The organism is Ruegeria sp. CF5, assembly GCF_056537325.1.
In genome coordinates this window covers 282,259-338,612 of the sequence record NZ_JBQFRI010000005.1, presented here as the reverse complement: position 1 = coordinate 338,612, position 56,354 = coordinate 282,259, and the positions used below count along the sequence as shown (strand labels likewise).

At 58.0% G+C, this 56,354-nt stretch carries 57 protein-coding genes (2 of these 57 only partly in view); 32 read left to right on the top strand and 25 right to left on the bottom strand.

Annotation, left to right across the window (positions count from 1 at the left end; translation table 11 throughout):
• The 13 genes from ACR0NW_RS14630 to hpaR all read right to left on the bottom strand — a co-directional run.
• Positions 1-126, bottom strand: partial view of a helix-turn-helix transcriptional regulator gene (locus ACR0NW_RS14630; RefSeq protein WP_480450972.1) — the beginning only. Its footprint begins 792 nt before the window's first position; 126 of the gene's 918 nt are visible here — the first part of the coding sequence; the start codon lies at positions 124-126; its stop codon lies beyond the left edge, outside the window.
• Positions 127-213: 87 nt separating this feature from the next.
• Positions 214-1,395: a benzoyl-CoA 2,3-epoxidase subunit BoxA gene (gene boxA / locus ACR0NW_RS14625; RefSeq protein ID WP_480450971.1), complete on the bottom strand. Its 1,182-nt coding sequence runs from the start codon at positions 1,393-1,395 to the stop codon at positions 214-216.
• On the bottom strand, positions 1,392-1,568 hold the full coding sequence (locus ACR0NW_RS14620; protein ID WP_170653431.1) for a hypothetical protein: 177 nt from the start codon (positions 1,566-1,568) through the stop codon (positions 1,392-1,394). The genes boxA and ACR0NW_RS14620 overlap by 4 nt, the downstream gene beginning before the upstream one ends.
• A 117-nt stretch (positions 1,569-1,685) precedes the next feature.
• Complete coding sequence (gene boxB / locus ACR0NW_RS14615; protein ID WP_480450969.1) at positions 1,686-3,137, bottom strand: benzoyl-CoA 2,3-epoxidase subunit BoxB; 1,452 nt, start codon at positions 3,135-3,137, stop codon at positions 1,686-1,688.
• A gap of 18 nt (positions 3,138-3,155) precedes the next feature.
• On the bottom strand, positions 3,156-4,817 hold the full coding sequence (gene boxC / locus ACR0NW_RS14610) for a 2,3-epoxybenzoyl-CoA dihydrolase (RefSeq protein ID WP_480450968.1): 1,662 nt from the start codon (positions 4,815-4,817) through the stop codon (positions 3,156-3,158).
• A gap of 131 nt (positions 4,818-4,948) precedes the next feature.
• Positions 4,949-5,377: a DUF309 domain-containing protein gene (locus tag ACR0NW_RS14605; protein ID WP_480450967.1), complete on the bottom strand. Its 429-nt coding sequence runs from the start codon at positions 5,375-5,377 to the stop codon at positions 4,949-4,951.
• 3 nt (positions 5,378-5,380) lie between these two features.
• A complete protein-coding gene (locus ACR0NW_RS14600) occupies positions 5,381-6,199 on the bottom strand; it encodes an alpha/beta fold hydrolase (protein ID WP_480450965.1) in 819 nt (272 codons plus the stop codon).
• Positions 6,196-7,728, bottom strand: coding sequence for a benzoate-CoA ligase family protein (locus tag ACR0NW_RS14595; RefSeq protein ID WP_480450964.1), 1,533 nt, complete (start codon positions 7,726-7,728; stop codon positions 6,196-6,198). The genes ACR0NW_RS14600 and ACR0NW_RS14595 overlap by 4 nt, the downstream gene beginning before the upstream one ends.
• A gap of 162 nt (positions 7,729-7,890) precedes the next feature.
• Complete coding sequence (locus tag ACR0NW_RS14590; RefSeq protein ID WP_170653441.1) at positions 7,891-9,390, bottom strand: TRAP transporter large permease; 1,500 nt, start codon at positions 9,388-9,390, stop codon at positions 7,891-7,893.
• Positions 9,387-9,971 carry a TRAP transporter small permease gene (locus ACR0NW_RS14585; protein ID WP_480450962.1) on the bottom strand — a complete coding sequence of 195 codons (585 nt, stop codon included), beginning with the start codon at positions 9,969-9,971 and terminating at the stop codon, positions 9,387-9,389. The genes ACR0NW_RS14590 and ACR0NW_RS14585 overlap by 4 nt, the downstream gene beginning before the upstream one ends.
• A 72-nt stretch (positions 9,972-10,043) precedes the next feature.
• Positions 10,044-11,102 (bottom strand): TRAP transporter substrate-binding protein, encoded by a 1,059-nt coding sequence (locus tag ACR0NW_RS14580; protein WP_170653445.1) that lies wholly within the window; start codon positions 11,100-11,102, stop codon positions 10,044-10,046.
• Between the two features lie 250 nt (positions 11,103-11,352).
• Entirely contained in the window at positions 11,353-12,051 is a 699-nt protein-coding gene (locus ACR0NW_RS14575) for a fumarylacetoacetate hydrolase family protein (RefSeq protein WP_480450960.1), read from the bottom strand.
• A 48-nt stretch (positions 12,052-12,099) separates the two neighbouring features.
• Entirely contained in the window at positions 12,100-12,534 is a 435-nt protein-coding gene (gene hpaR, locus ACR0NW_RS14570) for a homoprotocatechuate degradation operon regulator HpaR (RefSeq protein ID WP_480450959.1), read from the bottom strand.
• Positions 12,535-12,636: 102 nt separating this feature from the next.
• Here hpaR and ACR0NW_RS14565 point away from each other — a divergent pair, with 102 nt between their 5' ends.
• The 13 genes from ACR0NW_RS14565 to ACR0NW_RS14505 all read left to right on the top strand — a co-directional run bounded on the left by ACR0NW_RS14565 (position 12,637) and on the right by ACR0NW_RS14505 (position 25,284).
• Entirely contained in the window at positions 12,637-13,026 is a 390-nt protein-coding gene (locus ACR0NW_RS14565; protein ID WP_480450957.1) for a 5-carboxymethyl-2-hydroxymuconate Delta-isomerase, read from the top strand.
• Position 13,027: 1 nt separating this feature from the next.
• Complete coding sequence (hpaE, locus tag ACR0NW_RS14560; protein WP_480450956.1) at positions 13,028-14,539, top strand: 5-carboxymethyl-2-hydroxymuconate semialdehyde dehydrogenase; 1,512 nt, start codon at positions 13,028-13,030, stop codon at positions 14,537-14,539.
• Between the two features lie 40 nt (positions 14,540-14,579).
• Positions 14,580-15,434, top strand: coding sequence for a 3,4-dihydroxyphenylacetate 2,3-dioxygenase (hpaD, locus tag ACR0NW_RS14555; protein ID WP_480450955.1), 855 nt, complete (start codon positions 14,580-14,582; stop codon positions 15,432-15,434).
• Between the two features lie 11 nt (positions 15,435-15,445).
• Positions 15,446-16,426: a 3,4-dihydroxyphenylacetate 2,3-dioxygenase gene (hpaD, locus tag ACR0NW_RS14550; RefSeq protein WP_480450953.1), complete on the top strand. Its 981-nt coding sequence runs from the start codon at positions 15,446-15,448 to the stop codon at positions 16,424-16,426.
• A 10-nt stretch (positions 16,427-16,436) separates the two neighbouring features.
• Positions 16,437-17,849: a pyridoxal phosphate-dependent decarboxylase family protein gene (locus ACR0NW_RS14545; RefSeq protein WP_480450952.1), complete on the top strand. Its 1,413-nt coding sequence runs from the start codon at positions 16,437-16,439 to the stop codon at positions 17,847-17,849.
• On the top strand, positions 17,849-18,703 hold the full coding sequence (locus ACR0NW_RS14540) for a fumarylacetoacetate hydrolase family protein (protein ID WP_480450951.1): 855 nt from the start codon (positions 17,849-17,851) through the stop codon (positions 18,701-18,703). The genes ACR0NW_RS14545 and ACR0NW_RS14540 overlap by 1 nt, the downstream gene beginning before the upstream one ends.
• Positions 18,700-19,500 carry a 2-oxo-hept-4-ene-1,7-dioate hydratase gene (gene hpaH, locus ACR0NW_RS14535; RefSeq protein ID WP_480450949.1) on the top strand — a complete coding sequence of 267 codons (801 nt, stop codon included), beginning with the start codon at positions 18,700-18,702 and terminating at the stop codon, positions 19,498-19,500. The genes ACR0NW_RS14540 and hpaH overlap by 4 nt, the downstream gene beginning before the upstream one ends.
• A 12-nt stretch (positions 19,501-19,512) precedes the next feature.
• Positions 19,513-20,283 carry an HpcH/HpaI aldolase family protein gene (locus ACR0NW_RS14530; RefSeq protein WP_480450948.1) on the top strand — a complete coding sequence of 257 codons (771 nt, stop codon included), beginning with the start codon at positions 19,513-19,515 and terminating at the stop codon, positions 20,281-20,283.
• Between the two features lie 108 nt (positions 20,284-20,391).
• Positions 20,392-21,567: a substrate-binding domain-containing protein gene (locus tag ACR0NW_RS14525; RefSeq protein WP_170653468.1), complete on the top strand. Its 1,176-nt coding sequence runs from the start codon at positions 20,392-20,394 to the stop codon at positions 21,565-21,567.
• Between the two features lie 72 nt (positions 21,568-21,639).
• Positions 21,640-22,404 (top strand): ABC transporter ATP-binding protein, encoded by a 765-nt coding sequence (locus tag ACR0NW_RS14520; RefSeq protein WP_480450947.1) that lies wholly within the window; start codon positions 21,640-21,642, stop codon positions 22,402-22,404.
• A complete protein-coding gene (locus ACR0NW_RS14515; protein ID WP_480450946.1) occupies positions 22,397-23,119 on the top strand; it encodes an ABC transporter ATP-binding protein in 723 nt (240 codons plus the stop codon). Before ACR0NW_RS14520 ends, ACR0NW_RS14515 begins: the two co-directional genes overlap by 8 nt.
• 81 nt (positions 23,120-23,200) lie before the next feature.
• Positions 23,201-24,232, top strand: a complete 1,032-nt coding sequence (locus ACR0NW_RS14510) for a branched-chain amino acid ABC transporter permease (RefSeq protein ID WP_170653474.1) — start codon at positions 23,201-23,203, stop codon at positions 24,230-24,232.
• Entirely contained in the window at positions 24,229-25,284 is a 1,056-nt protein-coding gene (locus ACR0NW_RS14505) for a branched-chain amino acid ABC transporter permease (RefSeq protein ID WP_170653477.1), read from the top strand. Before ACR0NW_RS14510 ends, ACR0NW_RS14505 begins: the two co-directional genes overlap by 4 nt.
• 6 nt (positions 25,285-25,290) lie before the next feature.
• On the opposite strand, the gene ACR0NW_RS14500 is transcribed toward ACR0NW_RS14505, so the two are convergent.
• Positions 25,291-26,433 carry a DUF3095 domain-containing protein gene (locus ACR0NW_RS14500; RefSeq protein ID WP_480450945.1) on the bottom strand — a complete coding sequence of 381 codons (1,143 nt, stop codon included), beginning with the start codon at positions 26,431-26,433 and terminating at the stop codon, positions 25,291-25,293.
• A 141-nt stretch (positions 26,434-26,574) separates the two neighbouring features.
• Between ACR0NW_RS14500 and ACR0NW_RS14495 the strand changes: the two genes are divergently transcribed.
• From ACR0NW_RS14495 to ACR0NW_RS14480, 4 genes are all read left to right on the top strand, one after another.
• On the top strand, positions 26,575-27,747 hold the full coding sequence (locus ACR0NW_RS14495) for an MFS transporter (protein WP_480450944.1): 1,173 nt from the start codon (positions 26,575-26,577) through the stop codon (positions 27,745-27,747).
• Between the two features lie 24 nt (positions 27,748-27,771).
• Positions 27,772-28,803 (top strand): glycosyltransferase family 4 protein, encoded by a 1,032-nt coding sequence (locus ACR0NW_RS14490; RefSeq protein WP_480450942.1) that lies wholly within the window; start codon positions 27,772-27,774, stop codon positions 28,801-28,803.
• 103 nt (positions 28,804-28,906) lie between these two features.
• Positions 28,907-29,929: an aspartate-semialdehyde dehydrogenase gene (locus ACR0NW_RS14485; protein WP_170653484.1), complete on the top strand. Its 1,023-nt coding sequence runs from the start codon at positions 28,907-28,909 to the stop codon at positions 29,927-29,929.
• Between the two features lie 198 nt (positions 29,930-30,127).
• The gene (locus ACR0NW_RS14480) at positions 30,128-31,045 is read left to right on the top strand and encodes an endonuclease/exonuclease/phosphatase family protein (RefSeq protein ID WP_480450940.1); all 918 of its coding nucleotides are present in this window, start codon (positions 30,128-30,130) and stop codon (positions 31,043-31,045) included.
• Between the two features lie 33 nt (positions 31,046-31,078).
• Here ACR0NW_RS14480 and ACR0NW_RS14475 read toward each other — a convergent pair whose 3' ends face one another.
• Positions 31,079-31,615 carry an SRPBCC family protein gene (locus ACR0NW_RS14475; protein WP_480450939.1) on the bottom strand — a complete coding sequence of 179 codons (537 nt, stop codon included), beginning with the start codon at positions 31,613-31,615 and terminating at the stop codon, positions 31,079-31,081.
• 104 nt (positions 31,616-31,719) lie between these two features.
• A complete protein-coding gene (locus tag ACR0NW_RS14470; protein WP_170653490.1) occupies positions 31,720-32,370 on the bottom strand; it encodes a carbonic anhydrase in 651 nt (216 codons plus the stop codon).
• 154 nt (positions 32,371-32,524) lie between these two features.
• On the opposite strand from ACR0NW_RS14470, the gene ACR0NW_RS14465 reads away from it, so the two are divergent.
• The 3 genes from ACR0NW_RS14465 to ACR0NW_RS14455 all read left to right on the top strand — a co-directional run bounded on the left by ACR0NW_RS14465 (position 32,525) and on the right by ACR0NW_RS14455 (position 35,085).
• Positions 32,525-32,905, top strand: a complete 381-nt coding sequence (locus tag ACR0NW_RS14465) for a hypothetical protein (protein ID WP_480450937.1) — start codon at positions 32,525-32,527, stop codon at positions 32,903-32,905.
• Between the two features lie 63 nt (positions 32,906-32,968).
• Complete coding sequence (locus ACR0NW_RS14460; RefSeq protein WP_480450936.1) at positions 32,969-34,351, top strand: leucyl aminopeptidase family protein; 1,383 nt, start codon at positions 32,969-32,971, stop codon at positions 34,349-34,351.
• Positions 34,348-35,085, top strand: a complete 738-nt coding sequence (locus ACR0NW_RS14455) for a C40 family peptidase (RefSeq protein WP_480450934.1) — start codon at positions 34,348-34,350, stop codon at positions 35,083-35,085. Before ACR0NW_RS14460 ends, ACR0NW_RS14455 begins: the two co-directional genes overlap by 4 nt.
• Here the strand turns inward: ACR0NW_RS14455 and ACR0NW_RS14450 are convergent.
• The 3 genes from ACR0NW_RS14450 to ACR0NW_RS14440 all read right to left on the bottom strand — a co-directional run bounded on the left by ACR0NW_RS14450 (position 35,082) and on the right by ACR0NW_RS14440 (position 37,565).
• Positions 35,082-35,432, bottom strand: coding sequence for a DUF2794 domain-containing protein (locus tag ACR0NW_RS14450; protein WP_480450932.1), 351 nt, complete (start codon positions 35,430-35,432; stop codon positions 35,082-35,084). The genes ACR0NW_RS14455 and ACR0NW_RS14450 overlap by 4 nt on opposite strands.
• A 118-nt stretch (positions 35,433-35,550) precedes the next feature.
• Entirely contained in the window at positions 35,551-37,203 is a 1,653-nt protein-coding gene (locus ACR0NW_RS14445; RefSeq protein WP_480450930.1) for a DUF6504 family protein, read from the bottom strand.
• 74 nt (positions 37,204-37,277) lie between these two features.
• The gene (locus tag ACR0NW_RS14440) at positions 37,278-37,565 is read right to left on the bottom strand and encodes an I78 family peptidase inhibitor (protein WP_480450929.1); all 288 of its coding nucleotides are present in this window, start codon (positions 37,563-37,565) and stop codon (positions 37,278-37,280) included.
• Positions 37,566-37,695: 130 nt separating this feature from the next.
• Here ACR0NW_RS14440 and ACR0NW_RS14435 point away from each other — a divergent pair, with 130 nt between their 5' ends.
• On the top strand, positions 37,696-38,808 hold the full coding sequence (locus ACR0NW_RS14435) for an S-(hydroxymethyl)glutathione dehydrogenase/class III alcohol dehydrogenase (protein ID WP_480450928.1): 1,113 nt from the start codon (positions 37,696-37,698) through the stop codon (positions 38,806-38,808).
• A gap of 57 nt (positions 38,809-38,865) precedes the next feature.
• Here ACR0NW_RS14435 and ACR0NW_RS14430 read toward each other — a convergent pair whose 3' ends face one another.
• A complete protein-coding gene (locus tag ACR0NW_RS14430) occupies positions 38,866-39,483 on the bottom strand; it encodes a TetR/AcrR family transcriptional regulator (RefSeq protein ID WP_480450927.1) in 618 nt (205 codons plus the stop codon).
• Between the two features lie 127 nt (positions 39,484-39,610).
• Between ACR0NW_RS14430 and mbfA the strand changes: the two genes are divergently transcribed.
• The 7 genes from mbfA to ACR0NW_RS14395 all read left to right on the top strand — a co-directional run bounded on the left by mbfA (position 39,611) and on the right by ACR0NW_RS14395 (position 46,079).
• Positions 39,611-40,585 carry an iron exporter MbfA gene (gene mbfA / locus ACR0NW_RS14425; protein WP_480450925.1) on the top strand — a complete coding sequence of 325 codons (975 nt, stop codon included), beginning with the start codon at positions 39,611-39,613 and terminating at the stop codon, positions 40,583-40,585.
• A gap of 45 nt (positions 40,586-40,630) precedes the next feature.
• Positions 40,631-41,560 carry an AEC family transporter gene (locus tag ACR0NW_RS14420; protein ID WP_480450924.1) on the top strand — a complete coding sequence of 310 codons (930 nt, stop codon included), beginning with the start codon at positions 40,631-40,633 and terminating at the stop codon, positions 41,558-41,560.
• Positions 41,561-41,663: 103 nt separating this feature from the next.
• Positions 41,664-42,497, top strand: a complete 834-nt coding sequence (gene fghA, locus ACR0NW_RS14415; RefSeq protein ID WP_480450923.1) for an S-formylglutathione hydrolase — start codon at positions 41,664-41,666, stop codon at positions 42,495-42,497.
• 3 nt (positions 42,498-42,500) lie between these two features.
• Entirely contained in the window at positions 42,501-43,982 is a 1,482-nt protein-coding gene (sthA, locus tag ACR0NW_RS14410) for a Si-specific NAD(P)(+) transhydrogenase (protein WP_480450922.1), read from the top strand.
• Positions 43,979-44,434: a YaiI/YqxD family protein gene (locus ACR0NW_RS14405; protein ID WP_480450921.1), complete on the top strand. Its 456-nt coding sequence runs from the start codon at positions 43,979-43,981 to the stop codon at positions 44,432-44,434. The genes sthA and ACR0NW_RS14405 overlap by 4 nt, the downstream gene beginning before the upstream one ends.
• A 119-nt stretch (positions 44,435-44,553) precedes the next feature.
• Positions 44,554-45,174 (top strand): HAD family hydrolase, encoded by a 621-nt coding sequence (locus ACR0NW_RS14400; RefSeq protein ID WP_480450920.1) that lies wholly within the window; start codon positions 44,554-44,556, stop codon positions 45,172-45,174.
• Positions 45,171-46,079 carry an ornithine cyclodeaminase family protein gene (locus tag ACR0NW_RS14395; protein ID WP_480450918.1) on the top strand — a complete coding sequence of 303 codons (909 nt, stop codon included), beginning with the start codon at positions 45,171-45,173 and terminating at the stop codon, positions 46,077-46,079. Before ACR0NW_RS14400 ends, ACR0NW_RS14395 begins: the two co-directional genes overlap by 4 nt.
• Here ACR0NW_RS14395 and ACR0NW_RS14390 read toward each other — a convergent pair whose 3' ends face one another.
• Positions 46,080-47,321 (bottom strand): MFS transporter, encoded by a 1,242-nt coding sequence (locus tag ACR0NW_RS14390; protein ID WP_480450917.1) that lies wholly within the window; start codon positions 47,319-47,321, stop codon positions 46,080-46,082.
• A gap of 147 nt (positions 47,322-47,468) precedes the next feature.
• Between ACR0NW_RS14390 and zapE the strand changes: the two genes are divergently transcribed.
• Entirely contained in the window at positions 47,469-48,527 is a 1,059-nt protein-coding gene (gene zapE, locus ACR0NW_RS14385; protein WP_170653522.1) for a cell division protein ZapE, read from the top strand.
• 63 nt (positions 48,528-48,590) lie between these two features.
• Here zapE and ACR0NW_RS14380 read toward each other — a convergent pair whose 3' ends face one another.
• Genes ACR0NW_RS14380 through ACR0NW_RS14365 form a run of 4 tightly spaced genes read right to left on the bottom strand, consistent with a single transcriptional unit; the run spans position 48,591 to position 54,850 of the window.
• Complete coding sequence (locus ACR0NW_RS14380; RefSeq protein WP_480450915.1) at positions 48,591-49,865, bottom strand: bifunctional folylpolyglutamate synthase/dihydrofolate synthase; 1,275 nt, start codon at positions 49,863-49,865, stop codon at positions 48,591-48,593.
• Positions 49,862-50,797, bottom strand: a complete 936-nt coding sequence (gene accD, locus ACR0NW_RS14375; RefSeq protein WP_480450913.1) for an acetyl-CoA carboxylase, carboxyltransferase subunit beta — start codon at positions 50,795-50,797, stop codon at positions 49,862-49,864. The genes ACR0NW_RS14380 and accD overlap by 4 nt, the downstream gene beginning before the upstream one ends.
• Before the next feature lie 59 nt (positions 50,798-50,856).
• Entirely contained in the window at positions 50,857-51,753 is an 897-nt protein-coding gene (locus ACR0NW_RS14370) for a CPBP family intramembrane glutamic endopeptidase (RefSeq protein ID WP_480450911.1), read from the bottom strand.
• A gap of 4 nt (positions 51,754-51,757) precedes the next feature.
• Positions 51,758-54,850: an ABC transporter transmembrane domain-containing protein gene (locus ACR0NW_RS14365; RefSeq protein ID WP_480450909.1), complete on the bottom strand. Its 3,093-nt coding sequence runs from the start codon at positions 54,848-54,850 to the stop codon at positions 51,758-51,760.
• Between the two features lie 228 nt (positions 54,851-55,078).
• On the opposite strand from ACR0NW_RS14365, the gene ACR0NW_RS14360 reads away from it, so the two are divergent.
• The 3 genes from ACR0NW_RS14360 to ACR0NW_RS14350 all read left to right on the top strand — a co-directional run.
• Positions 55,079-55,840, top strand: a complete 762-nt coding sequence (locus tag ACR0NW_RS14360) for a DUF6478 family protein (RefSeq protein WP_480450907.1) — start codon at positions 55,079-55,081, stop codon at positions 55,838-55,840.
• An 11-nt stretch (positions 55,841-55,851) separates the two neighbouring features.
• The gene (locus tag ACR0NW_RS14355; RefSeq protein ID WP_480450905.1) at positions 55,852-56,214 is read left to right on the top strand and encodes a hypothetical protein; all 363 of its coding nucleotides are present in this window, start codon (positions 55,852-55,854) and stop codon (positions 56,212-56,214) included.
• Between the two features lie 105 nt (positions 56,215-56,319).
• A protein-coding gene (locus tag ACR0NW_RS14350; protein ID WP_480450904.1) for an MFS transporter crosses the window boundary here: on the top strand, positions 56,320-56,354 show its 5' portion. Its footprint extends 1,492 nt past the window's final position; 35 of the gene's 1,527 nt are visible here — the first part of the coding sequence; the start codon lies at positions 56,320-56,322; its stop codon lies beyond the right edge, outside the window.

The window sequence follows — 56,354 nt, the reverse complement described above, 5'->3', positions numbered from 1 at the left end:
CCGCATCTGACGGGCTTTCCTCACCCTCTCGCCTACACGGGAAATGAGTTCGTTTACCGAAGCTTCGGCCGGGTCAGAGCCGTCCTGTGCCGTGTCGTTGTCTCTGAATCCTCTGGTTTCGCTCATTCCGCCGTGCCGTTTATGTGAAATAATGCACAAATTACGACGGGCGGACCGGAGGGGCAATCCCAATTGCCGAACGGTCCTGTAATCTCAATAGGTTTCGACGTGATAGCGACCGCTTTCACGCATGGTATTGCGCAGGTCGCCCCAATCCAGACCTACCCCACGCGCAATATCACCCAAGGCTTCTTCAACGCCCTGCTCCATGGCTTTCAGGCCACAGACGTAGATATAGAAATTCGGATCGGCCAGCAGTTTACCAACCCTGTCAGCCTGTTCGCGCAGCTTGTCCTGAACATAGTGTTTTGGCTGCCCATCCTGACGCGAATACGCAAAATGCTTGGTCAGAAATGCGTCTGGCACTTTTTTGAGCGGTCCGAAATACGGCAGTTCCTGCGGACGGCGCGCTCCAAACACAAGGGTCAACGAACCGTTCAGAGAAGGGTTTTCGCGTTGGCGCCGCATGGTAAAGGCGCGAAATGGCGCTGAGCCGGTACCGGTGCAGATCATCAAAAGTTGCGCATTAGGGTCTGATGGCAGCAGGAAGGTTGCCCCAAAGGGACCGGTGACCTGAACAGAATCGCCGGGCCGGAGATCGCAAACGTAGTTGGAGCAAACCCCCAGCTCCTCGCGCTTGACCGTCAGCGACAAGTTGTTGAAATTCGGCCGCTCTCCATCGCGGGGGCTGGAAACCGAATAAAGCCGGGGCAGGTGGGCATTGCCGTTTTCGTCGGTGCCCGGCGGGATTATCCCGATGCTTTGCCCCTCGAGCACCGGAAAGGGCAGTGACCCGAAATCCAGAATGATGTGCCGGACATCGCTGTCGCTGTCTTCTGCCGTCAGGCGGAAATTGCCGGTGACTTTCGCCAGCGCCGGCTTGGCCAGCCCATACATGCTGATTGAAGGTTTCGAAGCCGTTGCTGGCGCCCGGGCCTTGCCCCCTGCGCCTTTGTGAGCCTCTTCCAGCAAGGCCTCGATCGCCTCGTCCAGCGCTTCTATCTCGCTTTCACCCGAAACCTCTTGCTGTTCAGGCAGTTCCATCCAGTCATACTGATCTTCCAGCGAATACGGTGTGGCGACCACACGCCAGTTGTCGATCGAGCCTGTGGGACAGACAGGGATGCAATCCATGCAGCCGTTGCATTTGGACGCGTCCACGACGACGTTCATGTCGTCATGCTCGATGGCCTCCTCGGGGCAGGTCATCTCGCATGTGTAGCAACGAATGCAGATTTCAGGGTCGATCAGGTGCTGCTTGAGCGGCTGGTTCATGAACTCTCGCGGTTTTTGGACAGGATCACGTCAGGCAAAACCAACGTTTCGATCAATGCTTCGCACAGACCGACGCAGTCGGAACACCCGACACAGGGCCCCTGCAGCGCGGATATCTGACCGGCGAGGGCTTTGAGCTGCGGCGTCTCGGCCTTGGAACGGTTGATCTGCATTGCGGGTCTCCCCTTGTGAACAAGCCGGTTCCAGCGAACAGGACAAATGCTGAGTCCGTCAATGCTGTTTTCGTCACAAATTGTTTCCATTTGCGGCATCCGGCCTGGATTCGGGCGCTAGGCCATGTGCAGTTTGACGTATTCGAAATCGCCTGGCTTGTTGTCGATGCCCACCTTGGGCGGGGCAATCCAGCTGGCATATTCGCCGGGCTCGTAACATGGCTTCATCAGGGACTGGATGAAATCGCCGTCAGCGCCGGACGGCAGCCAGTCCTGCAGGCCACGTTCGTATTCCTCAGCACTGACAAGTTTGCCTTCCGGGTTGAATCGTTGATCTGCAAAGACGCCGATCTTGCGGTTGAACGCCTCGTGCGGAAGCGCCAGTTCAAACTCGATCCCCAGTTTTTCGATAATCTTGTTCCAGCGGCCGACGCCACCGGCGGCGTCCTTGGTATAGTCGTCCCGCAAGCGCATGTTGATCGCGGTCAGGGCAGGGACCTGTTTTGCCACGGCTTTACCGTCCTCAAGATCCCAGACCGTGTATGTGTCGTTCTGCAACTTGTGGTCATCCTTCAGGCGGCTTTCCATGTACCGGCCCTTGATCCCCGCGTTGAACGCATTGGCGGCGTTGGTCGACACCTCCTGCCCGAACAGGTCCAGCGACAGGGTATAGTGCAGATTCAGCTTTTTCTGGATCGTCGGCAGGTCAATGACACCAAGATCGCGAATTCGGCCGATGTCATAAGGGTCGTCGATCCCGTTTTCCTTCATGACTTCGCAGGTGCGCTGAATCGTGCGGCCAACTCCGGTTTCACCCACGAACATGTGGTGCGCTTCTTCGGTCAGCATGAAACGGCAGGTTCGGCTGAGCGGGTCAAAGCCGGACTGCGCCAGCGATTCCAGCTGCATCTTGCCGTCCCGGTCGGTGAAATAGGTGAACATGAAAAAGGACAGCCAATCGGGCGTTTCCTCGTTGAAGGCACCCAGCATGCGGGGCGCTTCTTCCGAGCCTGACTGGCGGCGCAGCAGATCATCGGCCTCTTCCCGGCCATCACGGCCAAAATACTTGTGCAGCAGATAGACCATCGCCCAGAGGTGCCGCCCCTCTTCGACGTTCACCTGAAACAGATTGCGCATGTCGTAAAGCGAGGGCGCGGTCAGAGCCAGCAGGCGCTGTTGTTCGACCGAGGCAGGTTCCGTATCACCCTGAATGACGATCAGGCGCTTTAGCATATTGCGGTACTCGCCCGGAACCTCCTGCCACGCCGGTTCCCCCTTGTGTTCGCCACAGGGAATTATCCGTTCCTCAACCTGTGGGGCCAGCAAAACGCCCCAGCGGTATTCCGGCATTTTCACATAGTCGAACTTGGCCCAACCTTTAGGGTCAACACTGACGGCGGTGCGCAGGTACACAAGCGAGTCCTGAAAGTTCTGCGGGATCAGATCGTTCCACCAGTTGATATAACCGGGGTGCCACTTTTCCAGCGCCTTCAGCACCTTCTTGTCCTGACTTAGACCCACATTATTGGGTATCTGGGTGTCGTAACTTACGTTGATCAGGTCGAGCATATCTCTCCTCCGCCGGCCTTACACACGTTCCATGTCATATTCACCGCGCAACCCGCTGCCATAGCGTTGCAACGCACCATCCGGCCCAACAGCGTTGGGGCGCTGGAAAATCCAGTTCTGCCAGGCCGTCAGCCGACCGAATATCCGTGTTTCCATCGTTTCTGGTCCCGCAAAGCGCAGGTTCGCCTCCATCCCCGTCATTGCGTCGGGGGAAAAGCTGGCGCGTTCCTCCAGAAAGATGCGCACCTCGTCTTCCCAGTCGATATCGTCAAAGGCATAGGTAACCAGCCCCAGCTTTTCTGCGCCTTCGGCATCCAGCGCTTCGGCGATGTGTTCTTTCAGCGCCTCTGCGCTGTCGGGATCACCCCAGAACCGCGTGGCCAACCGGGTCAGATCGTTGCCCATTGGGTAGGTGCCGAAATTGCCCTCGCTCAGCGTGATCGTCGCCAGCGGTCGATTGTCGCCCTCGAACTCGTCCAGCATCATGTAAGACCGGTCCACGGCCCACAGCAGTTCAGCCAGCATCCCGGCGTAACAGGACCCGTGTTCCACCAACGCCACTAGGCTGCGCGAGGTCATGTCGACCCGTTTCAGCACGCGTTTCCAATAGAGCAGAATTTCGTTGGCCAGCCAGTTGTCGCGATTGTCGAGCAGGAACCTTTCGTGCGCCAGAACATGCGCAGGGTCGCCCTGGGTCTGAAAGACGATCAGGCCAACCTTCCTCTCATTCAGGCGTAGATGCAAAATGGCGTCATCAAGCTCTCGCGCGGTCCTGAGGCTCCAGGTTTCTGCGCCTTGCTTCAACAGCTCATCGATATCGGACGGTGCATCCTGTTCCGGACCCCTGATCGTTATCGTTGCAGTGCCGGCAGTTTGGTCCAGTGCTACCTCGACGCTGGAATAGGTGATTGATCCATCATCGCCGAAAGTCCGGGAAAGTGGCTCTAACACGATGCCTTTCAGGTTGCTTGGCTTATCCGCAGCACTTGCGAATTCGCGCGCGCGCTCCTGCACAACCTCATCAAATCTGGAATTCGGGGCGATTTCATCGACAAGATTCCAGTCGACGGCCCGCTGACCGCGCACCCCTTCTTCGAGGGAACAGAACACATCAGCCAGATCACGCCTGACCTTGCGTTTATCCGTCACACGGGTCAGTCCGCCGGTTCCTGGCAATACCGCCAGCAACGGTACCTCTGGCAGGGCCACCGAGGATGAACTGTCATTGGTCAGCATGATGTGATTGCACGCCAGCGCCAGTTCATACCCGCCACCAGCGCAGGAGCCCTTGATGGCCGCGACGTATTTCTGCCCCGAATCTTCTTCTGCGGCCTCATAAGTGTTTCGCGTTTCATTGGTGAACTTGCAGAAATTCACCTTGTGCGCGTGGCTGGCACCACCCAGCATCCGTATGTTGGCACCCGCGCAGAACACGCGATCCTTTCCGGATTGCATCACGACAACCCTGACCTCGGGATGTTCAAACCGCATCCGTTGCACGATATCGGACAGTTCGATATCCACGCCCAGATCATATGAATTCAGCTTCAGATCATACCCGGGGCGCAGCCCGCCTTTCTCGTCCACGTCCATGAACAGATTGGCAATATCGCCATCGTATTCGACGCGCCAATGGCGGTACTTCGATGGATCAGTCTGAAAGTCGATGCGCTGGGGCATGACGGGTACCTCAATGTGACATCCGGGAAGTGTAGTTTGCAGATACTCCAGCGGCAAGGCGATATTGGCAAAATAATGCATTTATGACGTAAAATTTTACGGCGAGCTCGCGGTATTCTGCAATATGTTGCTTAAATTGGGTGTGAATGCAGGTACTGAACACGTCGATTCAGCTCTGAAACGTCAACTCCGAACACAGGGGCAGAGTTGTTGAAGCCCTCGATCTGCCGCTCCACCATCCCGCAAAGCCGCAGGACGGCATTGGGACGTCCCATGATCTTCTTTAGATGCGCGTTCGCAAGCTGGATGCAGGCCTGCACCATGGTGCGCTCATCCGAGTGTCGCGGCAGGCACATCCAAACGGGTTCCCAGACCTCATGCGCTTCCCAAAAGAAGCCGTGATTAAAGAAAACCCACCCGCCCTGCCAGGCGTCGGATGCCCTGATTTGAGCCACGGACATTTCGGGCCTGACCGAGTGCACAAGCGCGGAAAACAGCCCGTCCGGATGCCGCCCGGTCTGACCCGGGACATATGCATGATCGGGTAAAACAAGGCGCACGGTTCAGGCCGGGGTGACGTTGGCCGTTTCAATCCGCTGCAACCGGGTGCAATATTCCGCAACAGCCTCCAGCGTCGCCGCGCGCGCCTCGACATGCGGTTCATGTCGGCATTCCAATATGGCGGTATCGACAGGGCAATAAGCGCGCGTTTCGATCTCGGCGATCTGGTCCAGCGTCCCGTATTGGTCGTTGCGCCCCTGAATGGCCAGAATGGGTACGCGAATATAGTCGATCACCTCGGCAACGTTCCACGTCCGGAACGCCGGATTCAGCCAAGCGCCGCTCCATCCGAAAAACGCGCCATCGGGATCATCGTGGTATTTTGCCAGCCTGCTTTTCAGACCAGAATTTTCATAAGAGCCCCGCGCCCTGGCAATTTCAGCCATTCCGATTTCTTCGGTAAAGAAATGCGGTGCCTCCAGGATCAGCCCGCGCACACGGTGGTCTTCGACGCTTCCGGCATAGATCGCGGCAATGGTGGCCCCATCGGAATGCCCGAACAGGATGCAGTGTTTCACGCCGGATTGATCCAGAACATGCGGCAGCACGTCGATTGCTTCACGAGTCATGAAATCCATGGGGCGCGGCAGGTCCGCCGGATCGGATTGACCGTATCCCTGGCGGGAATAGGCGAGAACACCCAGCCCGGTTTTGTCCGCAAGTTCCTGCGGAAAATCCCGCCACAGGGCCACGCTGCCCAGACCCTCGTGCAGCAACACGATTACAGGGGCGTCCGACGGCGCAGGTCCATAGCACGCGTATTCCAGTCGAATACCCCCGACATTCAGGGGCTTCGCCGGGGACCGGGTCCATTCGATCATGAAATGTCATCCCGCAATTTGAAACGCTGAATCTTGCCAGTCGCGGTTTTGGGCAGATCTTCGACAAATTCGATCCACCTTGGGTATTTCCACTTGCCGACCTTGTCTTTCACAAAGTCCTGCAGTTCCCCGGCAAGGTCACCGCCTTCGCCGTCTTTCAGGACAATGAACGCTTTGGGCTTTTCCAATCCGTTTCCATCCTTTGCCGCAACAACGGCCGCCTCCAACACCGCCGGGTGTGCCACCAGTGCCTGTTCGACCTCGAACGGCGACACCCAGATACCCGATGTTTTGAACATGTCGTCGGTTCGCCCGCAATAGACATAGCGCCCGTCTTCGGTCATTTCGTATTTGTCGCCGGTTCTGGTCCATTCGCCTTCGAATGTCGTGCGGCTTTTGTTGCGTTTGTTCCAGTATCCGTCCGCGGCAGATGCGCCCCGCACCAGCAGTTCACCCAATTCACCAACGCCAACATCGCTGCCGGTTTCGTCGACAAGGCGGGTTTCGTACCCCGGAACCGGACGCCCCGATGTGCCGTAGGCAACGTCATCCGGTGCGTTGGACAAAAAGATGTGCAGCATTTCGGTCGATCCTACGCCATCCAGTATGTCGGTGTTCCACAACCGTGCCCAGCTGCGGCCGATTTCTTCGGGCAGGGCTTCGCCTGCAGAAATGCAGCGGCGCAGGGTGACATTCGGCACGTCCCCGGCTTCAAGTTGTGCTACCATCCCGGCGTAGAGTGTGGGGACGCCGCAAAATACCGTGGGCTGTTCGGCTGCGATGATCTCGATCATGCCTTCTGGTGTAGGGCGGCCATTGAAAAGCAGGGTTTCGGCCCCCACGGACATCGGAAAGGTCATGGCATTGCCCAGACCATAAGCAAAGAACAGCTTGGCCGCAGAAAACAGAATATCATCCGGTTTGATCTGCAGAACTTGCGCCCCATAGGTATCTGCCGTTGCCCTAAGGCTGGCGTGGACGTGGCGAACGCCTTTTGGTTGGCCGGTCGAACCCGAAGAGTAGAGCCAGAACGCGGTGTCGTCATCTGATGCGTCAACCGCCTTTACCGGCATGGCATTTGCCATGAATGCATCGAAACTTATGGTCCCGTCCGGAGTCGAGCCAATCACCACAATACGTTCCAGATATGGCGAGGTCAGCGCAACTGAACCGATGACCGGCCAAAGCTCTTGAGAGACAAACAGGCAGGTCGCGCGACTGTCGTGCAAGATGGTTTCGTAGACGGGTGGGGCCAGCAGTGTGTTCAGTGGTACCGGCACAACGCCTGCCTTCAGGCAGCCCCAGAAAATTTGTGGGAATTCGATCTGATCCAGAACCAGCATCGCGGCCCGCGATTCCCTGGCGATGCCTGCCCGGTTCAGCGCTCCGGCAACCTGGCCCGACGTATCGGACAGTTCGCCGTAGGACAGGGTGCGCTTATGCCCAGCGACTTCCCGAAAAGCCGTCTTGTGCGACCCGCCTTCGTCCACGTGCCGATCCACGAAGTACAGAGCCGCATTGCCGTTCATGGTCATCTCTCCCGGTTTGGGTGGAGGTGCTACGCGCGGGTGGCCCTCCTCTCCAGCCCGCGCGCGCCCCTCCCCTGGCGCGCAATAATGCATTCCAAACGCATTTATGCAAGATAGTGCCGATCACAAAAGGGTTTTTGTGCATCTTAATGCACCTATCGGCTATCCCGGCAACAAAAACAAGGTGATGGCCGGAAATGCGACAAGGATGATGACCCGAATGATATCCGACGCGACAAAGAACAGAACGGCCTTGTAGGTGTCCACCATGCGCGTGGTGCGATCCATGGCGTTGATGATGAACAGGTTCATGCCGACCGGAGGTGTGATCAATCCGACCTCGACCACGATCAGAACCAGAATACCAAACCAGATGGCGACATGTTCGGCCTCGATCCGGTTCGCCATGCCACGTGTGACGCGGATGCCCAACTCCTTCATCTGATCGCGGGTGAGTTCCGTTCCGGTTGCGATGGCCTCCTGAATCGATGCAAGCATCCCGGCGCCCATGCCTTCAGGCGTACCCGAACGCAGCACCTCCATAGCGGCATCTGCCTGCATGGCGGGTAGCGAGATCAGGTTAAAATCCATTGCTGATATGACCGGAAAGAAAATCGGAACTGTCAGAAGGATCATGGACAGGCTGTCCATAAGACACCCGAACACAAGATAGAAACACAGGATCAGTGCCAATACCATCCAAGGGGAAAAGCCCTGGCTGACCACATAGTTCGACAGTTCCTGCGGCACCTGCGTGAGGGCCAGAAAACCGTTATAGAAGGCCGCGCCAAGGATGATGAAAAAGATCATCGCGGTCGAACGTGCGGTGACAAGAAAGCTGTCTGTCAGCGTTTCCCGTGTCAGGCCGCCGTTAAAAAAGGCGATGACAGCGGTGCCGAATGCACCTACAGCCGCCCCTTCGGTGGGGGTGAACCACCCCAGATAGATACCGCCGACAACCAGCCCGAAGACGACCAGCACCGGCCAGACGTTCAACAAGGCGGCAAACCGCTCTGAATAGGGCACCGGCGGACGGGTGCCGGCGCTTTCGGGGTATAGGCGCACATAGACCGATATCGCGATGACGTAGCCGATGGCGGCCAGAATTCCGGGGATGAACGCGGCAAGGAACAGCTTGGCAATATTCTGTTCGGTCAGGATCGCATAGATCACGAGCACGACCGAGGGCGGAATGAGGATACCCAGCGTGCCGCCCGCAGCCAGCGTTGCCGTGGAAAACCCGCCGGCATAGCCGTATTGACGAAGTTCCGGCAGAGCGACGCGCCCCATCGTGGCCGCCGTGGCCAGAGAGGACCCGCAAATGGCCCCAAATCCTGCGCAAGCGCCGATTGAGGCCATGGCGACGCCGCCGCGCCTGTGACCCAGCCAGCCCTCGGCGGCTTTGAACAGGGCATTCGACATCCCGCCAAGCGTCGCAAACTGTCCCATCAGCAGGAACATCGGCACGATGGTCAGCGAATAGCTTGAAAAGGTCGTGTAGGTTTCGTTCTTGAGGCGCGCAAAGGCAACCTGCGTGCCATCAGTGACCAAAACAAGCCCGACGAGACCCACAAGAAACATGGCCAGTCCAATGGGAACGCGCAGGAAAATCAGCGCCATCAATGCGGGAAAGGACGCAATACCGATCTCGAGGGCGGTCAATGGGATGCCTCCACGCCGTCCCAGATCAGGATGCGGCCAGTTGCAAATTCATAGGTACGGACGCAGGCCATGTAGACGCCTACAATCGCCGCCGCCAACGAGGCGGTAAAGCTGAGCGCATAGGCCCACCAGATCGGGAATTGCAGCAAAAAGGTCGTCTCGCCATAGGCTTTCTTGCTGACCATGCCGTCCCCCAGCTTCCACGTGATCAGGATCAGAACACCTGCAAAGACAATCTCGGTCACCATGCGAAGGAACCGGTTGACGCCCTTGGAAAAGGTGTTGGCCAGAATGTCGACCGACGCGTGACCGGCAGTGATCTGGCACAGTGGCAGGAAGCAGAAGATGGCAAAGGCCACTCCGGCCTCGACCAGTTCGAAATCACCGTTCACAGGCCCGATGCCGATGCCGATCGCCCAGTCGGCAAAGCCCGGGGCAAGGGATTGCATGAACTCTCCGTGAAAGAACCCGTTCAGCAAGCGGCCCGAGATGGATATGCAGGTCAGCAGGATAAGCGCGCTCAGGACAATCCCGCCAATGATGGCCAATGTTCTGGCCAGCCCCATCATTACTTTGTGCATAAACTCTTGGCCTGTTCTTCGGAATGTTCGGCCGCAGCACCTTTGCGCTGCGACCTGCAGTCAGTTGCCGGATCAGTTCGAATATTCCGGCGTGTACTTTTCGATCAGCATCTGCGCCTCTTCCAGCAAAGCCTGACCGTCTTTGCCCTTTGAATCCATGTCGGCGATCCACTCATCATAGATCGGCTGGGCCAGTTCACGCCATTCTGCGACGCTGGCCTCATCGATGGTGATGATGTTGTTGCCCAGATCCTCGGCCACAACGCGTGCCGGACCGTCCGCATCCGCCTGCGTTCCCCCGGCAAACACCGAAAACTCCAGACCCGAATTGTCGTCGACCACCTTCTTCAGATCGTCCGGCAGGCTGTCGTACTTGTCCTTGTTCATTGCCAGTACGAAGGTCAGGGTATACAGCGCACGGCCATCGAATTCGGTGTGGTTTTCAACCAGTTCCGGCACCTTGAGGGCGGTTGTGACTTCCCATGGAATCGTGGTGCCGTCGATCACCCCTTTCGACAGGCCCTCGGGAACGGCGGGCACGGGCATGCCAACCGGTGTCGCCCCCAGCTTGGTCAGCAGCGAGTTGACCGAGCGCGACCCGCCGCGAATCTTCATCCCCTGCAGGTCATCCGGGCTTTCGACCGGGTCTGCAGTATGGATCATGCCGGGACCATGTACCCAGGTCCCGAGAATGTGGACGTCCTTGAATTCGTCATCCTTCATGTGTTTTTCGAACATTTCCCAATACGCGTGGGAAACCGCCCGGGCATTGGTCATCATGAAGGGCAGTTCGAATACTTCGGTACTGGGGAACCGACCTGGCGTGTATCCAACGACGGTCCAGACAACATCCGCCACGCCGTCGATTGCCTGATCCATCAGTTCCGGGGGTTTTCCGCCCAGCTGCATGGACGGGTACCGTTCAACCTTGATGCGGCCGTCCGAGTCCTTTTCCACGTTGTCTGCCCAGACATCCAGTACCAGCTTCGGCACGTTGGCCTGCGCTGGCAAAAACTGGTGCAGTTTAAGCGTGACCTCCTGTGCCATGGCTGTTCCTGCGCTGAAACCGGTGGCCAGCGCGGCAACGGCGGCCCCTCCGATCATGCTCAGAAGCGTTCTCCGATTGGTCATTTGATCCTCCCTTTGACCCCTCTTGTCTGGCGATATAATGCAAATTTTCGGAAAATATGCAAAATATTGCCATCATTTTTTTCCGACCTTAGTGGCGCAGCCCGATTTCCCGGATTGGCGACAAAGCCGGATTGCAGTTGCGTGACGTCTCCCTCTTGGTTCCAAGACTGCAACTGAAACGGGCCAACAGGCAAGCTTCGTCTTTGTTTATGTTCGAACAAATGCCGTTCGAGTCAGTCGGGGAGGGTGACTATTCGGCCTCAGTCAGCGTCAGCCTGATGGGATCAAGGCCGTCGATTCCACCAGTAATCACATCGCCCGCTACAACCGGACCAACCCCTGCCGGAGTGCCGGTCATGATCAGATCTCCCGGCCGTAAGTGATAGAATCCTGAAAGATGGCTGATGATTTCGTCGATCTTCCAGATCATCTCGGAAAGATACGCGTCCTGTCGAGTTGTGTCATTCACTTCAAGGTGGATGCGTCTGCCGTCAGAGGGTTGCCAATCGCTCGCTTTGGTCAGGGGCGCAAAAACGGCGGCGCTTTCGACATCCTTGCCCAGATCCCATGGGCGTTTCTTGTTGCGCTCACTGATCTGCAAATCCCGCCGGGTCATGTCCAGTGCGCAGCCATAGGCATACACCGCGTCCCACGCATTTTCCCTACTGACGCGAAAGACAGGTTCACCGATGGCCAGCACCAGCTCCATCTCGTGATGGTAGTTGTCGGTTCCAGGTGGATAAGGAACCACCGCACCCGACAAGATCGCATGTGGTGCGGATTTGGTGAAATAGAAAGGTGCCTCGCGATCGACCTCGTTTCCCATCTCGGCTGCGTGGGCCGCATAGTTCCGTCCGACGCAAAAAATTCGCCCCACTGGATATGCCCCGGTTTCTCCGTTTACCGGAATTTGGGGCGCTTGGGGGAGTGAAAAGAGAGCGTTGTTCATATCTGCCGTTCCTCGTGACTTACACGGGTTTGTCGCATTTGCGGCGGATCAGCTGTCCATCTCGTTCAGCTCATTCAGTAAGTCCAGCAACGTTTCATAACCTTTCGGGCCAAGATGCGCGCGAATACGCTCGGACGCCTGAATGCTTGTCGTCAAATTGACCTGAATGATCTGATTTCCGGATTCGGTGATCTCGACGATTTGTCTGCGACGGTCGCTTGGGTCCGATTTACGCTGAATCAGAGCCTTTTCTTCTAGCTTTTGCAGTATCCGCGTCAGGCTAGGCAACAGTAGGCAGGCACGCTCGGCGATCCTTGTGGGATCCTGCGCTCCTTCTTCCTGCAGGACGCGCAAGACGCGCCACTGCTGTTCGGTGATACCCACATCTGCAAGCATCGTTCGGATCGGGCCCATCACGCTTTCCCGTGCACGCAGTAATGCGATTGGCAGGGATCTGGATGTCAGTGGCAAGTCATTGGTCATGCGGAATCCTTGCCGAATTCCCGCTGCGCCGCAACCGGTGATTGCCAGCGCGCTTGACAGAATCAGAAAAATACTTCACATGTTAACAAAAGGAGGAGTCGCATGCCGCATATCACCGTGGACTATTCAGCCAATATGGAAGACCGGGTTGATATGGCCGGATTTTGCGACGCTCTGCGCGAAGCGGCGATTGCAACGGACGTATTGCCCATGGCTGGTATCAGGGTCAGGGCCATCCGCGCCGATCATGTTTCCATTGCCGACGGTGATCCTTCGCACGGCTATATCGACATTTTTGTCCGGTTGCGCGGCGGACGTGATTTGCAAACGCGTAAGGCTGCAACACAAGAGATCTTTGGTGCGGCAAAAGCCTTTCTTGAACCGGCGCTGCAAGAATTCCCGATCGCCCTGTCCCTCGAGATGCGGGACATCGATCCGGACCTGTCCCCAAAAACCGGCACGATCCGGGACCATCTGAAAAAGGTTGACTGAGATGACTGACCTGCAAGCAAACATCACGAAACTGGAAAAGCATCTCGACCGCTTTCGCGGCGATGGAATCCTGAACCTGATCGGCGGCGAAACGGTTCCGGCATTATCCGGCGAGACCTTCGAAACACATTCTCCGGTGGACGAAAGCCTGATCTGCCCTGTGGCGCGAAGCGGGGCCGAAGATATTGACGCGGCCGCAGCTGCGGCCAAAGCGGCCTTTCCCGCGTGGCGCGACATGCCAGCGCTTGAGCGCAAGAAGATTTTGCATCGCATCGCCGATCTGATTGTCGAGCGTGCAGAAGAGATCGCATTTTGCGAGTGCTGGGATACAGGTCAGGCCCTGCGGTTCATGTCCAAGGCTGCCCTGCGTGGGGCTGAAAATTTCAGGTTCTTCGCCGATCGCGCACCGGCGGCCCGGGACGGGCAGAATCTGCAGTCCGCGACATTGATGAATGTCTCGACGCGGGTTCCGATCGGACCGGTGGGTGTCATTACACCATGGAACACGCCGTTTATGCTCAGCACCTGGAAAATTGCGCCTGCTCTGGCGGCAGGATGTACGGTAGTGCACAAACCGGCAGAGTTTTCGCCGCTGACTGCCAGAATACTGGCCGAAATCGCGCATGAGGCCGGCCTTCCCGCCGGGGTCTGGAACCTTGTAAACGGATTTGGCGAGGATGCGGGCAAGCGCCTGACGGAACATCCCGATATCAAGGCCATCGCTTTTGTTGGCGAAAGCAAAACCGGTTCAATGATCATGAGACAGGGGGCCGAAACGCTTAAGCGGGTGCATTTCGAGCTTGGCGGCAAGAACCCGGTCATCGTGTTTGACGATGCCGATCTGGACCGTGCGCTTGATGCGGCGATATTCATGATCTACTCGCTGAATGGCGAACGCTGCACCTCGTCTTCCCGGCTGCTCATTCAGGACAGTGTAGCGGATGAGTTTCTGGCCAAACTGACGGAGCGTGTGAATAATATTCGCGTTGGCCATCCGTTGGATCCGGCGACCGAGATCGGCCCGCTGATCCATCAGGAGCACTTCAGCAAGGTTACGTCCTATTTCGATATCGCAAGGAAAGATGGTGCAACCATCGCAGCGGGCGGTGAAAGGGTTGGTGACAAGGGGTGGTTCGTGCGCCCCACGCTGTTTACCGATGCGACCAATGACATGACGATTGCGCAGGAGGAGATTTTTGGTCCGGTCCTGACCGCGATCCGGTTCACGGACGAAAATCAGGCTCTAACACTGGCAAATGACACTCAATATGGCCTGACGGGATATGTCTGGACCAACGATCTGACTCGTGCGCTGCGCTTTACCAGCGCTCTTGAGGCCGGGATGATCTGGGTCAACAGCGAAAACGTTCGCCATCTGCCGACCCCGTTTGGCGGCGTCAAAGCCAGCGGCATCGGGCGCGACGGCGGGGACTGGTCGTTTGAATTCTACATGGAGCAAAAACATGTCGGCTTTGCCACCGGCCAGCACGCCATTCCGCGCCTTGGCGCCTGAACCCGCATAGAAACGCGCATCCTGTTTTGAGGAGGAGAAAATGGGCGAAATCGTTCTGGCAGCAAAATGCACGCACGTTCCGACCATGCTGATGTCGGAACAGCCTGGACGCCTGGAAGGTGCCCGTAAACCTGCTATCGACGGGCACAGGGAAATTGCACGGCGCGCCAAGGCGCTGGGTGTGGATACGATTGTGATCTGCGATACCCACTGGGTGATCAACGCGGGCTATCACATCAACGCCAACCATCGGTTCAAGGGGCTGTTCACTTCAAATGAATTCCCGCAATTCATCCAGAACCTGCCTTACGAATACGAAGGCAACGCGGCGCTGGGCGATGCGATTGCGGAAAAAGCCAGCGACATGGGCGTCTATACCTTGTCGCATCAGCTCGACTCGCTGGAACTGGAATACGGTACGTTGGTTCCGATGCGCTTCATGTCCCGCGAAGGGGATTTCAAGGTGGTTTCCGTTGCTGCCTGGTGCACCGTTCACGGTCACGATGAAAGCCGCATCGTTGGCGAGGCGATCCGGGCCGCGATCGAGGCGAGTGACAGTAAGGTTCTGCTGGTCGCATCAGGTTCGCTCAGCCACAAAATCTGGGCCAACAAGGACTATGCGGCCAACAACGGCACCTTCACCATCAGCTCGGAATTCAATCGTCAGGTCGATCTGCACGTTCTGGATATGTGGCAAAGGGGTGATCACGCGACGTTCCTGAAGATGCTCGGAGAATATGCCGAATATTGTTGTGGAGAGGGGTCAATGCACGATACCGCCATGCTTTACGGTGCGCTGGGCTGGGACAGTTACACCGCGCCCTGCGAAGTCATTACCGAATATTTCCCCAGTTCCGGTACCGGACAGACCAACGTGATCTTTCCGGTTCAGTAAGGAGGACAAACATGCCTGTACCCGCACCAAACCTCTATCCGTCGTTCAACATCGTCCGGCTGAGCCACGTTGAATACCGCGTCACCGATTTGGCCGCGTCGCGCGCATTTTACGTGGACACTTTGGGCCTTCAGGTCACGCACGAAGATGATACCCACATCTATCTGCGAGCCATGGAGGAACGCGGGCATCATTGCATTGTTCTGGTACAGGCTGATCTGGCCGAGGTCGGAGTGCTTGGTTTCAAGCTGTTTGACGAGCCGGATCTGGACAAGGCGGCAGAGTTCTTTTCGGCTCGTGGTCTGCCCGTGGACTGGGTCGAGCGCCCGCATATGGGCCGCACACTGCGCACCCGTGATCCGTGGGGCATTCCGCTGGAGTTCTACGTCAAAATGGATCGACTTGAGCCGATTCACCAGAAGTACAGGCTCTATAATGGGGTAAAACCACTGCGGATCGATCATTTCAACATGTTCTCGGCAGATGTGGATGCCTCGGTTGCGTTCTACAATCACATGGGATTCCGCGTTACTGAGTTCACCGAAGACGACGAAAGCGGTAAGGTCTGGGCCGCCTGGATGCACCGCAAGGGTGGGGTGCATGATGTGGCCTTTACCAACGGACTTGGCCCGCGTCTGCACCACACCGCGTTTTGGGTACCGAACCCGCTGAACATCATTGACCTTCTCGATCTGATGTCCACCACTGGCTACGTGGACAATATCGAACGAGGACCGGGTCGCCATGGAATTTCCAACGCATTTTTCCTGTATGTGCGTGATCCTGACGGGCATCGGATCGAAATCTACTGCTCGGACTATCAGACCGTCGATCCCGATCTTGAGCCGATCAAATGGTCGCTGACCGATCCCCAGCGTCAGACATTGTGGGGCGCCCCCGCACCGCGCAGCTGGTTCGAAGAGGGCTCGACTTTCGAAGGGGCCAAAACGGTTCAGAGCGCACTGAACGCGCAACCCATCATCGCGCCATAAGGGGTCAGGAATGAAATGGTACGAATTTGCTAGTTGGGGCAAAAAGGTAGCCGACTGGTCGCAGGACTATCACCTGACCGTCGGTGATAAACCGGTACGGGCGCGTTCCGAGCCCGGAGATATTCTGAATGCGCTTCCGGTCAGCCCGCCAGAGACGTCCGAGGCGATGGAGGAAATCTTCAAGGATTTCGAAGACATCGTGATGCCGGGGATTACCCATTGGCAGCACCCCCGGTTCTTTGCCTATTTCCCGAGCAACGCGACGCCGCCATCCGTGCTGGCCGACTACCTGATCGCCACCGTTTCGCCACAGTGCATGCTGTGGCAGACATCTCCGGCGGCCACAGAAATGGAAACCCGTGTTCTGGACTGGTTGCGTCAGGGTTTGGGCTTGCCGGACGGGTTTCATGGTGTCATTCAGGACAGCGCAAGCGGAGCGACCCTTGCCGCCGTTCTGACCATGCGCGAGCGGGCGCTGAACTGGCAGGGCAATACAAAGGGTCTTGCAGGTCAATCACCGGTTCGGGTCTATGCCTCTGGCGAAGTTCATACCTCGATCGACCGGGCAATCTGGATCGCGGGTATCGGTGAAGACAACCTTGTTCGCATTCCCATAGAGGGTCCAAATCGCGGCATGCAGGTTGAAAAACTGCGGGAAGCCATTCGGGCTGATCGTGAAGCGGGGTTAACCCCCGCAGGAATTGTTGCTTGTGTCGGTGGGACGGGTGTTGGCGCAACTGACAACATCTCGGATGTCGCGGACGTCGCGCGTGAAGAAGGTCTTTATCTTCACGTTGATGCCGCATGGGCCGGAAACGCGATGATCTGCCCCGAGTTTCGCGCTCTCTGGGCCGGTGTTGAACGGGCCGATTCCATTGTTTTCAACCCCTATAAGTGGATCGGCGGGCAATTCGATGGCTCGGTGCATTTTGTCCGTTCGCCCGAGGATCTGACCCAAACGCTTGCCATCAGCCCCGAATTCCTCAAGACCCATGGCAAGGACGGCATCATCAACTATTCCGAATGGTCGGTGCCGCTGGGCAGACGGTTCCGCGCGCTCAAGCTGTGGTTTCTGATCCGTGCCTACGGGTTGGAGGGTTTGCGCGAACGGGTGCGCAATCATGTGAAATGGTCTCAGGCCCTGCATGACAAGCTGGCTGCGGAACCAGATTTTCAGATTGTGACTCAGCCGATGTGGTCGCTCTGGACCTTCCGGTTCGTGCCGGAATCGAATGCCGATCTGGATGATTTGAACCTGCGTCTGGTGAACGCCATCAATGACGACGGGCGCATCTACCTGACGCAGACCCGCGTGGATGGTGATCTGGCGATCCGGTTTCAGGCAGGTCAGTTCGAGACGACGGAAAAGGATGTGATGATGGCCTATGACGTCATCACTGAAATTGCACGAGGGCTTGCGTGATGCGGTTTGCTACATTCAGTTCAAATGGTGAGACATTCTATGGTGTCGCGACTGAAGGCGGCATGATCGCGCTGTCGCCGGAATTCCCCGACTGGCCGACTCTGCGCGAGGTGATCGGGGCTGACGGGCTGCACGATCTGGCGATGGCCGCCAAGGGTAGGGACGTCACCCATCCCAACGGCAGCTTTGCCTATGAAATTCCGATCCCCGCGCCGGAAAAGATTATCTGCGTTGGCGTGAATTTCCCGGACCGCAATGCGGAATACAAGGATGGCAAGGACGCGCCGCCGAACATGTCGCTGTTCATCCGGTTCCCCAGATCGTTCACCGGGGCAGAGCGGCCATTGATCCGCCCGCCGGAAACGCCTCAGCTGGACTATGAGGGCGAGATTGCCGTGATCATCGGCAAAGGCGGTCGACGCATTCCGCAGGACAAGGCGTATGAGCATATCGCGGCGGTGTCACTGTGCAACGAAGGCACGCTGCGTGACTGGGTGCGGCATGCGAAGTTCAATGTCACCCAAGGCAAGAACTGGGACAGTTCCGGGGCAATTGGCCCTTGGCTAGTGCCTTTTTCAGCATCTGCGCAACTGGACAACATTCGTCTGACCACGAAGGTGAATGGCGAATTGCGCCAGGAAGACCGGACCAGCCGGATGTTGTTTCCGATCCGGCGTCAGATCGAATATATCTCGACCTTCACGACGCTGGTGCCTGGTGACATCATCATTACCGGTACGCCCACAGGTGCGGGGGCCCGCTTTGATCCGCCCCGCTTTCTGAAACCCGGAGACGTCATCGAGGTTGAGGCCGAAGGTATCGGCAAGCTGGTCAACACGGTGGCTGACGAATGACACCGGATCAGCACAAGGAAGCCGCCGAGACCTTGTTTGAGGCTGAGGTGAGCGGGAAACAATGCGGCCTGTTGAGCCTGCGCTATCCGGGCATGACGCTGGACGACGCGTATGCCGTACAGAAGCGTCTGGTCGACCGAAAGCTGGCAACGGGAAGACGGCGGATCGGCTGGAAAATCGGTCTGACCAGCCGTGCCATGCAGGACGCGCTGGGCATCGACACGCCGGATAGCGGCGTTTTGCTGGACGATATGGCTTTCGATACCGGCGGCACTGTTCCCGCCGGGCGGTTCATCCAGCCTCGTATCGAGGCCGAGATTGCGTTTGTCATGAAAGCGCCGCTTGCCGGAGCGGATTGCTCGCGCGAGGATGTGCTGGCCGCGACTGACTATGTTTGTCCGTCGCTGGAAATCCTCGACACGCGCATCCTGCGCGCCGATCCCGAATCGGGACAGGCGCGGGTCGTGACGGATACCATCAGCGACAACGCCGCAAATGCAGGGGTTGTTCTGGGGCACGAACGCCACCGTGTCGACGCCCGTGATCTGCGCTGGGTCGGTGCGTTGGTGACGCGAAACGGGACGGTTGAGGAAACAGGCCTTGGCGCCGGGGTTCTGAACGATCCTGCTACCTCGGTTCTGTGGCTGGCCCGGCGCATGGCCGGGTATGGACTTGCCATCGAAGCCGGGGATATCGTTTTGTCGGGCTCGTTCATCCGCCCGATCGAAGCCCCGGCCGGATCTGTGTTCCACGCCGATTTCGGGCCGTTCGGTTCGGTTCATATCAATTTCGCCTGAAGGGATTATGCAATGCCAGCTCCGGTAAACAGGTTCAAACAGGCTCTGATAAAGGGTGAACGGCTGATTGGTTGCTGGATGAGCTTTGCCGAGGCAAGCGTGGCAGAGATCATGGGAACAACCGGTTTCGACTGGCTGGTGATCGACGGAGAGCACGCGCCAAACGACATCCGGTCGATCCGCGATCAGTTGATGGCCCTTGCGAACAGCCCCTCGCATCCAGTTGTGCGTGTTCCTGTTGGCGAAACCTGGATGATCAAGATGGTGCTGGATGCGGGTGCGCAGACGATACTGGTGCCGATCGTGGAAAGCGCGGAACAAACGCGCGAGCTGGTGCGGGCGTGCCGGTACCCGCCACACGGGGTACGCGGGGTAGGCGCAACCGCCGCACGTGCAACCATGTTCGGAACGGCAGGCGAGTACATTCAAACAGCAGATCAACAGGTCTGTCTGCTGGTACAGGTGGAAAATCGCGCGGGCATTGCGGCCCTGGACGAGATTTTGCAGGTGGATGGTGTCGATGGCGTTTTCATCGGCCCTGCGGATCTGTCAACGGATATGGGATTTCAGGGAAACAGCGCCGCGCCTGAGGTGCGCGCAGTGGTTGCCGATGCAATATCCCGCATCAAGGCTGCCGGCAAAGCACCGGGCATTCTGGGCACGACAGAAGAGGCGACGCAGGCCTATCTGGATATGGGTGCGCAGTTTCTGGCGGTTGGGATCGATGTGATGGTTCTGGCCAAGAATGCGCGGTCTTTGTCTGCGCATTGGCAGGCCAAATAAGGAATACGTATTTCCGCATAATTGACCCAAACCCCCCCTCGCCGTTAGCTTCATCTCATTCAGATATTTCAGCGCCGAAACCGTGGCGCACCACCGGGGAGGAGTAACGTGAAACGCATTCTGTGCGCAGGGATGGTGTCTGCACTCGCGCTGGCAACAGCCGCAACGGCCGACATCAAGATCGCCCATGTCTATGGCAAGACAGGCCCGTTCGAGGCTTATGCCAAACAATCCCATGACGGGCTGATGCTGGGGCTGGAATATGCCACCGGCGGCACCATGGAAGTCAATGGCGAGAAAATCGTCGTGATCGAAAAGGACACTCAGCTCAAGCCTGAGAACGGCAAGGCATTGCTGGAAGAAGCCTATGGCGATGACGAAGTTGATCTGGCGGTAGGCCCGGTCAGTTCCGGCGTTGCACTGGCGATGCTGCCGGTCGCCGAAGAATACGAAAAACTGCTGATCGTGGAACCTGCAGTGGCGGATTCCATTACCGGCGAAAACTGGAATCGCTATGTATTCCGTACGGGCCGCAACTCCTCGCAAGATGCGGTTGCCAACGCGATTGCCTTGGCGGGTGAAGGTGTCCATATCGCAACGCTGGCGCAGGACTATGCCTTTGGCCGCGATGGTATCGCTGCCTTCAAGGAGGCGCTGGAAGGGGCCGGGTCGGGTATTGTGCACGAAGAATATGTGCCAACCGACACCACGGACTTTACGGCCGCAGCGGAACGGATTTTCAACGCGATGAAGGATCTGGACGGTGAAAAGCGCCTGTTCATCATCTGGGCCGGTGGCGGTAACCCGATGGGCAAGATCAACGCGATGGATCCCAGTCGTTTTGGTATCGAGATCGCGACAGGCGGGAACATTCTGGCGGCCATGAAAGGCTATAAGGATTTTCCGGGCATGCAGGGCGCGACCTATTACTACTATGACATTCCGGATAATCCGGTGAACGACTGGCTGGTGAAAGAGCACGAAGCGCGTTTTGGCACACCACCTGACTTCTTCACAGCGGGTGGCATGGCGGCGGGCATTGCCGTAGTCGAAGCGATCAAGAAGGCAGGGGGTGCCGACACCGAGGAGTTGATCACTGCCATGGAAGGCATGGAGTGGGAAACGCCCAAGGGCAAGATGAAGTTCCGCCCCGAAGACCATCAGGCGATGCAATCCATGTACCACTTCAAGATCAAGGTGGATGACAACGTCGAGTGGGCCATCCCCGAGCTTGTCCGTGAGTTGACGATAGACGATCTTCCGATCCCTGTTCGCAACCAGTAATCCCTGTGACCTTGTCCGGTCCGGAACCTGCGGGGTTTCGGGCCGGTCCTTTGAAAAGAGACGCCCACAGCCATGCCCTCCCCTATTCTTGCAACCGAGGACCTGACAGTTCGTTTCGGCGGTCATGTCGCGGTGGACACGGTGACCTGTTCGTTTGATGCCGGAGAGCTGACGGCTATCGTTGGCCCAAATGGCGCAGGCAAGACGACCTATTTCAACCTGATATCGGGTCAAATCCCCGCCTCGGCTGGTCGGGTCTTTCTGCGTGGAAATGATATTTCGGGTCAGTCGGTATCGCGCCGGACCAAGGCGGGAATTGGCCGCGCGTTTCAACTGACCAATCTGTTTCCGAACCTGACTGTACTTGAGAACGTTCGGCTTGTGGTTCAGGCCCGGTCCGGTCAGGGGTTCAATCTGCTATCGATGGCAATCAGTCACGCCGAGCTGACGGATGCTGCCGATGCCATCCTGCAGCGGGTGCGTCTGCTGGACAGCCGCGATCAGGTCGTATCCGAACTGTCCCATGGTAATCAGCGGAAACTGGAGGTCGCGCTGCTGATTGCGCTGGACCCAAGCGTTTTCATGTTCGACGAACCCACCGCCGGGATGAGCGTGGACGAAGCGCCCGTCGTTCTGGATCTGATCGCCGAACTGAAAGAACTGACCGACCGCACCATATTGCTGGTCGAGCACAAGATGGATGTGATCCGGACGCTGGCTGATCGGATCATCGTTTTGCACAATGGCGCTCTGGCAGCTGACGGGCCACCTGCCGAGGTGATGGCGTCGGATGTGGTGCAGGAAGCCTATATGGGGCGGGAGCTGGAAAATGTCTGATCCAATTCTCAGGCTTGAAGGCGTCTATACCAACATCGCGCAGTATCACATTCTGCAGGGCGTCGACCTGGAAGTGCCGCGCGGTGCGGTGACCATGCTGTTGGGACGCAACGGCGTCGGCAAGACAACCACTTTGCGGACAATCATGGGGCACTGGCGCGCGCATCAGGGACGTATCCTGTTTGATGGCGAGGATATTACCCGGATACCGACCCCGGCAATCGCACGGGCGGGCGTTGGTTTCGTGCCTGAAGACATGGGCATTTTCTCTGACCTGACGGTCGAGGAAAACATGACTCTGGCCGCCGTTTCCGGTGCCATAGATCCGAACCGGTTGGATTGGGTCTTTTCCGCTTTTCCGCCGCTCAGGACTTTCTGGAAATCCGAGGCCGGGACTCTGTCCGGGGGACAGAAACAGATGCTGTCCATCGCGCGGGCCATGATTGAGGAACGCCGCCTGTATCTGATTGATGAACCGACCAAGGGGCTGGCTCCGGCCATCATCTCGACCATGGCGAGGGCCCTGAAGGACCTGAAGGAGCAGGGCGCTTCAATCCTGCTGGTCGAGCAGAACTTCTCGGTTGCAAAAGCGCTGGGCGACAGCGCCAATGTCATGGATGACGGGCGCATGGTGTGGGCCGGCCAGATGGCGGAACTTGCCGGTGACGCGGACCTTCAAGAGCGGCTGATGGGCCTGAGCATGGAGGCGACGTGATGGTGAACCGGAACGGTGGCGCCGGAGATATTCAGCCTCCGGCGGGGCTACTTTTTGCAAGAGGAAGAAGCGGAAATTGTCATGACTGCGGCACCTGAACACGCGCCTACGATTGCCCGGCTTTCACTGGTGGAGCGGCTGACGCCATGGATGCCTGTCCTGCTGATTCCTGCGCTGATCATCCTTGGGTTTCTGGTGATCCCAAGTTCCACGTCCTGGTTGACCCTGACGGTATCGGGGCTGGCGATGGGGATGATGATCTTTATCATGGCGTCCGGTTTGACGCTGGTGTTCGGGTTGATGGATGTCATCAATTTCGGCCACGGCGCCTTTGTCTCGGTCGGGGCGTTTGTCGGAGTGTCGGTGTTGCTGGTGCTGGGGCAGATGACGTCCGCGCCATCACTGGCGCTGAACCTCGCCGCGCTGATGGTGGCGGTGTTCGGGGCCATGGCGGCAACCGGTGCGATGGGCTGGGCCTTTGAAAAGGTGATTGTCGAGCCGGTCTATGGTCATCATCTCAAGCAGATTCTGGTCACGATGGGTGGTCTGATCGTTGTTGAGCAGTTGATCATCGTCTTGTGGGGACCGGAGGAGATTTACATCGCACGGCCAGAGGCGTTGAAAGGTGCGGTAACGTTTGCCGGTGCTGCGATCGAGAAATACCGTCTGGTTGCGGTTGGGGTCGGGCTGGTTGTCTTTGCCGTCATGCGGTGGGTTCTGCGCCGGACCAAGATCGGGCTGATCGTTCGCGCGGGCGTGGAAAACGGCGAGATGGTCGAGGCGCTGGGTTATCGCCTGCGGCTGGTCTTTGTCGGTGTATTCATTGCTGGTTCGGCGCTGGCCGGGCTGGGCGGTGTGATGTGGGGCCTTTATCAGGAGGTCATCACGGCGCATATGGGCAATCAGGCCATGATCCTGATTTTCATCGTGGTGATCATCGGCGGGCTGGGCAGTGTCGAAGGGTGCTTTATCGGCGCGCTACTTGTGGGCCTTATGCAGAACTATGTTGCCTTTTTAGAGCCTAAAGTTGCCCTGATTTCGAACATCGGACTGATGGTCGCGATTCTGATGTGGCGCCCGATGGGCATGATCCCTGTGGTGAAAGCAAAATGATCAAAGCTGTTCTTTCGGGCGACACGCCCCGCTCGGTTCCTCTGGCCCTGATCCTCGGCGTCATTCTGATCTGTCTTGCGCTGGCGCCGTTTCTGTTTCCCGGTGTGCGGACCGTGGATACGGCGGCACGTATCTGTATCTTTGTTGTTCTGGTGGCCAGCTATGATCTGTTGCTTGGCTACGGCGGTATCGTCAGCTTTGCGCATACCATGTTTTTCGGGATCGGGGCCTACGGCGTGGCATTGGCTTCGACACATTTGGGTCGCGGGTTTGATGCGCTGATGCTGGGTTCGGTGGCCGGGGCCGTGGTTGCGGCAATACTGGCCCTGATTATCGGCCTGTTTTCGCTGCGCGTCAGGGCCATCTTTTTTGCGATGATCACGCTTGCGGTGGCATCAGCGGTTGCAGTTCTTGTCAGTCAGCTGTCAGGTCTGACCGGCGGAGAGGATGGTCTGACCTTCAAAACACCACGGGCATTGGGGCCTGCGTTCAAATTTGGTGGTGAGCTGTTCGGCGTCAAACTGAATGGCAAGTTGCTGGCCTACTACCTGATCTTCTTTGGCAGTCTCGTTCTGTTCCTGTTGATGTTGCGGGTCGTGAATTCGCCATTTGGGCGGGTCTTGCAGGCGATCAGGGAAAACGACTTTCGCGCCGAATCGATCGGATATCGGGTGGTGCAATATCGTGTTGCCGCCACATGCCTGTCGGCCGCGGTCGCGGCTTTGGCCGGCAGCCTTTACGCTATCTGGTTGCGATATGTGGGGCCGGATACGGTTCTGTCGATGGAGATCATGATCGATATCCTTTTGATGGTGGTGATCGGTGGAATGGGTACGATGTATGGGGCCATCATCGGGGCCACGGTATTTGTGATCGCCCAGAACTATCTGCAGGCCTTGATGGGGACGGCTTCGGGGCTTGTTGAAGGTTTACCGGTGTTGCCGCAACTGCTCAGCGCGGATCGTTGGCTGCTTTGGCTGGGTGTATTGTTCATCCTGTCGGTCTATTTCTTTCCCACAGGTGTCGTCGGGCGTTTGCGCGGGAACAGGTAGCGGAATTCAACCTTTCATGGTGGCGGCTGCGCGGGCATAGCCACCGGATGCACCATCAACGAAATGAACGTGATCGTCCTGCGTTGCAGAAGGTACAAAGCAGGTCATCATCGCCTCGGTCTGAGCGTGCATCCCATAGCGGATTTTGCGCCCCTCCCATGCTTCTTCCAGCATGGTCGTTATCCTGCTCAGCGTTGCGTCATCGCAATCCAGGGTCATTCGTAACCCGTCATCGAATTTACGGAAATCGGCGTTTTTGCTGACCATCTGCCGGTAATGCTCTGGATCAAAGCTGCCCATGGCCCTGCCGGATTTGAACAACAGCCAGATCAGCAGGTTTTGACCCAGCAGGAACACTTTTTGCAATCCGAGGTTTCGTCCGGCGCGCGATACGTGTGCATCCAGATTCAGCCCCGGGGGCGGCCAGTTCATCGGAGGGCCATTGAGCGGCACAGGATGACCGCCCCGCTCCAGCCCGTCCGAAAGCGCAACGATACGCTGGGCAAGATCGGCGAAATCGCGTTCGCTTGCCTTTTGTGTTGGCTGAATGATCAGGGATACGATGTGCCCGTTCTGCGCATGGCAGTTGGACCAGCGGCAGGACAGGCCGGTCAGGTCTGGTTGTGCGCCGGGGTGGGCCGGAGGTACCTCATAAGCCCCCGCTTTCATTTTTGTTTCCGCCCAGGCCAGACCGCCGCCGTTGAACATGGCATAATCCACGCCGTCTGACGCAGCATAGCGTGCAACCCGAATGTCGCGGCCAGTGTTTCGGATATCCGCCACCGGGATCAGCGCGGCGCGCAATTCGATGGAGAACTCTTCCCGTGCCCAGCATCGCAGCTTGGCAAGCGCCGCGCGTGTAGCATCCGCATCCTCGCCGGGCACGGCAAAGGAAGCTCCGTCGCCACCAAAAACATAAGGAAACCGCTTGCCGTTCAATGCGTTGATCATGGCAGAGATCACTGCAGCACCCACCATGTTTACCGTCTTGTACCGGCCATTCTCGATTTCGCCGGTTGAGTTCACGATGTCGGTGATGCCCACATACCAATCATCCGGAACCGGAGAAAACTGCACGGGCTCCGCAAGTGAGGCGAAATCACGCATTAGGGTCAGGTCTTCGTAGAACGAGCTTTGCGTATCCGCCATTGTCCCCCCATTGATGCGTTTGGTTGCAACATTAACGTGTTGATACCCCGGAACCGGTATTTGCAACAAACCACACGTGCTTGTGTGCATCGCCGGGACGTGCCAAGCATCCTGGCAGAGGTTCGAAGCAGGGGGCAGGACATGCAGGCAGGATTGGTGGTGTTGTGTCTTGCCTATGTGCTTAGCCAGTTCTTCCGCGCGTTTCTGGCGGTTCTGACGGCTGATCTGGGACGCGATATCGGTGCGACGCCTGAGGATCTGGCCTTTGCCTCGGGGCTGTGGTTCCTGATCTTTGCGGCCATGCAGATCCCGGTGGGATGGGCGTTGGACCGAATCGGGCCGCGGGTCACCTCGGCCGTTTTGCTGATGATCGGTGGTGCGGGCGGTGCGGCCTTGTTTGCCGTTGCAACGACGCCGTTTCACGTGGCCCTTGCAATGTCTTTGATCGGGATCGGATGTTCACCGGTTCTGATGGCATCGTACTTCATATTTGCGCGCGAGTTCCCTCCGGCAAAATTCGCCACGCTTGCCGCTGTCATGCTGGGTGTGGGGTCGGTCGGAAATCTGGTGGCATCTTATCCAACGGCGCTGGCCGTGGAACTGATGGGCTGGCGCGCGACCCTTGCGGGTTTGGCGGTGATTTCGGCGGTGGTGGCCGCCGGGATCTGGTTCACGGTGCATGATCCCAAGCGGGTCGAGACCGAACACAAGGGATCGCTGATCGATCTGCTGAAAGAGCCCGCGCTTTGGACGATCCTGCCGCTGATGCTGGTGGCCTATGCACCGTCCGGAGCATTGCGCGGATTGTGGGCAGGGCCCTATCTGCTGGATATTTTTGGGCTGAGCACCACTCAGATCGGTCAGGCGACGCTGATCATGGGGGCCGCGATGATTGCCGGTACCTTTGCCTATGGCCCGCTCGACCGCCTGCTTGGGACGCGGAAATGGGTGATTTTCGGCGGCAATGTTCTGAGCTGCCTGTCCCTGTTCCTGCTGTGTCTTTGGATCGATAATGCGGTCTGGGTGTCGGTTGTGCTGATGGCGCTGATCGGTTTTTCAGGTGCGGCGTTCCCGGTAATCATGGCGCATGGGCGCGCCTTTATTCCACCGCATCTGGTTGGCCGGGGAGTGACACTGCTGAATCTCTTTGGCGTGGGCGGCGTTGGACTGGCACAGTTCGCCACCGGCCGCATTCATGCGGCAACGGTGGACATGGGACCAACCGCGCCCTACACAGCGATATTCGGCTTTTTTGCCATCACCGTTGCCATCGGTTGCGTGATTTATCTGTTCAGTCGGGACAGCATGGACTGACGCAACGCCCTTCGGGAGACCCATGTGAAAGACCCTGTCGTCATCGCTCCAAATCTGAAACGCAGACTGTCGGGCGTGACTGCAACCATCGCGCGGTTGGTGCCGTTGCAGGTGCAATGGATCGATATTGCCGCAACAGGACCGGGCCTGCCCGCCGACATTCCGCATATTCCGTTGGGGCGTTTGCCGTTTCTGTCGCGCCGTACACTGCGCGTCTGGCACGCGCGGCGGAACACCGAAATGCTGTTGGGCCTGATCCTGCGTGGGTTGTTTCGACTGAAGCTGAAACTTCTGTTCACCAGTGCTTCTCAGCGCGCCCATACCGGTTACACCAAATGGCTGATCGACAGGATGGACGCGGTGGTCGCAACTTCGCGCAAGACCGCCAGCTATCTTGAACGCGACGCGCAGGTGATCATGCACGGTATCAACCTGCAGGATTTTGTTCCGCCCAAGGACAAGGCGGCACTGCGGGCACAGCTTGGCCTGCCGGATGGGCTGTTGCTGGGGTGTTATGGCCGAATCCGGCACCAGAAAGGCACTGATGCCTTCGTCGATGCGATGATCGACCTTTGCGGGCGGTTCGAGGATGTTTCGGGCATCGTCATGGGTCGGGCCACCGAGAAACACACCAGCTTTCTTGGCGAGCTGAAGGAAAAGGTCGCAAGGGCCGGTCTGTCCGACCGTATCCTGTTCATGCCCGAGGTAACCGTCGATCAGATCGCCGAGTGGTATCAGGTGCTGGACCTGTTCATCGCCCCGCAGCGCTGGGAGGGGTTCGGCCTTACCCCGCTGGAAGCGATGGCTTGTGGCGTTCCGGTTGTCGCCACCGATGTCGGCGCGTTTTCCGAGATCGTCACGGACCCATCCCTTGGTCGTGTTGTCGAACCGGGTGATATCCCGGCTCTTACAGATGCGGCGGCTGCGATGTTGCAGGATCGTGATTCCCTGTCCCGTTCCGGCATCGCAGCCCGCATTCATGTCGAGCAGAATTTCGACATCAATGGCGAGGCAAAGGCGCTGGTTGCGCTGTATGAGCGCCTTCTGGACGGCTGATCCCCCTCAATTCGGCGTCATTCGCTGAATTCACCTCCGAAAGCCCTTTTTTCTTTTCTGCAACGCGGCTATGAACGCGCGTCCTTTATTCAGGAGACTAAAAATGGGCTATCGCGTCGTTGTCGTCGGCGCCACGGGTAACGTGGGCCGCGAAATGCTGAACATTCTGGCTGAACGCCAGTTCCCCGTTGATGAACTTGCCGTGCTGGCAAGCCGTCGTTCGCTGGGCACCGAAGTCAGCTTTGGCGACAAGACACTGACGACCCAGGATCTGGCCACCTTCGACTTTACCGGCTGGGATATCGCGTTGTTCGCCGTGGGCTCTGCCGCGACCAAAGACTATGCACCCAAGGCTGCTGCTGCGGGCTGTGTGGTGATCGATAACTCGTCGCTGTATCGCTATGATCCGGATATTCCGCTGATCGTGCCCGAGTGCAATCCGCAGGCAATTCACGACTATTCCAAAAAGAACATCATCGCGAACCCCAACTGCTCGACCGCACAGATGGTTGTGGCGCTGAAGCCGCTGCATGATCGTGCCAAGATCAAGCGGGTTGTCGTTTCGACCTACCAATCGGTATCCGGGGCGGGCAAGGAAGGCATGGACGAGCTGTGGGACCAGACCAAAGCCGTCTACAACCCGATCAACGAGGTTGAGCCGAAGAAGTTCCAAAAGCAGATCGCCTTTAACGTCATTCCGCAGATCGACGTCTTCATGGAAGATGGTTCGACCAAGGAAGAGTGGAAGATGGTTGTCGAGACCAAAAAGATCGTCGACCCGTCGATCAAGGTCACGGCCACCTGCGTTCGCGTACCGGTCTTCGTCGGCCATTCCGAGGCCGTGAATATCGAATTCGAAGAATTCCTCGACGAAGACGAAGCCCGCGACATCCTGCGCGAGGCCCCCGGCATCATGGTGATCGACAAGCGTGAGGCTGGTGGCTACGTCTCGCCCGTCGAATGCGTCGGCGATTTCGCGACCTTCATCAGCCGCATCCGTCAGGATTCGACCGTCGAGAACGGCCTGAACCTTTGGTGCGTTTCGGACAACCTGCGCAAGGGTGCGGCGCTGAACGCGGTACAGATCGCCGAACTTCTAGGCCGTGAGGTTCTGAAAAAGGGCTGATCGGCAAACGCGAGGAATTGGGTCAGGGCCGCTTCAGTCGAAGCGGCCTTTTCTTTGCCCGAGATGACAGGCCTGTCCCCACTTATAGGGCGCGTGTACCGGGCGGAATTTCGTGATCTGCATGGTGTGTTTTGTTTGCTGGACGTGCTGCTTCAAACACACCAATATCAGGCTCAGGCAGAGTATTTGGGGCGAGACGTGCGTGGTCTTGCAGGAAACAGAATTTTCCGCGCTCTGGTATTGAGCGGCGCGCTGATCCTGATGGGATTGGTGATCTTCGGTTTTACCGGTCGTTTTTTTGCGGCGGGTGATTCAATTGCCCTGATGCGACCGCAGGCGGGTGTACTGTTGGTTGCGTTTGCCGCCATGCTGCTGTTCGTGAGGGCAAAAGGATTTGCGGTGATTTCACTGGCCCTGGCGATTACCGCCATTGGTTCGATCGCGTCCGGGTTCATTCCCTCAGGGCCTGATTGTGATGACGAGTGCCTGACGCTGTATCAAAAGAACCTGTTGTCCAAGGCCTGGCCGCGGTATTCGCTGGCGGATGATATCCTTGCGTCCAACGCTGAAATTGTGACCTTGCAGGAGGTTTCGTCCCACAACCAGAAATTCATGAGCAACCTGTTCGACCGGTATCCACATTCAATAAAATGCGAATTCCGGCCCGAGCAGAATGTCGCGGTTCTGACGTCGTTACCGATTGTCGAAAGCTCGGAATTTTGCCTGCCGGGTAAAGGGCTTGCCGGAATTCAGGTGGTGACACCGGGCGGGCAGCCGGTCTGGGTGGTGTCGGTACATCTGAGCTGGCCCTTTCCCTTTGATCAATTCGAGCAAAGCAAGATAGTCGCGGAACATGTTGAGAAGCTGGATGGGCCGGTGTTGATTGCGGGGGATTTCAACATGGCCCCCTGGGGTGGCAGCGTACAACGGATCAGGCAGGCCGCAGATAACCAGAATTTCGGCACCGCGCTGAATACCTATAATCTGGGTAGTTGGGCGATACCCATGCCCATAGACAACTTGCTGGTTCCCAAGGGTACAACCGGAACGGCCGTGCTGCGACCATTCATGGGGTCGGATCACCTGGGCATTCTGGCCCGGATCCGGCTGCCATGAAAAAGAAAACGCCTTTGAAAACACGGCATCGGTTCAGTTGGCGTTTTCAACGACGGCTTTAAGGTTGGCAAGCCCGGTTTCATAGTCCGCACCGACCCATTTATCCATCATCAAGCCCATCCAGCGTGCCATCGGATTTAGGCCCAGATCGGATTCGAACCCCCAAGTGACCTGCGTTTCTGCCCCTTCGGGTTGTAGCGTGAATGACGCCGTAGCCTTACCCATCGAACCAAAATCAAGCGCGGTTCTGACAAGTTGCCCCTCGATGCTTTCGATGATTTCCTGTGTGCCCGACCCGACTTGTGGATGGTCCGAGGTCCATGCCAGCTTGTTGCCCACGCCAGCGTCGGGGCCGGAATAAGCAAGTCTGGTTTCCGGATCGCGCGCCAGCCAGGGGGACCATTGTTCAGTCAGTTGCATGGAATTCACATAAGGAAAAATCGCGTCCGGCGGCGCATCTATCGTGATGCTGCGCGAAACCCGGGCCTTGCCGGGCAACACGAAAGAGATGGCAATCATCACCAGAACGGTCAGGATCAATGAGTACACAATGCGTTTGATCAATCTCATTTTGGGCTCCAAACAAACTATGCAGGCCCAGAATATCAAAAAAAGGCGCGCAACAGGTACCGTTGCACGCCTTTTTTAGTCGCTGGCTTTTCGTGCCGGTCGGATCAGACCAAAACGAATTTCTTTTCTTGCGGATCATAACATTGCAGATCGCCTTCGCCGATGTCGGTCCACAGACCGTGCACACTCAGCGTTCCGTCCTGAACCGCCGAAGAGACGAAAGGGAAGGTCATCAGGTTTTCAAGCGATGCAACAACGGCTTGTCTTTCAAACTGACGTGCCTGCTCGGTGCTGTCCTCGACATCGGCGACCAGCTCGTATTTCGGTTTGAGGATATCCATCCAGCGCCCGACAAAGCTCTCTTTCGCTTCCAGTTGCGGGGCCTGGCCCTTGCACATGTCAATGCAGCCCTGAACGCCACCGCATTGCGAATGGCCAAGCACGATCAGATGGGCAACCTTCAATGCGGTGACCGCATATTCGATGGCGGCACTGGTGCCGTGGTGATCGCCATCAGGTGCATAGGGCGGCACAAGGTTCGCGATGTTGCGATGAATGAAAAACTCGCCCTGATCCGCCCCGAAGATAGAGGTGACGTGAACACGGCTGTCGCAACAGGATATTACCATGGCGCGCGGACGCTGGCCCTCGGTTGCAAGCCGTCTGTACCAGGCCCGGTTCTCGGAATAGGTTGTGGCCTTCCAACCGTGATAACGCTGTACCAGGTAGTTCGGCAAAGGTTTGGCAGCATCCATAATTCTGTCCCCGCGATTTCATGCTGACGGCTGATTTAGTCCGAATTCAAACAAATTTCGAGAGATTATCGATGAGAAGCGCAACCTTTTGCAAAGGATTGTGGCCAAAGGATACGGATACGCCGTGGGGGCGGGAAATACTGGGGTAAATGTGGTGGAGAAAATAGTTACGCTTCAACAGTGCGAATCCGTGCGTCTGGACACGGATCGTCTGGCCGGACTGTACCGGCAACTCGGAGAGGACAGTGCCGAGGATGTCCTGTGCCGCGCGGTCGAGGAGATGGCGGCGCGTCTGTCGAATTGCGAACAACTGTGGCGGCGGCGCGACTGGCTTGGCATGCGCAAAAGCGCCCGGTCACTGGTTGCAATGGCCGATCAGGTCGGCATGACCGCGTTGGCGCGGGTGGCCGGCGACGTGACCGATACGGTCGATTCCGGCGATGCGGTTGCAGCGGGCGCGACGCTGTTCAGGCTAATCCGGGTTGGCGAGCGGTCGCTTCTGGCGGTTTGGGAACAACAGGATCTTTCCGTCTGACGGGGGTTGCGGGTGGATCGGGGGTGGCTAGTCTGGGCGCGCAACAACACGGACGAGATGCCCATGCCCCTGACCTTTGCCAAGCCGACCGATCAGGCCATCGACCTGCATGTTATCGCAAAGTCCGATCTGGAAGACTGGCTTACCGGCCAGTCCGAGGCCGTCAGTTCGTGGATCAATGCAAACGGGTTCACCGGAGCAATCGGGCAGGCCCTGCTGATACCCCAAGCCAACGGGGCGCCCGGTTTTGCAGTGGCAGGGTATGGCAGCAAGGGCAGTCGTGCGCGCAAACGCTTTCCGCTGGCTGCGGCGGCAGAGGCCTTGCCCAAGGGCGTGTATCGCATTGCCTCAGAGGTCGCGGCGGATGCATTGGAGGTCGAATGTTTCGGCTGGCTTATGACCGGCTATGCCTATGACCGCTACAAGGCACAATCGTCTGCCGGGGCGGAACTGATTGCCCCCGATGGCGTCGATGCAACGCGGGTCGAAGTCATGGCCAATGCCGAGGTCCTGATCCGCGATCTGGTCAACACTCCGGCGGCCGATATGGGCCCGAACGCCTTGCAATCAGCGGTCGAAGCCATGGCGCAGGAGTTCGGAGCGTCGTGTGAGACCATTTCCGGAGAGGCATTGAACGACCGAAACCTTCCAATGATTCACGCAGTTGGCCGAGCGGCGGATCAATCGCCCCGGCTGATCGAGTTGAACTGGGGAAAGGCCGGACCAAAACTGACTTTGGTTGGCAAGGGTGTCTGCTTTGACACCGGTGGTCTGGACCTGAAGCCAGCCTCTGCAATGGCCCTGATGAAAAAGGATATGGGCGGGGCTGCGAATGTGCTGGGGTTGGCGCAGATGATCATGGCGCTGAATTTGCCGCTACGGTTGCGCGTTCTGATCCCCGCGGTGGAGAACTCGGTGGCCGGCAATGCCTTCAGGCCCGGCGATATCCTGACCTCGCGCAAGGGGCTGACCGTCGAGATCAACAATACGGATGCCGAAGGCAGGCTGGTTCTGGCAGATGCCCTGACGCTGGCGGATGAAGACAACCCCGACCTGATCATTTCGATGGCAACGCTGACCGGCGCGGCGCGGGTTGCCGTAGGGGCTGATCTGGCACCATTCTATACCGACGATGAAGATGTGGCGGCATCGCTGGGGAAAGCCGCAAGGATCGTGGCCGACCCGGTATGGCGGATGCCGTTTCACGAGCCGTATGAGGCATTGATCGAACCGGGAATTGCCGATCTCGACAACGCCCCGTCGGGCGGGTTTGCCGGGTCGATCACGGCGGCCCTGTTTCTGCGCCGGTTCGTCACTGACAGCGCCTATGTCCATTTCGACATCTACTCGTGGCAACGCGCCAAAGAGCCGGGGCGCAGCAAAGGCGGGCTGGGTCAGGGACCGCGGGCCCTGCTGAAAGCATTGCCCGAGGTGCTCAAGCTATGACCGGGTACAGTGTGGTTTTGCCGGTTGTTGATTTGCTGAGCGCTCCGAACGGGCGGCGCGACAGACAATTACTGTTCGGCGATTTGGTGATGGTTGAAGACACGGCCGAAGGCTGGAACCGCATTGTTTCGGAAAAAGACGGGTATTCCGGTTGGTTGCGCTCAGAGTCGCTTGGCCCGGTTTCTGAGCCGACTCATTGGGTTAGTGCGCCAGCGACGCATGTGTATTCCGAGCCCGACATGAAAAGCCCTGATCGCATGTCGCTGAGTTTTGGCAGCAAGCTTCGTGTGGTTTCCGAAAGTAAGAATTTTGTGGAGACAGACGTGGGGTTTGTTCCTAAAGCCCATGTTCAACCCATAGCCATCACTTCATCCGACCCTGTTGCAGTTGCGGAGCTGTTTCTGGGAACGCCTTACCTGTGGGGCGGAAACAGCCGGTTCGGGCTGGATTGTTCGGGTTTGGTGCAGGCCGCTTTGCTGGCTTGCGGTGTCTCGTGCCCCGGCGACAGTGGCGATCAGGAACAGGCGCTGGGCAGGAATTTGCCGGATGGAGCCCACCCCGAACGCGGGGATCTTATGTTCTGGAAGGGGCATGTGGCCTGGGTTGTGGATGAAGACACGCTTTTGCACGCCAATGCCCATCACATGGCCGTCCGCTTTGAACCATTGAAAGTGGCGATCAGCCGGATCGAGGCGCAGGGTGATGGACCTGTCACGGCCCACAAAAGACTCTAATCCGGGTCAACCGATCGGATCAGCTTGCGTTCCAGCACCCGCAGGACCGCACGCAAGTCGTGGCCACGTTTCAAAATGCGCCCGTCCATCCCGACGACCGAATACATGCCCTGCCGCAATCGCAGGCGCGGATGCTTTTCCACGCGGTAAATGGGATGCTCTGCGGTTCGTCGGAAAATCGAAAACACGGCCGTTTCGCGCAGGCTCGATATTCCATAATCGCGCCACTCTCCTGCAGCCACCATTCGGCCGTAAACAGAGAGGATCAAAGACATTTCGCGTCGGTCGAAGGCGACCTGCGTCGGGGCCGCACCCGTTGGAAACGGGCTGGGAGGCTGCATGTTCATGTTCCCAGCCTTGCCGGATTTTCGCGCCAAATCAAGCCTTCAGCATTTTTGTCACCCGCAATTGAGGTTCCGGGAACACGCGGTATCGATTCGTCCCAACCAAAGATTTGTCTGGTTTTCACGCGAAACGCCCCTGGCAGAACCAGCCTGCTGACATCGTTCCGCCATGGCCATAGAACAGCCACAGCCGGTCGCCCTGTTCGGTGACAACGGTCCAGTAATCACGCACGCCACTGCGCCAATTGGGATCGTCCAGCCACCATTCCGGCGCAATCCGTTCCGGGCCGGTTGCCTGCGCCAGTTGCCAGTCGCGGCCGCGCCAGCGAAATGCTGTCGGAATATCCGGAATACCGGGGGCCATCACGGGTTCGGGCTGCCACATCAGCAAAGGACGGGGGCGGGCAGGGGCGGGCCAGTTGCGCGCCGGTTTCGACCAGGCTGCTGCCAGCGTTTGCGCCGTCTTTTCGGGGATGTGGGATGAGGCCGGATGACAGCGGGTGATCGTCTCCAGCCCGACCCGCGTGCCCAGTTTGCCGATCAGGTCATCAACAGCGGTATGACCCTCCAGACGGTTGCGCACCGCTTGACGGGCCTCGGCATGACCAGACAGCGTGCGGGCGTAGACAGGCTCGGTCTGCACTGCCTCAAGCCGCAGCATGTCGATGCCATAGCCTGCATCGATCTTGTCAACTTTCATCTCTAACAAAGGGCGAATGCGATGTTTGTCAAAGGTTGGACTGGCCATCCCGACCTCGATCACCTCGGTAGCCTGGTCAGCGCGGTGCGCCTCCAGCCGCAGGGTTCGCGCCCCGCGCCTCTTTTCTTCCAGCCGGGTGCAGAGCGTGGGCAGAACCCGGTCGATAGCGGCCATCACATCCTCTTGCAGGCCAATTGGGTTGGGCAGGGTCATCCGCACTGCAAAGTGAAGTGGGCGACGGGCAGGCGAGACCGGTTCGGGCGCACTGCCCATGGCCTGATCCAGCCGCAGCACCAGACCCCGTCCGAATCGCCGGGCCAGGCTGGCGCGGGGCTGGCCCAGCAGATCACCGATCCGACGCAGGCCCAGCCGGTTCAGTTGCGCGATGGTCTGATCGTCCAGCCGCAGCGCCGCGATCGGCAATGGGCTGAGTGCGCCATAGGCCTGACCCGGTGCCGCAATCCGGGCCCCGCCACCTGATGCTGCCACTTGAGGCGCCGCGCCGCCTTTGGTCCAGTGCCGCCGCTTGCCCGCGCGGGCACGGGTGGCGCGGGCCTCCTGGCTGATGGCGTCGCCGGTACGATCCGATGCAGCCTCCTGTCCTGCATAGCGCGCCAGCGCCCAGGCCGCGCCCAGCGTATCAGCGATGCCCATTTGCACGCTCAGGCCCATATCGGCGCAATCGGTTTCGACTGTGGACAACAGAGTTTCTTCGCCACCAAACAGATGCGCACAGCCTGACAGGTCAATGACCAGCCCGTCGGGGGCTTCTTCAGCCACCCAGGGGCTGAACTTACCCGCCCACCGCCTGAGAGCTGTCAGAAACGCAGTCTCAGCCGGGGCGTTGCGGGGGCGTGTAACAAGGGTTGCGCACATGGCATGGGCGTCGCGCACCGGCTGCCCCGTGCGCAAACCAGCGGCCTGCCCTTGCGCATTCAGCGAGGTGATGACCTGCATGTTGGCGCGCTCGGCCACCACGGCAAGCGGACCAGCGTGCAGGCCACGGGCGGCGCGTATCAGCCTTTCCGCCCCAAGGCGAGGAAACCACAACGAGAGTATTCGGCGTTTCGGCATCGGACAGTCAACAAAATGTTCTCATTTTGTTCTTATCCGGGAATCTACGCTTGAGTCGAGGGTGATTGCTGTTTTTAACCGCAGGTCACGCGCTGGATAACACCCGCGTCGTTCACAAAGACATTCAGGCGGTCAACCCGATAATCCTGCGTGGCAATGTCGTTCGGTCCAAGCACGCGTGCCTTTTCCGGCAGGCTCGCCTGAATCGATGACACTGGCTGGCCGATCGAGTCGGCGAACGCCTCTCCCTTGCAGAAGGCCAGATCGACCGGCGCCGCCTCGGGTGTGGATGCGCTTTCGATTGGAATCTCTGATTCAGCACACGCCGCCAACATGATCAGAATCGGGACAAAACGGTACATTGGCGCTCCTTCAATCGCTTATGTCGGATATGTAATATCAAATATTTAGCCAACCTGTCACGAAAGCGCAGTTGAAAACACCCTGTAATTGACGCAGGGTCGGGGCAAAATTGACAGGGAGATTAGCACCATGCGTACCCGTGCAGCCGTCGCAGTTCAGGCGGGCAAACCTTTGGAAGTGATGGATGTGAACCTCGAAGGCCCCAAGGCGGGTGAGGTTCTGGTGGAAATCAAAGCCACCGGCATTTGTCACACAGACGAATTCACCCTGTCCGGTGCCGACCCCGAGGGGTTGTTCCCGGCCATTCTGGGCCACGAAGGCGCAGGCGTGGTGGTCGAGGTCGGACCGGGCGTCACCAGCCTGAAGCCGGGTGATCACGTCATCCCGCTTTACACCCCGGAATGCCGGGAATGCGAATACTGTCTGCACCCCAAGACCAATCTGTGTCAGGCGATCCGTGAGACGCAGGGGCAGGGTCTGATGCCCGATGGCACCTCGCGCTTTTCGACGCTGGATGGCGATCCGATCCTGCATTACATGGGCTGCTCGACCTTCGCGAATCACACTGTCCTGCCTGAGATTGCGTTGGCCAAGGTGCGTGAGGACGCACCCTTCGACAAAATCTGCTATATCGGCTGTGGCGTGACTACCGGCATCGGCGCGGTGATCAACACGGCCAAGGTTGAAATCGGTAGCCGCGCCATCGTGTTCGGTCTGGGCGGTATTGGTCTGAACGTGATCCAAGGCCTGCGTCTGGCCGGAGCCGATCAGATCGTCGGTGTCGACCTCAATCCGTCAAAGGTCGAGATGGCGACCAAGTTTGGCATGACCGATTTCGTCAACCCGAGTGATGTAGAGGGTGATCTGGTTCCCTATCTGGTTAACCTGACCAAAGGCGGCGCGGACTATACCTTTGACGCCACCGGCAATGTGGGTGTGATGCGCGCGGCGCTTGAATCGGCGCACAAAGGCTGGGGTGAATCGATCATCATCGGTGTCGCGCCTGCAGGTGCCGAAATCTCGACCCGCCCGTTCCAACTGGTTACCGGCCGCTCGTGGCGCGGCACGGCTTTTGGCGGGGCGCGGGGCCGGACGGATGTGCCCAAGATCGTTGACTGGTACATGGAAGGAAAGATCGAGATCGACCCGATGATCACCCACACCATGGGGTTGGATGACATCAACAAGGGCTTTGACCTGATGCATGCGGGCGAAAGCATCCGCAGCGTGGTGCTCTACTGATATTGAATTGAAGGGCCGCAATTTGCGGCCCTTTTTTCATCGGTTCTTACAGTTTGTTCAGCGCCCGTAGCGCGCCATAAATGTATCCACGGCCTGTATTGCGACTTCGTCCACTTCGGCCTGTGAAAAAGTGGTTTGAATTCCGAAAACTGCCCGCGTCCACAGGCGCACTTTGCAAAGTTCCGAAAACTGTTCCGCCGCCATCGGGATGTCTTCGATTACAAGATCACCTGCCTCAACGGCTTTCTCAAGATACTCGCACAACTGATGCCGACCGTTCTCCGGTCCGGCTGCATAAAATGCGCGGCCCAGTTCAGGAAAACGGTCGCGTTCGGCCACGCAGATGCGGAACACCTGTTGCGCGAAGTCCGAGGTCAGAAACCCGACCAGTTGCGCGGCCGCGATGGTCAGCACCTCGCGCACTGGTTTGCAGTCGTCGACCATGGACAGAATGCGTTCTGACATACGCTGGCATTCCGTCTGAGCCACCTCCATGAACAGCAGGCGCTTGTCAGGAAAATAGCTGTAGAGTGTCGCCTTGGACACTCCTGCTGCGCGGGCGATGTCGTCCACACTTGCGCCTTCGAACCCGTCGGCCATGAACACCTCGCGCGCGCCACGCAAAACCTGATCGAATTTGCGCCCTGTGCGAAGGATAGTGGCGGCCTGGGTCATGACATCTCCTGAAGAATTCGGTTCTTCAAATTTATAAACCGTTCAGTTCAGTTTCAACGATTATCGGCACCGGTTGCATGATTTGTATCAATCAGTATTTTAGAATTATTCTAAAAAGAGGGCAGGTATGCGGTTCTTCACCCAACGCAAACATTTTCGCGACCTGACGGATCAGGAAATTATCGCTCTGGCTATTTCGTCGGAGGAGGATGACGCGCGTATCTACCGCTCATATGCCGAAAAATTGAGAGAAGAGTATCCTTCAACTTCCAGAGTTTTTGATGGCATGGCTGCAGAAGAGGATCAGCATCGTGCGCGGTTGATTGCCCTACATGAACAGCGGTTCGGGTCGGTAATACCCCTGATCCGTCGGGAACATGTTGCCGGGTACTACGCGCGGAGACCCGTCTGGCTGGTTGAAAATCTGGGTATCGAACGCATTCGTGAAGAAGCAATGATGATGGAACGCGATGCCGAACGGTTTTATCTGACAGCCGCCGCCCGCACATCAGACGCAGCTACGCGCAAGTTGCTGGGCGATCTGGCCGTGGAGGAAGCCGGTCATGAGGCTAAAGCCCAGAAATTGGAAGATACCTTTCTGGATGGAGACAGCCGCGAATCCGAGGATGCGACATCACACCGGCAATTCATCCTGACATGGGTGCAGCCAGGCTTGGCGGGTCTGATGGACGGGTCTGTGTCGACACTGGCACCTATTTTTGCCACGGCCTTTGCGACACAGGATACCTGGACAACTTTTCTGGTCGGGCTGGCCGCCTCGGTCGGGGCGGGGATTTCGATGGGCTTTACCGAGGCTGCATCGGATGACGGAGAGCTTTCAGGCAGGGGTTCGCCCATCAAACGGGGGCTGGCTTCGGGCGTCATGACTGCTGTTGGCGGGCTGGGGCATGCTTTGCCCTATCTGATCCCAGAATTCTGGACCGCCACAATTATCGCTTTCCTTGTGGTGTTTTGCGAACTGTGGGCCATCGCCTGGATTCAGAACAGATTCATGGATACGCCCTTTTTCCGCTCGGCGTTTCAGGTGGTTCTGGGCGGATCGCTGGTTCTGGCGGCTGGCATTCTGATTGGCAGTGGATAGCGTGTTGCCCTTGTGATGCGGTGAAATTGCTTTACCAATCCCTCCATGGTCGAAATCTTTCTGCGCACGTTGCCGTTCTTTGTGATTATCGGCCTGGGTTACTGGGCGGGGCGCAGCCGCTTTTTTACTGAAGAAGCGACCGCCTATCTCACGAAATTCGTGTTTTACTTTGCCCTTTCGGCAATGCTGTTCCGGTTCGCGGCCACATTGCCGTTTGCCGAAATATTCAACGGGCGTCTGGTCATCGGCTATCTGATCGGCACAACCTGCGTCTATGTGCTGGCGACGATGGTTGCCTACTTACGCAGGCTGGATATCCCAACTGCAGCGGTCGAGGCGCAATGTGCGGCAATCGGCAATGTCGGTTTTCTGGGTCTGCCGATGCTTGCCCTGCTGTTCACCGAGGCCGCCATCGGCCCGGTCATGCTGATTCTGGCGGTTGATCTTGTGGTTTTCTCGTCCCTCATCGTTATCCTGATCAACGGTGGCAGGGATGGCAAACTGACGTCTGGCACACTCCGGCTGATCGGGGTTGGGTTGATCAAAAACCCAATGATAGTGTCTATCTCAGCCGGTCTTGCCTGGTCGGCGCTAAAAATTCCTGTACCGGCACCTCTCAATGATTTTCTGACCATTCTGGGCGGTGCGGCAACACCCGGCGCGTTGTTTGCAATTGGCGCATCGCTGGCCAGCAAATCAGCCGAACGGGTGCAGATCGCGGCCTGGCTCAGCTTTTGCAAACTGGTGGTTCATCCGGTTTTCGTTGCGGTCGCCCTGATCTGGCTGATTCCTGTCGATGCGTTTCCGGCCTCTGTGGCTATTGCTGCGGCTGCACTGCCGGTTGCCGGGAACGTCTATATGCTAGCGGCCCATTATGGCGTTGCGCCACACCGGGTCTCGGCGGCAATCCTGCTGTCGACCGTGGCCAGCATCGTGACAGTACCACTGATTATCGCCTGGGTTGCGGCGTTCTGACCTTCGACTTTCAGAAAAATAGGCCTGCCAGAGGCCCATGCACTTTACGCCAGAGCCCTGTGCCGTTAGCCATTGCACAGACTCAACGCAAGGATAATGCCAGATGGAAACCCTATCGGAAAATGCATGTTTTGGCGGTGTGCAGGGCGTGTATCGCCACGCGTCTTCCGCGTGTCAGTGCGATATGACCTTTGGTCTTTTCCTGCCCGCCGAGGCGAAGGATGGGCCGGTTCCGGTTCTTTGGTATCTGTCCGGCCTGACCTGTACCCATGAAAACGCAATGACCAAGGCAGGGGCGCAGGGCTGGGCCGCGGAACAGGGCATTGCGCTGGTCTTTCCTGATACGTCCCCACGCGGTGAAGGTGTGGCAGATCACGATGATTATGATCTGGGGCAGGGCGCAGGGTTCTATGTGAATGCAACGCAAAAACCCTGGGCCCCGCATTTCAACATGTGGGACTACGTAGCCGAGGAACTGCCTGCGCTGCTGACCGAAAATTTCGCCATCGACGGGGAACGGCAGGCCATCACCGGCCATTCCATGGGCGGTCACGGGGCGTTGACGCTTGCAATGAACCTGCCGGGCCGGTTCCGGTCGGTTTCAGCTTTTGCGCCGATCTCGAACCCTTCGGGCAGTGATTGGGGCCGCAAGCAGCTGAGCGCCTATCTGGGTGATGATGAGGTCGCATGGGCGAAGCATGACGCAACATTGATGATGAAGGAAAAGAGTTTTGACGGCCCTATCCTGATCGATACCGGCACAAACGATCAATTCATCGACCTGCTGCGACCCGAAGCGCTGGCTCAGGCCATTGCCGAAAGCCGCCAGCAGGCGACCAACCGGTTGCAGCCGGGTTATGACCACTCGTATTTCTTCGTCTCCAGCTTCATGGAAGATCACGTTACTTTCCACGCCGAAGCCCTGTACGGAGATTGAGGCATGGGCAAATACGACTATGACCTGATCATCATCGGTTCGGGCCCTTCCGGACGCTCGGCCGCTATTCAGGCGGGTAAGTTGCAACGCCGGGTGCTGGTGATTGACCGCAAGGACCGGTTGGGCGGTGTTTCCGTCCATACCGGCACAATTCCGTCCAAGACCTTGCGGGAAACCGTGCTGAACCTTTCGGGTTGGCGCGAGCGCAGCTTTTATGGGCGTTCCTACCGAGTGAAGGATCAGATCCGGGCCGAGGATCTGAAGGCGCGGCTCCACATGACGCTTGATCACGAGGTCGATGTGCTGGAGCATCAGTTCAATCGGAACCACGTGGAAACGCTAAGCGGTCTGGCGAAATTCGTTGGACCGCATGAGGTCGAGGTGGCAACCGACGCAGGGGACAAGACGCGGCTGACGGCTGCCAAGTTTCTGATCGCCACGGGCACCAAAACCTACCGGCCGGACTATGTGCCCTTCAATGGCACCTCCATCGTGGATGGCGACGACTTCCTGGAGATGGCCGAGATTCCGCGTTCCCTGTGCGTGATCGGTGCAGGCGTGATCGGCGTGGAATACGCCACCATGTTCTCGGCGCTTGACGTTCGGGTGACCCTTATCGAGCCGCGCGAGACCTTCCTGGATTTCATCGACCGGACCCTGATTCAGGAATTCACGCATCAGGTCCGCGAAAATGGGGTCGATCTGCGTCTGGGATCGGCCGTGGAAAAGATCGAGGATGCGGGCACCCATGTCGAGGTGACGCTGGACAATGGCCGTCATGTTCGTGCCGAAATGCTGCTGTTTGCAGCCGGACGCATGGGGGCAACCTCGGCCTTGAATCTGGATGCGGTCGGGGTGGAAACCGATCATCGCAACCGGATCAACGTGGATCGCAAGACCTATCAGACCGCGGTGCCGCATATCTATGCGACCGGTGATGTGATCGGGCATCCTTCGCTGGCTTCGACCTCGTTGCAGCAGGGGCGGGTAGCGGCCTGTCACGCGCTGGAAACGCCGACGCTACCGGAAAGCCCTTGGTATCCGTATGGCATCTACTCGGTCCCCGAAATGTCCACCTGCGGCATGTCCGAGGAAGAGTTGCAGGAACGCGGGATTCCCTATGAGGTTGGCGTGGCACGATTCCGCGAAACCTCGCGCGGACATATCATGGGGCTGGAACACGGCATGCTGAAGATGCTGTTTTCGCTTAAAACCCGCAGGGTACTGGGCGTGCAGATCGTCGGCGAGGGCGCGACGGAATTGATCCATATTGCGCAGGCCGTCCTGAACCTGAAGGGAACTGTGGATTACTTTGTCCAGAACACCTTCAACTATCCGACGCTGGCCGAGGCCTACAAGATCGCGGGGCTGGACGCCTTCAACCGGATGCCGATCCCGGATGAGTTCAAGGTACGCAAGAAGACTGACGACTCTGCCGCGCAGGATGGGGCCAAGCCTGCTGCCAAGCAGGCCAAAAAGGCGTGAGCACGCTTTATATCGATGCCGATGCCTGCCCGGTAAAGGCCGAGGCCGAACGGGTGGCTACACGGCATCGACTGCCTATGGTGCTGGTATCCAACGGCGGGTTGCGCCCTTCTGCCAACCCGCTGGTGCAGGTGGTGATCGTGGCCGAGGGAGCCGATGAGGCGGACAAATGGATCGCCGATCGCTGCGGCGCGGGCGATGTGGTTGTTACATCTGACATTCCCCTGGCTGCAAAGTGCATCGAAGCCGGAGCGCGGGTCCTGCGGCCCAATGGCGAGGCATTCTCGGCCGCAAATATCGGTCAACAACTGGCCATGCGGGATCTGATGGCCGATCTGCGGGCCGCCAACCCTCTGGGTGCAGGCGGTGGCGGCAAACCGTTTGGCAAGGCGGACCGGTCGCGCTTTCTGGATGCGCTAGAACGGGAACTGCGCGCGGCGATGCGGGGCTGAAGATTCCTGCCCGTGTGAGCCTCATCGCAGATGCGCCCCCTCCGGTTCCGCCTTGATCATTGGCGCGCGGCTTGGTTCAGTCACAGGCGACAGGAATTGATTCAGAACAGGATAAGCGAATGCCCGTTGAAGCCGTTGTTTTCGATATTGGCAATGTTCTGATCGAATGGCAGCCGGAAAGGTATTACGACCGCGTGATCGGTGAGGATAGCCGCCGCGCCATGTTCGCTGAGGTTGATCTGCACGGTATGAACGATCTGGTCGATCAGGGGCATCATTTCACCGAAACGATCTATGACTGGGCCGAAAAATACCCCGATTGGCGCGATGAGATTCGGATGTGGCATGACAACTGGATCGAACTGGCTTCGCCCGAAATTCCGCATTCGGTTCGTTTGCTGCGCGCGTTGCGTGTCAAAGGTGTGCCGGTTTTTGCCCTGACGAATTTCGGGGTTCAGAACTTTGATTATGCCACAACGGTTTATCCTTTTCTGAACGAGTTCGACCGTCAATACGTGTCTGGCCGGATGAAAACCGTGAAACCCCATGTGCCGATCTATGAAATGGTTGAAGCGGATTGCGGCCTGTCACCTGAGTCCCTGTTGTTCGCTGATGATCGAATGGACAATATCGAGACTGCCCGGGCGCGCGGCTGGCAAACGCATCATTTCAAAGGCCCGCAGGGCTGGGCGGACCGATTGGTTGCCGAGAGTCTGTTGACCGAAAGCGAAGCCGGATGACGATTACGCAAATCTCCTTTGACGAGGGCGAGGCCAAACTGGATTGGCTGGAACTGGCGCAAGCCCTGGCAGACGGGCACAAACTGCCCAAGGCCCAGATCGGTGACACGTTTCTGTATCGTGATCAGGATACCGTCTTGTCGCGCGCCGCGTGGATCGACGGGTTGGGAATGGCTGTCAAGACGGCCACCATCTTTCCCGAAAATCCGCAGCGCAACGCGCCGATGATCAATGGGGCTGTTTGTCTTTACGACGACACGTTCGGAACGCTTGCTGCACTTGTCGATTTTCATCTGGTCACAAAGTGGAAAACGGCGGGCGACAGCCTGCTGGGCGCGTTGCGGCTGGCCAACCTGGACAGTCAGAACATTCTGATAGTCGGAGCGGGAGCGGTTGGCCAATCCCTGTGCGAGGCGTTTGCCGCGGGATTTCCACGCGCGAAGCTGCGTTTATGGAACCGGACATTGGCGAAAGCCGAGGAACTGGTGTCAAAGCTCGAAGGTGTGGACGTTGCGCCAAACCTGCCGGACGCCGTCCAGAATGCGGATATCGTCGTGACTGCGACCATGTCTACCGAACCTGTAATCAAGGGCGAATGGTTGCGGCCCGGACAACACCTGAACCTGATTGGTGCATACCGGCCCGACATGCGAGAGGCGGATGACGAAGCGCTGAGACGCTCGCGCATCTATGTCGATAGCATTGATACGACCGTTGATCATATCGGCGAACTCAAGACACCGCTGGCCGAGGGGGTCATTGCCCGCTCTGATGTGAGGGGTGATTTTTATGATCTGGGTGCCTTTGCCCGGGATGCGTCCGCCATCACCCTGTTCAAGAATGGCGGCGGGGCACATCTGGATCTGATGACCAGCCGCTATATTCTGGACAAATACACTGATTGATCAGGCTGTGGCAGGTGCCAGGTCCCGGTTCTCACGGATCGGCAGATGTACGATTGCGCTGAATGCGCCGATACCAATGCCGATCCACCAGACCATCGTGTAGTCGCCATAGATGTCGTACATCCGGCCACCCAGCCAGACGCCAAGAAAACTGCCGATCTGGTGGCTGAGGAAGATGATGCCATAAAGCGTGCCCATGTAACGCAATCCATAGAGATGCGCGACAAGGCCCGAGGTCAGCGGTACGGTGGCAAGCCATAGCGATCCCATCGCGATCGAGAACACGATGACCGACATCGGGGTGATTGGCAGCATGATGAACGCGGCGGCGGCAATTGTGCGCGCCGCATAGATCGTTGCAAGCAGGTATTTCTTGGGAAAGTGGTTTCCGGCCCAGCCAGCCAGCAGCGTGCCGCCGATATTGGCCAGACCAATGAGCGATATCGCAATAGCACCCAGCGCCGAAGTGGTCGTGATGCCCATGGAATGCAGAACGCCTCCGGGCTGAACGGGCCCACACATCTCGGTTACGAAGGCTGGGAAATGCGCGGTGATGAAGCCAAGTTGATAGCCGCAGCTGAAGAACCCGAGAAATATCAAGGTATAAGACGGATCACGGAGCGCTTTCCCCAGTATCCGGCTCATGCTTTCTTCAACTTCAGTGCGGTCTGCTGGAGTGGGAGCGCGCATGAAAGGCAAAGTCAGTATGATTGCCAGAATCGCCGCGGCAAACAGGATGAAGACTTGCTGCCACGGCAAAAACGTCATCAGCCACTCAGCCGTAGGGGCGCCGACCACCTGACCAAAGCTGCCCGCTGCGGTGACAACGGCCAAAGACATAGACCGGTTTTTGTCCGAAGATGCACGTCCGACGACAGCCAGAACTACGCCAAAGCCGGTGCCCGCAATACCAAAACCCACCAGCCAGGCGTACATCTGGTGTTCGAAGGGTGTGACTGACCAGGCGGACAACACCATCCCGGCTGCGTAAGTCAGCGCTCCGATGATGATCGCGCGCCGGTCGCCAACCTTTTCGGCGATTGCGCCGAATATGGGCTGACCAATTCCCCAAGCCAGATTCTGAATTGCAATGGCCAGCGAGAAATCTGTGCGCAGCCAGCCAAATTCATCCGCAATCGGTATCTGAAACACGCCAAACGAGGCGCGCACGGCAAAGCTAACCGTGATGATGATGCAGCCAACGATCAGAACAGGGTTCAGCAAACGGGCTGATTGCGGCATTTGGGTCTCCGGTACATATACGACCCGGACGTTAGCGGGATTTTGCAGGCGGTCAATTCAGGAGTTTTGTGCGGATGGATAAGCAAATTTGATGCGAGAAAAAAATGCCTGCTTTTCAATGCGCAATACGGGCGGTATGGCTCGGGTATGACGGATCTTCTATCGCTTTACGAAGCGCGCATCGCAGAAGGCACTCTGACCCGGGATGATGCCCAGAATGCGGTATTGCCCGAATTCGAACGTATCCGGGCCAAATTGGCCGAGCCGGTCAAACGCGGGTTTTTCCGCAAGGCGCCGCCGCCGCCGAAAGGGTTGTACCTGTGGGGTGGTGTCGGGCGTGGCAAATCCATGCTGATGGACATGTTCGTCGAAACGCTGGTCGATGTTCCGGCGCGGCGGGTGCATTTCCACGCCTTCATGCAGGAGGTTCACTCTGGCATGCACAAGGCCCGCGAGGCCGGTGTTAAGGATGCATTGGCCCCGGTTGCGGCTGAGGTAATCAAATCGGTCCGGTTGTTGGCGTTTGATGAGATGCAGATTTCCGACATCACGGACGCAATGATCGTGGGGCGTCTGTTCGACATGTTGCACGATGGTGGTGTGGTTGTGGTGACGACCTCGAACCGGCATCCTGACGATCTGTACAAGGACGGGCTGAATCGTCAGTTGTTCCTGCCGTTCATCCATCACATCAAAGAGCAGCTAGTTGTGTGGGAGCTGACCTCTCCCACCGATTATCGTCAGAATCGGCTTGAGGGATCGCCGGTCTATTTCACACCGATTGGTCCCGAAGCCCGCGCGAAGATCCGTGCGGTCTGGACCGATCTGTCAGGTGGTCCGGCTGAGCCGCTGAGCCTGCATGTCAAAGGGCGCGAGGTGGTGCTACCCGCGTTCCGCAACGGCGTGGCGCGTGCATCGTTTTATGACCTGTGTGGCCGGATGCTGGGCCCCGGCGACTATCTGGCCATTGCCGATGAGGTGAAGGTTCTGGTGCTTGAGGACATCCCGCGCCTGTCCCGCAACAACTTCAACGAGGCCAAGCGGTTCGTGACGCTGATCGACGCGCTCTACGAGGCGAAGGTGCGGTTGATTTGTTCCGCCGCCGCAGAGCCCGAGATGCTGTATGTCGAGGGTGAGGGGACGTTTGAATTTGAACGTACCGCATCGCGCCTGCGAGAGATGCAGGCAGTTGACTGGGGGCAGTGAGGGGCGTTGCCCCTTTTGGCCTGCGGCCAATTCACCCCAGTATATTTCCGGCAAGAGGAAGGATCAGCCGTTTTCGCGCAGGATGTTGCCGGCCAGATAGAGTGAGCCGCAGATCAATACGCGGGCCTGCGGGTCATTTTCCGTGATTTTCGCAAGCGCATCCTGAACGGAAGCGGCGGTTGCTGCCGGCAAATTCACTTTAGCTGCTGCTGCTGCCGTGTCTTCAGCGCTGAGCGTGTTGGCCTCACCCGGAATCGAGACAGCTGTCAGGCTTTGGGCATGCCCTGCCAACGGGGCCATGTACCCTGTGACGTCCTTGGTGTTGAGCATGCCGCAGATGAGATGGGTTGGTCTTTGGGGCAGTTTGGACAGGACGTCGGCCAAAGCTTGCCCGGCAGCGGCGTTGTGGCCGCCATCCAGCCAGAGTTCGGACTGAGGTGCCGCCTCAACCAGTGGCCCGGCTTTCAGGCGCTGCATGCGGGCAGGCCAGTGGGCGTTAGTTACCGCCGCTTCGTAAGCCGCGTCGCCGAGTTGCAGGTGGCGAAGAACGGCCAGCGCAGCGCCGGCATTCTGAATCTGATGCGCACCCAGCAGATTTGGCAAGGGCAGGTAGCACAGGCCGGTTTCGTCCTGATAGATCAGGCGGCCGTTTTCTTCGTGAACGTGCCAGTGCTGGCCATAAGCGATCAAGGGGGCACCGAGGCGGGCGGCGGTGGCTTCGATAACCTCCAATGCCTCGTCCGGTTGCGGTCCGACGATGCAGGGCACGCCGCGTTTGATGATCCCGGCTTTCTCTGCCGCGATCTTGGTCAGCGTGTTACCCAAAAACTGTTCGTGATCGATCGAGATTGGGGTGATTACCGTGAGCGCCGGGTTGTTGATCACGTTTGTCGCGTCCAGTCGGCCGCCAAGCCCAACCTCGAGCAGGGTGTAATCTGCCTGAGTGCGCGCAAAAGCCAAAAGAGCGGCGCATGTGGTGATTTCGAAATAGGTAATGTTTTCACCGCCGTTGGCGGCATAGCATTCGTCCAGCACTCTGGTGAGCTCAGGCTCAGAGATCAGCTCACCAGCCAGCCGAATTCGCTCGTGAAACCGTGCCAGATGTGGTGACGTGTAGGCGTGGACGCTAAACCCGGCACCCTCGAGGCCCGCGCGGATCATCGCCTGGGTCGAACCCTTGCCGTTGGTGCCCGCGATATGGATGACTGGTGGCAGGTTATCTTGCGGGTTGCCCAATGCTTCCAGCAAACGCCAGACGCGATCCAAGGTCAGGTCGATGATCTTGGGGTGCAGCGCCATCATCCTTTCGAGGATGAGGTCCGATGTCTGGCCGGTCATTGTTCGCCTTTGTCCTCGGCGGGTGTTTCTTCGGCGGCGGGTTCTTCTGCTGCGGGCGCGGGCAGATCGCCTTTGACTGCGGGGGGCAGGTCCATCAGCATACGAGTGATGGTGATCAGCTCATCCCGCATTTCCGTCCGCTTGGTCACGCGGTCCAGCATGCCGTGGTCCAGCAGATATTCGGCGCGCTGAAAGCCTTCGGGCAGTTTTTCGCGAATGGTCTGCTCGATCACGCGGGGACCGGCGAAACAGATCAGGGCGTTCGGTTCGGAAATATGCACGTCACCCAGCATCGCATATGATGCTGTTACGCCACCCGTCGTCGGATGGGTCAGCACGACGATATAGGGCAGTTTCGCCTCTTTCAGCATTTCCACGGCCACCGTGGTCCGCGGCATCTGCATGAGGCTGAGGATGCCTTCTTGCATCCGTGCGCCGCCAGCAGCGGAAAACAGGATCAGCGGACGCTTGAGTTTCACGGCCTCTTGTGCAGCCGCGATGATCGCGTTGCCGACATACATGCCCATGGAACCGCCCATGAACGAAAAATCCTGCGCGGCAGCAACGATCGGGGTGCGGCCGATTTCACCGGTTGCTACCAGCATCGCCTCTTTTTCCCCGGTCTTTTTCTGCGCCGCTTTCATGCGGTCAGGGTATTTTTTCTGATCGCGGAATTGCAGAGGATCGGCGGTAGGCGCGGGTACTTCAACCTCGGTAAAGATACCGCCGTCGAACAGGCCCGCGAACCGGTCGCGCGGCGTGATGGCCATGTGGTGGTCGCACTGGGTGCAGACATTCAGGTTTTCGGCCAATTCGCGGTGAAACAGCATGGTGCCGCACTCGTCGCATTTCTGCCATAGGTTTTCAGGCACTTCCCGGCGCGAGAAGATCGAGTTGATCCGGGGGCGGACGTAGTTGGTGATCCAGTTCATGGCGGAACCTTGCTGATGCGACGTTGGTGTCAAATAAGGCGCAACGACGGGAAATGCAATCAGCGCCGAAGCGCAAGGCGCGCCGCAAGCCATCCCACGAACATGACGGCGATATCCACGAACAGCCAGTTGCGCAATTCGCCGGTGTCGGACATTTCGTAGGGTAGCAGGAACAGGGCCAGCCCGCTTAGGGTTCCGGGCAAAGCAACAAAAAGCAGTGCAACAACATTGTTGAAAAAATGCAGGGCTATGGCGGGTCCAAGTGTCCCCGACCGTGCAGTCAGATCGGCGGCGAACAGACTGAACACCCCTGACCACAGAGCGACCAATAACGCGTTTTCCCCCGCTTCCGCCGGTGAATAATGACCGGCCGCAAACAGAGCCGATGGCAGAACCATCCATATCCATGGGGAACGGAACCGGGCGGCGAGGGATTGTTGCAGGTAACCGCGAAACAGAACCTCTTCGGCACTTGTCTGAATCAGCACGGCCAACAGGGACATAGGCAGGATCGACAGCCAGACGGCAAATGACAGGTTGGGAATAAGCGGTTTTCCCATGTCATAAGGCGGAAGGGCTGCAATTACCGCGCCTAAAATCAGCAATGTCCCCAGAACGCGGCGAAACTGGGCAAAGGCCAGACCGAGCTTTCCGATGACTGAGCGAAAAGGGCGGTGCTGCATGATTTTTGCCGCAAGGCCGACGCCCAGAGTGACCGAGGCGAAACTGGACAGCAGAACCAACATGGCTAACGGGCTAGAGGCCTCTGTCAGGTCCTGCATCAGTGAGGCTGGTCCCAAAGTGGCAAGGGCCGCCAGCAAAGACGAGTTCAGCCCAGTCGCCACGAGACCCACAATCCCCAGACCGACAAGCAGACGCCAGATTTCCGGGTGAGCGCGTGCCGGTGCCACAAATTGGTGATGAGCTGAATAGGCTGATGCTCTGTCAGGCTGCATGGCTTTATCCGGCCCGGCCCTGAGGTTCGTTTGCATCGGGGAGGTTTGCAGGGTTGAAGTTCGCCTCCTGCATGGTGCCTGCCAGATTGGTCAGATAGCCGGCAACCGTCTCAAGCAGCTGCATAGCGACACCGGCGTCGCTTTCCACGACCGCGCGCAGTTCTTCGGCACCGATCCTCAGGAATGAGCACCCGGTGTCGGCGATCAGGTCAAGTTGTCTGGGTTTGTCGGCGATAATCGCCAGATCGCCGATCAGACGCCCCGGTTCCACGGTGGAGATCAAATGCGTGTTCTTCTGATCATCGGTCCAGCACAGGTCGGCTTTTCCGTCGATGCACAGATAGGCCGCATCAGGCGATTGACCGCGGGAAAAGATCACCTGGCCTGCGGCCGCATCATACCATTGGGCCGAGAACGCGAGCAGGCGCTGGTTGCGGGCGTCGAGCTTTGCAAAAAGCTCGGTCGAGGAAATGATCTTGAGTTTGCGACTCAAATCTGCGGATGCGCCTTCCTGTATATCAGGCTTAGCCCGCGAGACTCCGTCTATCCGTCCGTCCTTGACTTCGACGAACAGGTCATAAGCTTCGGGATGGGCAAAGTGGTCCTCCATAAAGATCATGATCGACTCGGGCAGCAACTCCCGCAGTTTCAGGCGTGTCCGCAGGCGGCTTTCTGAATCGTGGCTCGCCAGCGCCTTGTCGAGGATCAGAATGTCGGGCCGCTTGATCCCTGCGCGGGAAAAGGCGGCGCGTTCCTGGAATACGGTTGGCAGGTTGTTTCCGCCCAGACCTGTCGGCAGGTCATAGATGATCGCGGCCAGACGGCGGCGCAGACCGGCCTTGTTCAGCACGTCCGCCACCACGTCTTCGATTTCATCCATACGCGCACCGGCCATGATCGAGACCCGGCCATACAGCGCATTTTCCAGAACCGTCAGGCGTGGGACGTAAGCATCCGGCGTCACCGGGACGAATAGTCCTTTCATAGAAGACAGCAGATTCCCGGACTGGCTTTTGCGGATGGCAAGGATCTTGTCCTTGTATTCCTCGGGAAAGCTTTGACCGATCTGCTCGGCAGTCAGCATGAACGGAACGGTCAGCAGCAACGCACGTTCCTGATCGGTCAATGCCTCGTCGCCCTTACTGGTGCGGCGGTCGGCGATGTCGAGAAGGCGATGATACATGTCTTCGGACATGCCCAGACGCAAAAACAACGGGTGATCCGTGCCATCGCGGCCAAACGCCTGTTTCAGGGATTCGAGTACGCCCAGTGCCATCTCCATGGCCTCAACGGCCAGATCATGACCTTGCAGCATGGCCAGAAACCTGCGGTCGCCCGCCAGAACGTCCGGCGAGATATCCCGTGACGGCGAGGCAAACAAAAGGTTGCCGCCAAGGGGAACTGCCGGGTTGAATTGTTCGGGGTCAAAGCGGAACACCAGATCGTCAAGACCCTTTTCCCGGATGCGTTCTGCCACTTCTTCCCGCAGATTGACAATCTCGGAGGCCAGCACTTTGTGCAATTGCGGATCGACTCGGGACCGCAAAGTACGGCGGAACATGAATTCGTCGATCCCCATGGCTTCGACCAATTGAAACCACCAATCGCGAATCTGCTCGCTATCGTTCAGACCGGCAAGACCGGGATCGACCCAGTTATCATCGAGAGAGTCCGGTGTGTTCCCGGCCCTTACCGCCTCGATCTGTTTACGGGTCGGCATGCGAATGGCGTCCGCTTCATGCTGGGGGCGGGTGCGCAACGGCATCAGCAGGTTGTCCCCCAACGTGCCGTCAAACAGATATGGCCGGGAATAGGCATAGCCCACGCGGGCCGCGATCACCGCCTGATGCAGGTCATTCAGATTGTGCCCGGCCACGATCACATCACCCCGCACAGGCTGAATTTCCCGGGTCAGAAGCTGCGCGATCGCGGATCGTTCCAAAGCATGAGACGACTGAATCGCAACTCTGGCACCCAAGGGAATGTTCAGGTTGATGTCTTCGAGGATCGTGTTGCCGTCCGGGTCCCTGACGGTCACATTACGCAACTCGATATCACCGGTCAGGCGCGGAATGCTGTCGGGTTCACCTTCGAACAGGTTTTCGGGGATCATGTCATCGGGGGCAAATCGCTCGGTGACGATCTGCCAGCGCAGCGACATGTCCTGTACCTGATTGTAATAGAACAGCAATTCCTTCCAGGGGCTGCTCAGGTCCTTATAGGCCCCAAGCGCGGCAACCAGAGCTCCCACCGTGATCTGACCCTTGATGGCCAGATATCCACCGACCGAATAGAACAGAAACGGGGTCATCTGCGTGATCAGGTTGTTGAGGAACTTCATGAAGAATTTCTTGTTGTAGATCCGGAACCGGATCTCGAACAATTTCCCCAACCGGTCGCTGAACTGGGCCAGCCTGTAGCGCCAACCGCCATTGGCGCGCAGGTCACTGATACCCGCGGCGCTTTCACCGATTTCAGAGCTCAGCCTGCGGACCTCCTGAATGCGGTCCTTGTTCAACAGGTTGATCTGGCGCTGCAATTTTGGGATCAACCAGGCCTGCAGCGGGATCAGGGCAACCGATGCCAGACCGAACCAGACGCTTTGCATGAACAGGAAAGTGACGATCGTCAGCATCTGGCCAAGCTGGAAAACGGGTTGAGCAATGGCGTCACCCATCAAACCACCCATTGGCTCGGCTTCGGACGATATCATCGAAACCAATTCGCCCTGACTGGTGGTTGCGAAATAGGATTTCGGAAACCGCATCGTCCGGCTGATCAGGGTATAGCGCAGGCGGCGCAGCATCCGCTCGGACAGAACGCCCTTCATCGTGTTGATGCGCATTTTCATCAGGCCGCTGATGATCACGGTGGCCAGAAAGGCGAAACACAGGATCATCAGGTACTGAACCTGTGTTACCGTCACCCCCAGCAGGGTCACCGTATCACTTGGTGCACCGATGGCGTCGTTGATGATCCGTTTGGGCAATTCTAGCGAGACGTACAGAAACGGAAATGACAGAACGGTCAGCACCAGCAGAACCAGTTGCTGTTTCTTTGAATGCTTCCAAATGAAGGAAAAAAGAGTGGGTTCCATGCCCGGCCTCATCGTGAATTTGGGTGGTCTGCGGCAATATGTGGAAGAACCCACTGCGTCGGGACCCAAACGGTAAGCACTGCCCCCTACGATTGCAAGAACGGCCGGTATATCTTCTGCTCACCAACTCGCGCAGGTGTTGTGCACTTTTTTAAGCTTTTTCCCGTTCCTGTCTTTATCTCGCAGACCCTCATTCGTTAAAGAGGTGCGAAACGCAGCGGAAGGCACATGGGTAAATATCTGGATCGGCTTTTTCACCGCGCGACCGAGCGGCGATGGCGCGAAGCCGCGCAGACGGCGAAGTCGGCTGATTGGCGGGACTTGCGGAAATTGCGCGATCAGGCTCGCGGGCTGCGTCAACAGCTTGATCAGTTGATCCTGACGGCCGACGAGCGATTGAATTGCCCGGACGTCGGATCAACCCGCTTTTTCCGGCCGCAAAGAACGGATTGGTCCTGGCGGCCTGACCTTTGGCGCGGGCCTTTGCAACGGTTCGGGCAATCCGCTGTGTCCCGAAAGACGCCTCTGGACGATCAGGTGAAGCTGTTTCACGATTGCGCCACCTCCGAGATCACATTTCGCCAGATACGCAACCGGCAGGCGGGCGATCTTGCCCCTTTTGGCCTGAGTCTCGAGGTGTTCGGCTTTGACGGTTCTTTTCTGTCCCTGTCTGCCGAACTTCCGGCGGAATCGACATCTGGTATGACAAAGTCGCATCTGATGCGGCTGGATGCATCGGTCGAAGCAGAGCGCCCGGTTGAGGTCATTGCTCGACTGAATATTCAGCATGGCCCAAATACGGAACAGATCGGGCACCACTTTTCGACAGACTCTCCGGAGGTGTCGATCGAGTTTGATCTGGCTTACGCAAATCTGAACGAAAACCGGATCAGCAAGGTCTGGCTGGACCTGATATTCCAGTCACCCGAAATGAACCGGCTGGTTGTTCGCGATTTGACCTTGTGCCGCCACTTTCGGGCCGAATTGTAGGGTGTTCTGGAATGACACAACCAAATCTGAGCGCTGTTCGTTTTGAAAACGGAATATGGGAAGGCCACCTGAGCGGGCAGGACAAGCCGGATCTCAGGGTGTGCTATCTGGATCAGGATGTGGAAGGCATCGAGCTTTCTGAACTGGATAATGGATGGTTGCTGCGCATTCCCGTTCCGCTTGCCGCCGTGGCTGACGGGGTACATACGGTCGTCATCCATGATCAGAGCGCTGACATCAAACTTGGCGATTTCACTCTGATCGCAGGCTCTGTGGTGGAACATGACCTGAGGGCCGAGGTTGAATTGCTGCGCGCTGAACTGGACATGCTGAAACGCGCATTCCGGCGGCATTGCCGGGAAAGCGACGACTAGTCACGCGGCAACTGATTGCATTTCCGCGAAACGTTCCTGATTTTCCTATCTTTTTTGCGCTCGATAAGGCACCAATAGAACAAACCTATATTCAAGAGTGACCAAATGGACCGCAGCAGCATCACCAAGGTCATCGCCTT

Bases quoted from the DNA above. Each gene is read 5' to 3' on its own strand.
- boxA (WP_480450971.1), bottom strand. From the start codon at position 1,395: ATGAACCAGCCGCTCAAGCAGCACCTGATCGACCCTGAAATCTGCATT.
- ACR0NW_RS14620 (WP_170653431.1), bottom strand. From the start codon at position 1,568: ATGCAGATCAACCGTTCCAAGGCCGAGACGCCGCAGCTCAAAGCCCTC.
- boxB (WP_480450969.1), bottom strand. From the start codon at position 3,137: ATGCTCGACCTGATCAACGTAAGTTACGACACCCAGATACCCAATAAT.
- boxC (WP_480450968.1), bottom strand. From the start codon at position 4,817: ATGCCCCAGCGCATCGACTTTCAGACTGATCCATCGAAGTACCGCCAT.
- ACR0NW_RS14600 (WP_480450965.1), bottom strand. From the start codon at position 6,199: ATGATCGAATGGACCCGGTCCCCGGCGAAGCCCCTGAATGTCGGGGGT.
- ACR0NW_RS14595 (WP_480450964.1), bottom strand. From the start codon at position 7,728: ATGAACGGCAATGCGGCTCTGTACTTCGTGGATCGGCACGTGGACGAA.
- ACR0NW_RS14585 (WP_480450962.1), bottom strand. From the start codon at position 9,971: ATGCACAAAGTAATGATGGGGCTGGCCAGAACATTGGCCATCATTGGC.
- ACR0NW_RS14580 (WP_170653445.1), bottom strand. From the start codon at position 11,102: ATGACCAATCGGAGAACGCTTCTGAGCATGATCGGAGGGGCCGCCGTT.
- ACR0NW_RS14575 (WP_480450960.1), bottom strand. From the start codon at position 12,051: ATGAACAACGCTCTCTTTTCACTCCCCCAAGCGCCCCAAATTCCGGTA.
- hpaR (WP_480450959.1), bottom strand. From the start codon at position 12,534: ATGACCAATGACTTGCCACTGACATCCAGATCCCTGCCAATCGCATTA.
- ACR0NW_RS14565 (WP_480450957.1), top strand. From the start codon at position 12,637: ATGCCGCATATCACCGTGGACTATTCAGCCAATATGGAAGACCGGGTT.
- hpaE (WP_480450956.1), top strand. From the start codon at position 13,028: ATGACTGACCTGCAAGCAAACATCACGAAACTGGAAAAGCATCTCGAC.
- hpaD (WP_480450955.1), top strand. From the start codon at position 14,580: ATGGGCGAAATCGTTCTGGCAGCAAAATGCACGCACGTTCCGACCATG.
- hpaD (WP_480450953.1), top strand. From the start codon at position 15,446: ATGCCTGTACCCGCACCAAACCTCTATCCGTCGTTCAACATCGTCCGG.
- ACR0NW_RS14545 (WP_480450952.1), top strand. From the start codon at position 16,437: ATGAAATGGTACGAATTTGCTAGTTGGGGCAAAAAGGTAGCCGACTGG.
- ACR0NW_RS14540 (WP_480450951.1), top strand. From the start codon at position 17,849: ATGCGGTTTGCTACATTCAGTTCAAATGGTGAGACATTCTATGGTGTC.
- hpaH (WP_480450949.1), top strand. From the start codon at position 18,700: ATGACACCGGATCAGCACAAGGAAGCCGCCGAGACCTTGTTTGAGGCT.
- ACR0NW_RS14530 (WP_480450948.1), top strand. From the start codon at position 19,513: ATGCCAGCTCCGGTAAACAGGTTCAAACAGGCTCTGATAAAGGGTGAA.
- ACR0NW_RS14520 (WP_480450947.1), top strand. From the start codon at position 21,640: ATGCCCTCCCCTATTCTTGCAACCGAGGACCTGACAGTTCGTTTCGGC.
- ACR0NW_RS14515 (WP_480450946.1), top strand. From the start codon at position 22,397: ATGTCTGATCCAATTCTCAGGCTTGAAGGCGTCTATACCAACATCGCG.
- ACR0NW_RS14510 (WP_170653474.1), top strand. From the start codon at position 23,201: ATGACTGCGGCACCTGAACACGCGCCTACGATTGCCCGGCTTTCACTG.
- ACR0NW_RS14505 (WP_170653477.1), top strand. From the start codon at position 24,229: ATGATCAAAGCTGTTCTTTCGGGCGACACGCCCCGCTCGGTTCCTCTG.
- ACR0NW_RS14500 (WP_480450945.1), bottom strand. From the start codon at position 26,433: ATGGCGGATACGCAAAGCTCGTTCTACGAAGACCTGACCCTAATGCGT.
- ACR0NW_RS14495 (WP_480450944.1), top strand. From the start codon at position 26,575: ATGCAGGCAGGATTGGTGGTGTTGTGTCTTGCCTATGTGCTTAGCCAG.
- ACR0NW_RS14485 (WP_170653484.1), top strand. From the start codon at position 28,907: ATGGGCTATCGCGTCGTTGTCGTCGGCGCCACGGGTAACGTGGGCCGC.
- ACR0NW_RS14475 (WP_480450939.1), bottom strand. From the start codon at position 31,615: ATGAGATTGATCAAACGCATTGTGTACTCATTGATCCTGACCGTTCTG.
- ACR0NW_RS14470 (WP_170653490.1), bottom strand. From the start codon at position 32,370: ATGGATGCTGCCAAACCTTTGCCGAACTACCTGGTACAGCGTTATCAC.
- ACR0NW_RS14460 (WP_480450936.1), top strand. From the start codon at position 32,969: ATGCCCCTGACCTTTGCCAAGCCGACCGATCAGGCCATCGACCTGCAT.
- ACR0NW_RS14455 (WP_480450934.1), top strand. From the start codon at position 34,348: ATGACCGGGTACAGTGTGGTTTTGCCGGTTGTTGATTTGCTGAGCGCT.
- ACR0NW_RS14450 (WP_480450932.1), bottom strand. From the start codon at position 35,432: ATGAACATGCAGCCTCCCAGCCCGTTTCCAACGGGTGCGGCCCCGACG.
- ACR0NW_RS14445 (WP_480450930.1), bottom strand. From the start codon at position 37,203: ATGCCGAAACGCCGAATACTCTCGTTGTGGTTTCCTCGCCTTGGGGCG.
- ACR0NW_RS14440 (WP_480450929.1), bottom strand. From the start codon at position 37,565: ATGTACCGTTTTGTCCCGATTCTGATCATGTTGGCGGCGTGTGCTGAA.
- ACR0NW_RS14435 (WP_480450928.1), top strand. From the start codon at position 37,696: ATGCGTACCCGTGCAGCCGTCGCAGTTCAGGCGGGCAAACCTTTGGAA.
- ACR0NW_RS14430 (WP_480450927.1), bottom strand. From the start codon at position 39,483: ATGACCCAGGCCGCCACTATCCTTCGCACAGGGCGCAAATTCGATCAG.
- mbfA (WP_480450925.1), top strand. From the start codon at position 39,611: ATGCGGTTCTTCACCCAACGCAAACATTTTCGCGACCTGACGGATCAG.
- ACR0NW_RS14420 (WP_480450924.1), top strand. From the start codon at position 40,631: ATGGTCGAAATCTTTCTGCGCACGTTGCCGTTCTTTGTGATTATCGGC.
- fghA (WP_480450923.1), top strand. From the start codon at position 41,664: ATGGAAACCCTATCGGAAAATGCATGTTTTGGCGGTGTGCAGGGCGTG.
- sthA (WP_480450922.1), top strand. From the start codon at position 42,501: ATGGGCAAATACGACTATGACCTGATCATCATCGGTTCGGGCCCTTCC.
- ACR0NW_RS14400 (WP_480450920.1), top strand. From the start codon at position 44,554: ATGCCCGTTGAAGCCGTTGTTTTCGATATTGGCAATGTTCTGATCGAA.
- ACR0NW_RS14395 (WP_480450918.1), top strand. From the start codon at position 45,171: ATGACGATTACGCAAATCTCCTTTGACGAGGGCGAGGCCAAACTGGAT.
- ACR0NW_RS14390 (WP_480450917.1), bottom strand. From the start codon at position 47,321: ATGCCGCAATCAGCCCGTTTGCTGAACCCTGTTCTGATCGTTGGCTGC.
- zapE (WP_170653522.1), top strand. From the start codon at position 47,469: ATGACGGATCTTCTATCGCTTTACGAAGCGCGCATCGCAGAAGGCACT.
- ACR0NW_RS14380 (WP_480450915.1), bottom strand. From the start codon at position 49,865: ATGACCGGCCAGACATCGGACCTCATCCTCGAAAGGATGATGGCGCTG.
- accD (WP_480450913.1), bottom strand. From the start codon at position 50,797: ATGAACTGGATCACCAACTACGTCCGCCCCCGGATCAACTCGATCTTC.
- ACR0NW_RS14370 (WP_480450911.1), bottom strand. From the start codon at position 51,753: ATGCAGCCTGACAGAGCATCAGCCTATTCAGCTCATCACCAATTTGTG.
- ACR0NW_RS14365 (WP_480450909.1), bottom strand. From the start codon at position 54,850: ATGGAACCCACTCTTTTTTCCTTCATTTGGAAGCATTCAAAGAAACAG.
- ACR0NW_RS14360 (WP_480450907.1), top strand. From the start codon at position 55,079: ATGGGTAAATATCTGGATCGGCTTTTTCACCGCGCGACCGAGCGGCGA.
- ACR0NW_RS14355 (WP_480450905.1), top strand. From the start codon at position 55,852: ATGACACAACCAAATCTGAGCGCTGTTCGTTTTGAAAACGGAATATGG.